This is a genomic window from Streptomyces sp. NPDC031132 (genome assembly GCF_055570595.1).
The window spans coordinates 1-49,278 of sequence record NZ_JBVIGX010000045.1 but is presented as its reverse complement, the minus strand read 5'-3'; the positions used below and the strand labels follow the sequence as shown (position 1 = coordinate 49,278).

Annotated in this window: 45 protein-coding genes and 1 pseudogene; 22 read left to right on the top strand and 24 right to left on the bottom strand. The window is 72.4% G+C overall.

Features of this window, described 5'->3' with window-relative positions:
- Positions 1 to 1,231: 1,231 nt before the first annotated feature.
- Positions 1,232 to 2,425: an acetyl-CoA acetyltransferase gene (locus tag ACZ49B_RS35475; protein WP_468314392.1), complete on the bottom strand. Its 1,194-nt coding sequence runs from the start codon at positions 2,423 to 2,425 to the stop codon at positions 1,232 to 1,234.
- A 145-nt stretch (positions 2,426 to 2,570) separates the two neighbouring features.
- Here ACZ49B_RS35475 and ACZ49B_RS35470 point away from each other — a divergent pair, with 145 nt between their 5' ends.
- Together ACZ49B_RS35470 and ACZ49B_RS35465 are read left to right on the top strand one after the other, a co-directional pair.
- Positions 2,571 to 3,770, top strand: coding sequence for an acyl-CoA dehydrogenase family protein (locus ACZ49B_RS35470; RefSeq protein WP_468314389.1), 1,200 nt, complete (start codon positions 2,571 to 2,573; stop codon positions 3,768 to 3,770).
- The gene (locus ACZ49B_RS35465) at positions 3,770 to 4,249 is read left to right on the top strand and encodes a nitroreductase family deazaflavin-dependent oxidoreductase (RefSeq protein WP_468314386.1); all 480 of its coding nucleotides are present in this window, start codon (positions 3,770 to 3,772) and stop codon (positions 4,247 to 4,249) included. Before ACZ49B_RS35470 ends, ACZ49B_RS35465 begins: the two co-directional genes overlap by 1 nt.
- Positions 4,250 to 4,293: 44 nt before the next feature.
- Here the strand turns inward: ACZ49B_RS35465 and ACZ49B_RS35460 are convergent, their stop codons facing one another.
- On the bottom strand, positions 4,294 to 4,941 hold the full coding sequence (locus ACZ49B_RS35460; RefSeq protein ID WP_053790587.1) for a TetR family transcriptional regulator: 648 nt from the start codon (positions 4,939 to 4,941) through the stop codon (positions 4,294 to 4,296).
- Between the two features lie 376 nt (positions 4,942 to 5,317).
- Here ACZ49B_RS35460 and ACZ49B_RS35455 point away from each other — a divergent pair, with 376 nt between their 5' ends.
- The 3 genes from ACZ49B_RS35455 (at position 5,318) to ACZ49B_RS35445 (ending at position 9,389) form a co-directional block, all read left to right on the top strand.
- Positions 5,318 to 6,118 (top strand): VOC family protein, encoded by an 801-nt coding sequence (locus ACZ49B_RS35455; RefSeq protein ID WP_468314383.1) that lies wholly within the window; start codon positions 5,318 to 5,320, stop codon positions 6,116 to 6,118.
- Positions 6,119 to 6,402: 284 nt separating this feature from the next.
- Positions 6,403 to 8,835 (top strand): protein serine/threonine kinase AfsK, encoded by a 2,433-nt coding sequence (gene afsK / locus ACZ49B_RS35450; RefSeq protein WP_468314380.1) that lies wholly within the window; start codon positions 6,403 to 6,405, stop codon positions 8,833 to 8,835.
- A 56-nt stretch (positions 8,836 to 8,891) separates the two neighbouring features.
- Positions 8,892 to 9,389 carry a peptidylprolyl isomerase gene (locus ACZ49B_RS35445; protein WP_468314377.1) on the top strand — a complete coding sequence of 166 codons (498 nt, stop codon included), beginning with the start codon at positions 8,892 to 8,894 and terminating at the stop codon, positions 9,387 to 9,389.
- A 98-nt stretch (positions 9,390 to 9,487) separates the two neighbouring features.
- Here ACZ49B_RS35445 and ACZ49B_RS35440 read toward each other — a convergent pair whose 3' ends face one another.
- Genes ACZ49B_RS35440 through ACZ49B_RS35430 form a run of 3 tightly spaced genes read right to left on the bottom strand, consistent with a single transcriptional unit; the run spans position 9,488 to position 11,867 of the window.
- On the bottom strand, positions 9,488 to 9,997 hold the full coding sequence (locus ACZ49B_RS35440) for a hypothetical protein (protein WP_468314374.1): 510 nt from the start codon (positions 9,995 to 9,997) through the stop codon (positions 9,488 to 9,490).
- A 2-nt stretch (positions 9,998 to 9,999) separates the two neighbouring features.
- Positions 10,000 to 10,497 carry a hypothetical protein gene (locus tag ACZ49B_RS35435; protein WP_468314370.1) on the bottom strand — a complete coding sequence of 166 codons (498 nt, stop codon included), beginning with the start codon at positions 10,495 to 10,497 and terminating at the stop codon, positions 10,000 to 10,002.
- Positions 10,498 to 10,535: 38 nt separating this feature from the next.
- Complete coding sequence (locus ACZ49B_RS35430) at positions 10,536 to 11,867, bottom strand: hypothetical protein (protein WP_468314367.1); 1,332 nt, start codon at positions 11,865 to 11,867, stop codon at positions 10,536 to 10,538.
- 235 nt (positions 11,868 to 12,102) lie between these two features.
- Between ACZ49B_RS35430 and ACZ49B_RS35425 the strand changes: the two genes are divergently transcribed.
- The gene (locus ACZ49B_RS35425; protein ID WP_468314364.1) at positions 12,103 to 12,579 is read left to right on the top strand and encodes a hypothetical protein; all 477 of its coding nucleotides are present in this window, start codon (positions 12,103 to 12,105) and stop codon (positions 12,577 to 12,579) included.
- Between the two features lie 13 nt (positions 12,580 to 12,592).
- On the opposite strand, the gene ACZ49B_RS35420 is transcribed toward ACZ49B_RS35425, so the two are convergent.
- Genes ACZ49B_RS35420 through ACZ49B_RS35410 form a run of 3 tightly spaced genes read right to left on the bottom strand, consistent with a single transcriptional unit; the run spans position 12,593 to position 15,025 of the window.
- Positions 12,593 to 13,372: an enoyl-CoA hydratase/isomerase family protein gene (locus ACZ49B_RS35420; protein ID WP_468314361.1), complete on the bottom strand. Its 780-nt coding sequence runs from the start codon at positions 13,370 to 13,372 to the stop codon at positions 12,593 to 12,595.
- Positions 13,369 to 13,860, bottom strand: a complete 492-nt coding sequence (locus ACZ49B_RS35415; RefSeq protein WP_468314358.1) for a Zn-ribbon domain-containing OB-fold protein — start codon at positions 13,858 to 13,860, stop codon at positions 13,369 to 13,371. Before ACZ49B_RS35415 ends, ACZ49B_RS35420 begins: the two co-directional genes overlap by 4 nt.
- A gap of 13 nt (positions 13,861 to 13,873) precedes the next feature.
- Positions 13,874 to 15,025, bottom strand: a complete 1,152-nt coding sequence (locus ACZ49B_RS35410; RefSeq protein ID WP_468314355.1) for a lipid-transfer protein — start codon at positions 15,023 to 15,025, stop codon at positions 13,874 to 13,876.
- A gap of 86 nt (positions 15,026 to 15,111) precedes the next feature.
- Between ACZ49B_RS35410 and ACZ49B_RS35405 the strand changes: the two genes are divergently transcribed.
- Positions 15,112 to 16,737: a FadD3 family acyl-CoA ligase gene (locus ACZ49B_RS35405; protein WP_468314352.1), complete on the top strand. Its 1,626-nt coding sequence runs from the start codon at positions 15,112 to 15,114 to the stop codon at positions 16,735 to 16,737.
- Here the strand turns inward: ACZ49B_RS35405 and ACZ49B_RS35400 are convergent.
- From ACZ49B_RS35400 to afsR, 4 genes and pseudogenes are all read right to left on the bottom strand, one after another.
- Positions 16,727 to 17,298, bottom strand: a pseudogene (locus tag ACZ49B_RS35400) (Uma2 family endonuclease). The gene ACZ49B_RS35405 and the pseudogene ACZ49B_RS35400 sit on opposite strands and share 11 nt — an antisense overlap.
- 32 nt (positions 17,299 to 17,330) lie before the next feature.
- The gene (locus ACZ49B_RS35395; RefSeq protein ID WP_468314350.1) at positions 17,331 to 18,101 is read right to left on the bottom strand and encodes a methyltransferase domain-containing protein; all 771 of its coding nucleotides are present in this window, start codon (positions 18,099 to 18,101) and stop codon (positions 17,331 to 17,333) included.
- 257 nt (positions 18,102 to 18,358) lie between these two features.
- On the bottom strand, positions 18,359 to 18,586 hold the full coding sequence (locus ACZ49B_RS35390; RefSeq protein WP_468314347.1) for a hypothetical protein: 228 nt from the start codon (positions 18,584 to 18,586) through the stop codon (positions 18,359 to 18,361).
- A gap of 173 nt (positions 18,587 to 18,759) precedes the next feature.
- Positions 18,760 to 21,921: an SARP-family global regulator AfsR gene (gene afsR, locus ACZ49B_RS35385; protein ID WP_468314345.1), complete on the bottom strand. Its 3,162-nt coding sequence runs from the start codon at positions 21,919 to 21,921 to the stop codon at positions 18,760 to 18,762.
- Between the two features lie 143 nt (positions 21,922 to 22,064).
- On the opposite strand from afsR, the gene ACZ49B_RS35380 reads away from it, so the two are divergent.
- Positions 22,065 to 23,285, top strand: a complete 1,221-nt coding sequence (locus ACZ49B_RS35380; protein WP_468314342.1) for an amidohydrolase family protein — start codon at positions 22,065 to 22,067, stop codon at positions 23,283 to 23,285.
- Positions 23,286 to 23,330: 45 nt separating this feature from the next.
- Positions 23,331 to 24,194: a trypsin-like serine peptidase gene (locus ACZ49B_RS35375; RefSeq protein ID WP_468314338.1), complete on the top strand. Its 864-nt coding sequence runs from the start codon at positions 23,331 to 23,333 to the stop codon at positions 24,192 to 24,194.
- 15 nt (positions 24,195 to 24,209) lie between these two features.
- Here the strand turns inward: ACZ49B_RS35375 and ACZ49B_RS35370 are convergent, their stop codons facing one another.
- The 3 genes from ACZ49B_RS35370 to ACZ49B_RS35360 form a co-directional block, all read right to left on the bottom strand.
- Positions 24,210 to 24,605 carry a VOC family protein gene (locus tag ACZ49B_RS35370; protein ID WP_468314335.1) on the bottom strand — a complete coding sequence of 132 codons (396 nt, stop codon included), beginning with the start codon at positions 24,603 to 24,605 and terminating at the stop codon, positions 24,210 to 24,212.
- Positions 24,606 to 24,691: 86 nt separating this feature from the next.
- Positions 24,692 to 25,132 (bottom strand): NUDIX hydrolase, encoded by a 441-nt coding sequence (locus ACZ49B_RS35365; protein ID WP_468314332.1) that lies wholly within the window; start codon positions 25,130 to 25,132, stop codon positions 24,692 to 24,694.
- Between the two features lie 579 nt (positions 25,133 to 25,711).
- Positions 25,712 to 25,981 (bottom strand): DUF7848 domain-containing protein, encoded by a 270-nt coding sequence (locus ACZ49B_RS35360; RefSeq protein ID WP_468314330.1) that lies wholly within the window; start codon positions 25,979 to 25,981, stop codon positions 25,712 to 25,714.
- Positions 25,982 to 26,387: 406 nt separating this feature from the next.
- On the opposite strand from ACZ49B_RS35360, the gene ACZ49B_RS35355 reads away from it, so the two are divergent.
- Positions 26,388 to 27,053, top strand: a complete 666-nt coding sequence (locus tag ACZ49B_RS35355; protein ID WP_468314328.1) for an XRE family transcriptional regulator — start codon at positions 26,388 to 26,390, stop codon at positions 27,051 to 27,053.
- Positions 27,054 to 27,741: 688 nt separating this feature from the next.
- Here ACZ49B_RS35355 and ACZ49B_RS35350 read toward each other — a convergent pair.
- The 4 genes from ACZ49B_RS35350 to ACZ49B_RS35335 are packed head-to-tail and all read right to left on the bottom strand — an operon-like array spanning position 27,742 to position 31,302.
- Positions 27,742 to 28,944, bottom strand: coding sequence for an ABC transporter permease (locus ACZ49B_RS35350; RefSeq protein WP_468314325.1), 1,203 nt, complete (start codon positions 28,942 to 28,944; stop codon positions 27,742 to 27,744).
- On the bottom strand, positions 28,941 to 29,678 hold the full coding sequence (locus ACZ49B_RS35345) for an ABC transporter ATP-binding protein (protein WP_468314322.1): 738 nt from the start codon (positions 29,676 to 29,678) through the stop codon (positions 28,941 to 28,943). The genes ACZ49B_RS35350 and ACZ49B_RS35345 overlap by 4 nt, the downstream gene beginning before the upstream one ends.
- Positions 29,675 to 30,808 carry a peptidoglycan-binding protein gene (locus ACZ49B_RS35340; RefSeq protein WP_468314320.1) on the bottom strand — a complete coding sequence of 378 codons (1,134 nt, stop codon included), beginning with the start codon at positions 30,806 to 30,808 and terminating at the stop codon, positions 29,675 to 29,677. Before ACZ49B_RS35340 ends, ACZ49B_RS35345 begins: the two co-directional genes overlap by 4 nt.
- Positions 30,793 to 31,302, bottom strand: coding sequence for a hypothetical protein (locus tag ACZ49B_RS35335; RefSeq protein WP_468314317.1), 510 nt, complete (start codon positions 31,300 to 31,302; stop codon positions 30,793 to 30,795). The genes ACZ49B_RS35340 and ACZ49B_RS35335 overlap by 16 nt, the downstream gene beginning before the upstream one ends.
- A gap of 102 nt (positions 31,303 to 31,404) precedes the next feature.
- Between ACZ49B_RS35335 and ACZ49B_RS35330 the strand changes: the two genes are divergently transcribed.
- From ACZ49B_RS35330 to ACZ49B_RS35320, 3 genes are read left to right on the top strand one after another with little or no spacing between them, the layout of a single operon-like run.
- Entirely contained in the window at positions 31,405 to 32,106 is a 702-nt protein-coding gene (locus ACZ49B_RS35330) for a response regulator transcription factor (protein ID WP_468314313.1), read from the top strand.
- 5 nt (positions 32,107 to 32,111) lie between these two features.
- Complete coding sequence (locus tag ACZ49B_RS35325; RefSeq protein ID WP_468314310.1) at positions 32,112 to 33,371, top strand: sensor histidine kinase; 1,260 nt, start codon at positions 32,112 to 32,114, stop codon at positions 33,369 to 33,371.
- Positions 33,372 to 33,397: 26 nt separating this feature from the next.
- The gene (locus ACZ49B_RS35320; protein WP_468314306.1) at positions 33,398 to 34,363 is read left to right on the top strand and encodes a L,D-transpeptidase family protein; all 966 of its coding nucleotides are present in this window, start codon (positions 33,398 to 33,400) and stop codon (positions 34,361 to 34,363) included.
- Here the strand turns inward: ACZ49B_RS35320 and ACZ49B_RS35315 are convergent.
- A complete protein-coding gene (locus ACZ49B_RS35315) occupies positions 34,335 to 34,988 on the bottom strand; it encodes a transmembrane-type terpene cyclase (RefSeq protein WP_468314304.1) in 654 nt (217 codons plus the stop codon). The two genes, ACZ49B_RS35320 and ACZ49B_RS35315, sit on opposite strands and share 29 nt — an antisense overlap.
- A gap of 180 nt (positions 34,989 to 35,168) precedes the next feature.
- Here ACZ49B_RS35315 and ACZ49B_RS35310 point away from each other — a divergent pair, with 180 nt between their 5' ends.
- The 5 genes from ACZ49B_RS35310 to ACZ49B_RS35290 all read left to right on the top strand — a co-directional run bounded on the left by ACZ49B_RS35310 (position 35,169) and on the right by ACZ49B_RS35290 (position 41,557).
- A complete protein-coding gene (locus ACZ49B_RS35310; protein WP_468314301.1) occupies positions 35,169 to 36,119 on the top strand; it encodes an LLM class F420-dependent oxidoreductase in 951 nt (316 codons plus the stop codon).
- A 20-nt stretch (positions 36,120 to 36,139) separates the two neighbouring features.
- Complete coding sequence (locus ACZ49B_RS35305) at positions 36,140 to 36,925, top strand: SDR family NAD(P)-dependent oxidoreductase (protein WP_468314298.1); 786 nt, start codon at positions 36,140 to 36,142, stop codon at positions 36,923 to 36,925.
- A 128-nt stretch (positions 36,926 to 37,053) separates the two neighbouring features.
- Positions 37,054 to 38,175: an LLM class flavin-dependent oxidoreductase gene (locus ACZ49B_RS35300; RefSeq protein ID WP_030303877.1), complete on the top strand. Its 1,122-nt coding sequence runs from the start codon at positions 37,054 to 37,056 to the stop codon at positions 38,173 to 38,175.
- Between the two features lie 173 nt (positions 38,176 to 38,348).
- Positions 38,349 to 40,088, top strand: coding sequence for an N-acyl-D-amino-acid deacylase family protein (locus tag ACZ49B_RS35295; protein WP_468314294.1), 1,740 nt, complete (start codon positions 38,349 to 38,351; stop codon positions 40,086 to 40,088).
- Entirely contained in the window at positions 40,085 to 41,557 is a 1,473-nt protein-coding gene (locus tag ACZ49B_RS35290) for an aldehyde dehydrogenase family protein (RefSeq protein WP_468314291.1), read from the top strand. Before ACZ49B_RS35295 ends, ACZ49B_RS35290 begins: the two co-directional genes overlap by 4 nt.
- Positions 41,558 to 41,697: 140 nt before the next feature.
- On the opposite strand, the gene ACZ49B_RS35285 is transcribed toward ACZ49B_RS35290, so the two are convergent.
- Positions 41,698 to 42,339, bottom strand: a complete 642-nt coding sequence (locus ACZ49B_RS35285) for a hypothetical protein (protein ID WP_468314289.1) — start codon at positions 42,337 to 42,339, stop codon at positions 41,698 to 41,700.
- A gap of 310 nt (positions 42,340 to 42,649) precedes the next feature.
- Between ACZ49B_RS35285 and ACZ49B_RS35280 the strand changes: the two genes are divergently transcribed.
- Both ACZ49B_RS35280 and ACZ49B_RS35275 read left to right on the top strand, forming a co-directional pair.
- Positions 42,650 to 44,260: an APC family permease gene (locus tag ACZ49B_RS35280; protein WP_468314286.1), complete on the top strand. Its 1,611-nt coding sequence runs from the start codon at positions 42,650 to 42,652 to the stop codon at positions 44,258 to 44,260.
- 186 nt (positions 44,261 to 44,446) lie between these two features.
- Positions 44,447 to 44,731, top strand: a complete 285-nt coding sequence (locus ACZ49B_RS35275; protein WP_468314283.1) for a hypothetical protein — start codon at positions 44,447 to 44,449, stop codon at positions 44,729 to 44,731.
- A gap of 162 nt (positions 44,732 to 44,893) precedes the next feature.
- Here the strand turns inward: ACZ49B_RS35275 and ACZ49B_RS35270 are convergent, their stop codons facing one another.
- Both ACZ49B_RS35270 and ACZ49B_RS35265 read right to left on the bottom strand, forming a co-directional pair.
- Positions 44,894 to 45,457 carry a nitroreductase/quinone reductase family protein gene (locus ACZ49B_RS35270; protein WP_468314280.1) on the bottom strand — a complete coding sequence of 188 codons (564 nt, stop codon included), beginning with the start codon at positions 45,455 to 45,457 and terminating at the stop codon, positions 44,894 to 44,896.
- Entirely contained in the window at positions 45,454 to 46,065 is a 612-nt protein-coding gene (locus tag ACZ49B_RS35265) for an NAD(P)-dependent oxidoreductase (protein ID WP_468314277.1), read from the bottom strand. Before ACZ49B_RS35265 ends, ACZ49B_RS35270 begins: the two co-directional genes overlap by 4 nt.
- A 148-nt stretch (positions 46,066 to 46,213) precedes the next feature.
- Between ACZ49B_RS35265 and ACZ49B_RS35260 the strand changes: the two genes are divergently transcribed.
- Together ACZ49B_RS35260 and ACZ49B_RS35255 are read left to right on the top strand one after the other, a co-directional pair.
- Positions 46,214 to 46,579 carry a winged helix-turn-helix transcriptional regulator gene (locus tag ACZ49B_RS35260; protein WP_468314275.1) on the top strand — a complete coding sequence of 122 codons (366 nt, stop codon included), beginning with the start codon at positions 46,214 to 46,216 and terminating at the stop codon, positions 46,577 to 46,579.
- Positions 46,580 to 46,586: 7 nt separating this feature from the next.
- On the top strand, positions 46,587 to 47,381 hold the full coding sequence (locus tag ACZ49B_RS35255) for a bestrophin-like domain (protein ID WP_468314272.1): 795 nt from the start codon (positions 46,587 to 46,589) through the stop codon (positions 47,379 to 47,381).
- A 4-nt stretch (positions 47,382 to 47,385) separates the two neighbouring features.
- On the opposite strand, the gene ACZ49B_RS35250 is transcribed toward ACZ49B_RS35255, so the two are convergent.
- Entirely contained in the window at positions 47,386 to 47,784 is a 399-nt protein-coding gene (locus tag ACZ49B_RS35250; RefSeq protein ID WP_468314269.1) for a VOC family protein, read from the bottom strand.
- Positions 47,785 to 49,278: the final 1,494 nt, after the last annotated feature.

Below are 49,278 nucleotides of genomic sequence, written 5' to 3'. Positions count from 1 at the left end.
GGTGCCGCCTGGACCGTGGACGCCCCAAATCGCTACGCGCTCCTCATCTCTCAGCGTCCGACGGCCGTCTGGGGCTGGACATAGGCCGCCCAGACGCCTCCCAGGGGCGGCTTTCCGGGCGTCTACACGCTAGTTGGGGCGAAAAGCAGGCGAGAGGGAGCCTGATGCCGGATTTCTCAACCTCCCACTCCGGCAGGCGCCCATTCACCCCTCAACCGGCCGCCAAAACGGGACAAACAACCCGCACTCGCATCCCAGGCTGACCTCTGCCGGTCGTGGGCGGCTTATGTCCAGCCCAAGGCGGTCGTCGGACGCCAAACAGAGAGAAGCGCGTAGCGATTTGGGGCGCCTGCGGGCCCACCCCTACCGGCATGGGCATCTGGTCGCTGTCTGGTGCAGGTTGACCCCGCCCGGACGCGGAAAGGGTGCCTATGGGCCCTTCAGGGAGCCGTACCCTCCCCCGGGCCCCATCCTGCTCCACCTCGGTGGTCCCGGGGACTGACTCCGGATGACCAGGGGCCCCTGCTCGGCATCTCTGATCGGGGCTGGACCGGATCCGAACCCCCCGGCCATCCTTCGGGGGCTTCCCGGCAGTCTTATGGCATTCCGGGGCGGGTCGGTCGGTCAAGGGTGGCCGCAGGCCATCGCGTAGCGACGCGAACGAAGAGAGCGCCCTTGAGGGACCGGCACGACACGGAAGGACAGTGGACTGACGGGACGCCCCCGGACACCTTCCGACGCCGAGTACGCGGACCCCGCCGCCCGTACGTCCCGATCCACCCTCCCGACGCCGCTCGCACAGACCCCGGCTCTGCCCCCCCGACCGACCCTCCCGCCGCTGAGTGCGCGGGCTGGCCCGCTTGCGTCCCGATCGGCTCTCGCTGTGCCGAGTGCGCAGACCCGCTCGGTGGGGTTCCGGATGGCCGCTGCGCCGTTGAGTGCGCGGGCTGGCCCGCTTGTGTCCCGATCGGCTCTCGCTGTGCCGAGTGCGCAGGCCCGCTCGGTGGGGTTCCGGATGGCCGCTGCGCGCTGAGTGCGCGGGCCGGCCCGCTTGTGTCCCGATCGGCTCTCCTGGTGCCGCGTGCGGGGACCCGCCGCCCGCGTCCCCGCCGGCGGGTCCTACGCCGAGCGCGCAGACCGGCCCCCCTGCGTCCCGGCCGACATCTCCCGACCCCGCCCCCGAATCCCCCGCCCCGCCCGCGCCTCGCCCCCCCGCCCCGCCCCCGCCCCCTCACCCCCGCCCCAGGATCACCGTCCCCGACGAGCAGAACCAGCCGCCCGTGCCCGATGCCAGGGCCACCTCCGGGAGGCGGCCGTTGCGCTTCGTGACCTGGCGGGACGGGCCCGCCTCGCCGCGGAGTTGGCGGACCGCTTCGACCAGCAGGAACAGGCCGCGCATGCCCGGGTGGCAGGCCGAGAGGCCGCCGCCGTCGGTGTTGACCGGCAGCTCCCCTTCCCGTAGGAGGCGGCCCTTCTCCACGAAGGCCCCGCCCTCGCCCTTCGCGCAGAAGCCGAGGTCCTCCAGGGTGACCAGGGTCATGTACGTGAAGGCGTCGTAGATCTCCGCGAGGTCCACGTCCGCCGGGGTGAGGCCCGCCCGCTCGAACGCCTGGCGGCCCGAGACGGCCGCGGGGGAGACCGTGAAGTCCTCCCACTCCGACATCGTGGTGTGGGAGACGGACGTGCCCGTGCCCAGGATCCACACCGGGGACTTGGCGGTGTCCGGTACGTAGTCCTCCGCCGCCAGCAGCACCGCGCAGCCGCCGTCCGAGCGGATGCAGCAGTGCAGCTTCGTGAAGGGGTCCGCGATCATCTCGCCGGACAGGACGTCGTCCACCGTGATCGGCTCGCGGAACATCGCGTCCGGGTTGGTCGCCGCGTTCGACCGGGCCTGGACGGCCACCGAGGCGAGCTGCTCGAGCGTCGTCCCGTACTCGTGCATGTGGCGCCGCGCCGCCATCGCGTACTTGGAGATCAGCGTGTGTCCGTACGGGACCTCGAACTGCAGCGGCCCCCGCGCCCCGAACGACAGGTTCGAGGTGCGCCGCCGGGCCTTGATGTCGGCCCGCGCCGTCGAGCCGTAGACGAGCAGCACGGCGTTGGCGTGGCCGGCCGCTATCGCGTCCGCCGCGTGCGCCGCCATGACCTCCCAGGTCGATCCGCCCACCGAGGTGGAGTCGACCCAGGTGGGGCGCAGCCCCAGGTACTCGGCCACCTCGACCGGCGCGAGGATGCCGAGGCCGGCCGAGGCGAAGCCGTCGACGACGGAGCGGTCCAGGCCGGAGTCGGCCAGTGCCCGCCGGGCGGCCTGTGCGTGCAGGGCGTACGGGGTGGGGCCGTCCACCCGGCCGCAGTCCGAGAGGGCGACGCCGACGACGGCGACCCGGCGGCGTCGGTTGCGAGGTTCAGGCGTGGGTCCAGGCATGCAGCAGACCGTACATCTGACGTATCGTCAGTTTCTAGTCCACGCCATCCGATCCCCCTCCGACACCCGAGCTCTCCGCCCCCTGTGCATCTGTCGCCGCCCGCTCTAACATGACGGCCCGTCAGATACGGGGAGGAGCCCGACGATGGATGCCGCCTTCACCGCGGAGCAGGACGAGATGCGCCGTACCCTGCGCGAGATCCTGGGCAAACGCTGCGGCCCGGACGAGGTCAAAGCCGCCGTCCGCACGGCCGCCGGACACGACCGCGAGCTGTGGCAGCAGCTCTCCGCGCAGCTCGGCCTGCCGGGCATCGCCGTCGCCGACGCGTACGGGGGCGTCGGCTGCACCCCCGCCGACCTGGCCCTGGCCTGCGAGGAGACCGGCCGGGCGCTGCTGCCCTCGCCGCTGCTGGCCACCGCCGTGCTCGCCGTACCACTGATCACCGCCCTCGGCACCGCGGCCCAGCGCTCCGCACTGCTCCCGCCGCTCGCCGCCGGCGGGCTCACCGCGGCCCTCGCCGTCCCCGGCCCGGCGCTGTCCACCGCCCTCGCGCTGACCGGCGACAACGCCCCCGGGGAGTGGGCCGGCGGGGGCCGGGCCGGCGGCGTCCAGGCCAAGGCCGGCGAGGACGGCGGCTGGCGGCTCTACGGGGAGGTCGCCCAGGTGCTCGACGGGCACAGCGCGTCCCTGCTGCTGGTCGCCGCGCACACCGGCGGGTTCGCCCGGAGCCGGACCCTGCTGTTCCTCGTACGGGAGGACGCCCCCGGGCTCGTCCGGTCGCGGCAGGCCACCCTGGACGAGACCCGGCCGCAGGCCCGCATCCAACTCCGCGACACTCCGGCCGAGTTGCTGGGCTCCGACGCCGACAACGCCACCGACGACGGCGTCCTCGCCGCGCTCGCCGCCACCGGGCGCACCACCGCCGCCGTCCTCGCCGCCGAGGCGGTCGGCGCGGCCGGGCAGGCGCTGGCCCGCACGGTGGAGTACGTACGCCAGCGCGAGCAGTTCGGCCGGCCCGTCGGCTCGTTCCAGGCGGTCAAACACCGCCTCGCCGACCTCTACGTACACGTCCAGGCGGCCCGTTCGGCGGCCTACTACGCCGCCTGGGACGCGCAGCAGGGAGGCCTCGCCCTCGCCCAGGCCCTGGAGGCCCTGCGGGTGACGGCCGGCGAGGCGATCCAGCTGCACGGCGGCATCGGCTTCACCTGGGAGCACGACGCGCACCTGTACTTCAAGCGGGCGGCGGCCGACGAGCTGCTGTTCGGCCCGGTCCACCGGCTCCGGGCGCACGCCGCCCACCGTGCGGGCCTGTTCACCACCCCACAAGAGAAGGTGGCCGTCTGATGGCCGTGGCAGTCGGCGTCAAGCTGATGCAGAAGGTCTCCTCGACCATGCTGTTCGCCAAGATCGCACCGCACTTCATCCCCGCCATGGACAAGGCGGTGCACAAGCTGACCCGCGGCAAGGTCATGCTCAGCGCCCAGATGCTGCCCGGCGTGATCCTGACCGCCAAGGGCGCGAAGACGGGTGAACCGCGCACCACGCCGCTCGCCTGCATGCCGGAGGAGGGGGGCGTCAGCTGGCTCCTCATCGGCTCCAACTTCGGCCGCCCCGGGCACCCGGCGTGGACCGGGAACCTGCTCAAACACCCCGACGCAGACGTGAGTTGGAAGGGTCAGGACATCGCCGTACGGGCCCGGCTGCTGGAGGGTGAGGAGCGCGCGGCGGCGTGGCGGGCCGTGCTGAGGTTCTGGCCGCCGTACGCGACGTACCAGGCGCGCATCGAGCGCGAGATCCGACTGTTCCGCCTGGAGCGTCGCTGATCGCAGGCGGGGAGAGGGCGGCGGACCCCGGGAAGGGTCCGCCGTTACTTGGTCGGCTTCTTGCCCGTGATGCCGAGGTGGACGAGCAGCGCCAGGTTCGGCTTGAGCTCGGCCTGCTTGACGCCCCAGGTCTGGAAGCCCTTCTGGTGCGAGGCCACTGCGGCCAGCATCGCGACCAGCGAACCCGCCATCGCCGCCGGGCTGAGGTCCTTGTCGACCTTGCCCTTGGCCTGGAGCTCCTTCATCGACTCCGTGAGGGAGTTGGTGACGGAGTTCAGGATCTTCATGCGGATCTTGTAGAAGCGCTTGTCGCCCTCGGCCGCGCCGAGGTCGACGACCCGCAGGATCGCGTCGTTGCGCCGCCAGAAGTCCAGGAATCCCTCGACGAGTTCCTCGGCGGCCTGCCAGCCGGCCTTGCCGACCCAGTTGCGGCCCTCGACGAGCGCCGTCAACTGCGCGCCCTCCGTGGCCATTTGCTCGGCGATCTCCAGGACGGCGCCCTCGACGTCCGGGAAGTACTGGTAGAAGGTCGCGGGGGAGGTGCCGGCCTTGCGCGCGACGTCGATCACCTTGACGTCGCGGTACGGCGAGGAGCTGAGCATCTCGCTGAGGCAGTCGAGCAGCTTCTGCCGCGTCGCCTGACCGCGCCGGCCGGCAACGCGGCCGTCGACGGTGCGTACTTGTCCTGTCATGCCGTCAGCTTACCGAGGGGTGATCTGCGCGCGATTCGGCCGCCTGCAAATGGGGTCACGCGACACCTGGCCTGGGCGGAGCCCGCCCTGCGGGCCCTCCCGGGGGGTCGTTTCCGGTCGGCAACCTGCCGGTTGCCGCTCGGAATCCGGGCGGCCGGGGCCCCGAGGAGGTGCCGGTTCCGGGGGCGTGCCGGGCGGATCCCGGGCGGATCCCGGGCGGATACGGTGCGGAATCCGAGCGGACGCCCGCCCGGGTGACCCGCCCGCTTCCTCTCGGTATCCCCCGATTAGTCTTATCAACAGGCTGTGGACAAGTTTTCGGGCAGATCATGGCTGAGGGGCACGGGGCAGAGGGCACGACGGAAGGAAACGGGCCATGGCCGCATTCGCGGAGGGCACACCCTGCTGGGTGGACGCCTCGCTTCCGGACGTCGAGGCGGGCAAGCGCTTCTACGGTGAGCTCTTCGGGTGGACCTTCAGCGGCGGCGCCGGCCCCGAGTACGGCGGCTACACCCAGGCCTACAGCCGGGGCCGCAACGTCGCCGCCCTCGCCCCCAAGCCCGACGGCCGCATGCCCACCGTCTGGGGGATCTACCTCCACACCTCCGACGCCTACGCGTGCGCCGCCCGCATCCGCGCCTCCGGCGGCCAGATGGTCATGGACCCCCAGCCGGTGGGCCCGTACGGCGCCGCCGCGCTCGCCGCCGACCCCGGCGGGGCCGTCTTCGGCCTGTGGCAGCCCGGCACCCACGACGGCTTCGAGGCCCAGCAGGAGCCGTACACGTACTGCTGGAGCGAGGTCTACACGCGGGCCCGCGACGCGGTCGACGTGTTCTACGCCAACGTCTTCGGCTACGTCCCCGAGGACCAGGACGACGCGGGCGCGGGAGTCGAGTACCGCCTGTGGTCCCCGCCCGGCAGCCGGCCCGGCGCGGAGACCGCCGTGATGGGGCGCAGCCTGATCACGGACGCGTTCCCGGAGATCATGCCGGCGCACTTCCTCGTGTACTTCGCCGTCCCGGACTGCGACGAGTCCGTCGCTACGGTGAAGCGGCTCGGCGGACGCGTCACCGCCGACCCCTTCGACACGCCGTACGGGCGGATCGCGGTCGTCGCCGACAACCAGGGCGCGTTGTTCGCGCTGCTCTCCGAGCCCCGTACGGGTCCGATGGCGTAGCGGCCGCCGTTACGTGAACGCCGGGCGGGAACCCCGGGCGGCCGGGCCGCCGCCGCGTCGTACGTCTTCCGCCCGTACGTCTGCCGTCCGTCGTCCGTCCGCCGTACGTCCGGCCGCCCCGCCCGGACTGTGACGACACGGCTCCGGCGCGGGCCTGACAGAATCGGGGTTGCGCGACCCAGGGCGGCGCCCGGGGTGAGACGCTGCACGGGGCCGACCGCCGTGCCGGCGCGCGTGCAGGTGGAACGGGCCCGGCAAGGGCCCGTACGGGGATTGTGAGGCGAGTGGTGGAGCAGCTGACGCAGCACGACCCGAGACGGATCGGCCCCTTCGAGGTGCTCGGACGGCTCGGCGCCGGCGGCATGGGGCTGGTCTATCTCGCGCGGTCGGCATCCGGACGCCGGGTGGCGATCAAGACGGTGCGGACCGAGCTCGCCGAGGACCAGCTGTTCCGGGTCCGCTTCACCCGCGAGGTGGAGGCGGCGCGCGCCGTGTCCGGCTTCTACACCGCGGCCGTGGTCGACGCCGATCCGCGGGCCGCCGTGCCGTGGCTGGCGACCGCGTACGTCCCGGCGCCCTCGCTGGAGGAGATCGTCAACGAGTGCGGGCCGATGCCCGCCCAGGCCGTACGGTGGCTCGCCGCCGGCATCGCCGAGGCCCTGCAGTCCATCCACGGCGCCGGCCTCGTCCACCGCGACCTGAAGCCGTCCAACGTGCTCGTCGTCGAGGACGGCCCGCGCGTGATCGACTTCGGCATCGCGAGCGGCGTCTCGAACACCCGCCTGACCATGACGAACGTCGCCGTCGGCACGCCCGCGTACATGTCGCCCGAGCAGGCGAAGGACTCGCGCAGCGTCAAGGGCGCCAGCGACGTCTTCTCGCTCGGCTCGACCCTCGTCTTCGCCGCGACCGGGCACCCGCCGTACCACGGGGCCAACCCGGTGGAGACGGTGTTCATGCTGCTGCGCGACGAGCCCAACCTCGAGGGGCTCCCGGACGAGCTGCGGCCGCTGATCGACTCCTGCATGCAGATGGACGCCACCCAGCGCCCGACCCCGGCCGACCTGCAGGCGCAGCTCGCCCCGCACCTCTTCGACGGCGGCGACGACAGCGGTACGGCCTCGGCGTGGCTGCCGGGCCGGGCCGTCGCGATGATCGAGGCCCGGCGGGCGGGGCAGCGTACGGCGGCCGCGCCCGTCCCGGCGCCCGGCCGCCCTGCGGGGCGCGCCGCCGAGGCCGCCACGCACCGCCGGGAGCCGCGCGGCGGCGCCGACCCGTGGGTCGACCCGCGGACCGGCCAGGCCGTCCCGCAGCGCCCGCAGCACCCGCCGAGGCCGACGTCCCCCGCGCCGTCCCCTGCGCCCTCCGGCGAGCCGGTGCGCCTCGGAGGCTCCCCGGTGCCGATCGGGCCCGGGCCGCGCGCGAGCGCCTCGGCGCCCGCCGCGCACGCGTCCGGCGCCGACTCGGCGACCGGCTGGGTCCGCCCGCCGGGCGGTGTGGCGGTCGCCCCGCACGGCTCGGGCCCGGCCCCGGCCTCCTCCTCCGCGTCGGCCGTGGTGCCGTCGCCCGGTCCGGCTCCGGACAGCGGGCGCTGGCGCCCGTGGCGCTTCCGCATGTCGAACGAGGTCTGGGGGACCCCGACCGTCGCGGGAGACCTGCTCTACGTGACCTCCTTCGAGGTGCACGCGCTGGACGTGGCCAGCGGCCGCCGCCAGTTCAAGACCCGCGACGTCGCCTGGTCCATGGCCGTCGCGGACGGCCGTATCCACGCCTCCGACGGCCCCTCCCTCTACGCGCTCGACGCCTCCGACGGCTCGGAGCGCTGGCGGCTGAACGCCGACGCCTGGGTGTACGCCCTGCGCGCCGACCGGGGCACGGTCGTCACCGCCACGCGCGGGGGCGGCGTACAGGCCTGGGAGGCCTCCAGCGGCCACAAGCTGTGGGAGCTGACCGGCGCCCAGAGCGATTTCGAGACCCCGGAGGCGGCCCCCGTCCTGCACGAGGGCACGGTGTACGTGTGGCAGGACGCGCGGCTGCGCGCCCTGGACGCCCGCAGCGGCCGCGAGGCCTGGTCGTACCCGGTCGGCGACGCGGCCTCCTGCGGCAACGTCCCGGTCCGGGTCACCCCGGCCCCGGACGGCAACGTCTACATCGCCGCCGGCACCCGCGTGCTGTCCGTGGACCGGGCCTCGGGCCGGGTCCGCTGGCACTTCGAGGCCCCGGCGGTCTTCCTGGCCCCTCCGGCCTTCGCGCCGGGCGCGGCGGTCACGGGCGGCGGGGTCTACCTCGCCGACTACCTGGGCACCGTCTACGCCCTGGACGCGGCCACCGGCGCCGACCGCTGGCGCATCGCCACCGAGCCGCGGCCCTCCGCGGACCCGGTGCTGGTCGCGGGCGGCAACGTCCACCTGGGCGCGGGCAGTGCGCTGTACACGCTCGACGCGGTCACCGGCACCCCGAAGTGGCGGTTCGCCGCGGGCGGCGAGATCACCGGCCCGCCGGCGGTCGCGGACGGCCGCGTGCACTTCGGCTCCGCCGACCACTGCCTGTACACCCTGGACGCGGCGGGCGGCCAGCTGCGCTGGAAGCTCGCCACGGGCGGGGAGATCACGGGTGCCCCGGTGGCCGAGGCGGGCGTGGTCTACGCGTGCAGCAAGGACCGCTGCGTGTACGCCCTGGATGCCGCCAAGGGAACGGGGACCCGTACGGCCGGGTGAGGGTTTTCGGGGCCCTCCGGGTCGCGCGCAGCACCGGGAGTGACAGGATGGACCCCATGAGCAACGTTTACTTCGACATCAACATCGACGGCCAGCCCGCCGGCCGCATCGTCTTCACCCTCTTCGACGAGGTCGTCCCGAAGACCGCCCAGAACTTCCGCGAGCTGGCCACCGGCCAGCACGGGTTCGGCTACGCGGGCTCGCCGTTCCACCGCGTCATCCCGCAGTTCATGCTGCAGGGTGGCGACTTCACCAACCAGAACGGCACCGGCGGCAAGAGCATCTTCGGCGAGAAGTTCGCCGACGAGAACTTCCAGCTGAAGCACGACCGCCCGTACCTGCTGTCGATGGCGAACGCCGGCCGCAACACCAACGGCTCGCAGTTCTTCATCACCACCGTCGTCACCCCGTGGCTGGACGGCAAGCACGTCGTCTTCGGCGAGGTCGTCGAGGGCCAGGACATCGTCGACCAGATCGAGAAGCTCGGCACCCCCTCGGGCGCCACTCGCGGCAAGATCGAGGTTGCGGCCTCGGGCGTCGTCGAAGCGGTCTGATCCCCGTCAGCACCACTGCCTGACTCGGCCGGCCGGCCCCGCCCCCTCACCGGGGGCCGGGGCCGCCGCCATGTCCCCGCCCGGGCGCGTCCGGCGCGTCAGAGCTTGCGTACGCCGTGCCAGGACCAGCCCGCGGCGAGGACCGCCTTGCGCAGGGGGTCCTTCATGTCCCGGGTGTCCAGGCGGAACGACTCGACCTTCCGGCGGCGGCCGTCGGCGTCGCGCTCGAAGGTCCACTGCTTCTGTACGTGGCGGATCGGCCCGCGGCCGTGTTCGCGCTGGACGGTCCGGCCGGGCGGGCTGCCGGCCCGCGTCACCGCCCACTGCTCGTCCATCGCCCGTACCTCGCGCTCGGCGGGGAGCAGGCGCATCCAGATCTTGAAGGTCCGCTCCACCTGCCGGCGGCTCATGCCGGAGCCGGTGGCGGGTTCCATGACCTTCCAGTCCGCCACCAGGTCGGCGCCCCCGCCGCCCGCCTCGCGCACGCTGAACACCACGCCCGTGCCGTTCAGGGCGAGCAGCGCGGCCCGCAGTTCCGTGGTGGGGATCGCCGTCGCACCGCTGTCGGCCCGTACCGTGCCCATGTACCGGTCCCAGAGGCTGCCCATCGCTAGGCCCCTTCCCCGGTGTCCAGGCTCACCGTGCGCAGGAACTCCCGGAAGTCGTCCAGCACACCGTCCTCCTGCGCCGCGGTCGAGGTCAGGATCAGCCGGATCACCGCACGCCGGTGCGGGTTCTCGAGGTCCAGCACGGCCAGGTAGACGTGGGACTGGACGAGGTCGCGGCGCACGCCGCCCGCGACGGCCGACAGGGTCAGCCGCTGGGCCAGCCCGGGCGAGGCCTCGGAGCCGAGCTCGCGGCGGCTGGTCACCGTCACCGACTCGGCGGACCGGCGCAGGCGCTCCACCGACTCCTCGGCCATGTCGGCCAGCGTCGCCCCGTCGGGGCGGAAGTCGCCGTCGACGGTGATGTTGGCGGTGAACCCGGCGTCCGGTTGCGGGTGCAGCGCGATGAACGCCACGCCCGGAGCGCCCACCTCGTCCGCAGGGGCGGCTCGCCAGCCTTCCGGCAGGCCGAACTCGATCGGTACCGGCAGGGTCGTGGGCATTTCAGGCCCTCCTTCCACGGGGGGAGTACATCAGTCGATCAGTCGAACCAGCTGGTGACTTCGTCCTTGACGGAGCCGGCCGTGTCGCCCACCCAGTCGGCGGCGTCGCCCGCGGCGTCCTTGACCTTGCCCGGGTCGACCGTGAACTCGCCTCCCACGGCGCCGCCGACCCCGAGCGCGAGGCCCACCTTGCCGCCGAAGTGGTACTTGCCGTCCTCCCCCTTGCCGAGGGTCACCTTGGCCTCCGCGCCCGCGCCGTACCAGCCCTCGGCCGTGGCGCCGGCGCCGACCCCGGCGACCTCGGCGCCCGTGGCGACGCTGGCCTTCTCGCCGGCGAAGGCCTTCGCGCCGGCGTTGAAGCCGTCCTTGCCCGCCCCGAGGCTGACCGCGGCCTCACCGCCGGCGAACCCCTCGAAACGCCCGTAGCCGCCGACGACGCCGTAGTTGGCGTGTCCCTCGACCATCGCCCGGATGCCCGCGGACACCTCGGCCTTGCCGGTGATGCCCTTGTCGGTGAAGCCGTAGTTCGCGGTGCCCCTGGCTCCCACGTACATGTCGTCGAGCCCGGCGAGCGTGAGCGACCCGTTGTTGTACTCACCCTTGTACGTCATGTGGAAGAGGTCGGCGTAGAGCTTGATCGACCCCTCCTTGCCGTACTTGGTGCCGGTGAGCTTCATGCCGGCGTCCGGCCCGGTGATCGTGAGGCCGTCGTCGGCCTTCGGCTTCTCCGGGGGCGTCTCGTCGAGCTTCTTGGGGGCCTTGTCCAGGTCGCCCTCGGCGTAGCGGTTGAACCCGGTGAGCGATTCGTCGTTGCCCTTGCCGAAGGCGTCCCGGTTGCTGTCGATGACGGCCGCACTGAGGGCGGTCTTGACGTTCGTGTCGAGCTCGGAGACGGCCTTCACCCGGTCGTCGATGTGCTGCTGCCACTTGCCGACGGCTTCGCTGATCGCCTTCTGGCCGTCGGGGTCGTGGTGGTAGGCGCTGCGCTCGGCGGGCGTGAGCTTCGCGTAGTCGAACGCGACGCGTCCCTGCTCGGAGACGGTCATGCCGGCGGCTATCGCGTCGTCGCGTGCGCTCTCCAGCTTCTTCTTCAGGTCGGTGAACTTCTCGTGCGCGTCGCGCAGCAGGCTCCCGATCGCCTTGGCCTGGGCCTGCGCGGCGGTGTACTCGTAGCGGGTCGCCGCGAAGTTCGTACGGGCGGTCTGCTGGCTGACACCGGTCCAGCTCTCCCCGCCGAGCGTGATCTTCTGCACGGAGTCGGCGTAGCGGGTCTCGACCTTCTTCAGCTCGCCCGCCATTTCCTCCCATTTGGCGGCGGCCGTCGTCAGCAGGCCCAGGTCCGTGGTCATGACTTCGTAGTAGGTCAGCACCGGATCCCCTCACAGCTTCTACAGCGTCTGCACCTTCGACTGCGCCGCAAGGAACCGGACATGGTGCGCCTCCCCGTTGGCCGGGTTGGATCATATGCATGCCAACTGTGGACGGGCCAAGCGGCGGGTGGGCCCTCCACGTTTCCTGCACGGGGCGTGCCGTGCAGGCCCGTATCCCGGCGCGCACGGCGGTGATAGCGTGGCCCGCCGTTGTCCAGGGGAGGGGATTCGAGCCATGGTGGCTGGACGTCGCATCAGGTTCACCGCGGTGCTGGTCGCCGTCGTCTTCGCGCTCACGGGCTTCTCGTCCGGCGGGCACGGCGGCAAGAGCAAGAGCAAGGGCAGCGGCGGCGGGTGCTCCAGCTCGAAGAAGAAGAGCAGCTACCACAGCAACAACAGCAACAACAACAGCAACGGCAGCGGGAAGTCGACGCCGTCGCCCAGCAAGAGCACCGGCCCGGCCGCACACGCCCAGGTCGTCACCTGCGCCGGACCCGGCAGCCCGAAGGCCGTCCTCAGGGTCACCTCCGACGTGGACAAGCAGCGCACCGTCAACGTCCCGCTGACCTTCGAGGGCGCGAACGGCGTCGTCGACAGGACCTCCGTCCGCGTCACGCTGAAGGCCCGCGAGACCCAGACCGTCACCGCCCCGATGGTCCACGACGACAAGGCCGCGGACGTGAAGACCTGCGTCGTCGGCCGGATCGACTAGCCGCCGGCGCCGCTCAGCGCACCCGCGGCTCCGGGGCCGCCGCCCGGCGCCCGGCGAACAGGTCCGCCTGCCGCTCCGGGGGGAGGTTCCCCAGCGAGATCAGCGCCGGGGCCTGGGCCAGCGCCTGCTGCAGCGCCGCCTGCTTCGCCGACCACAGGGCCCGTACGGTGCCCTGCACGGCCTCCGTCGGGTACCCGGCCAGGGTCTGCGCCGCCCGCAGCGCCGCCGGGAGCAGCTCCTCGGGCGCCGTCAGCTCCGAGACCAGGCCGATCTCGTACGCCCGCTGCGCGGAGAGCCGCTCGGCCGTCCCCATCAGGGACATCCGGGCGGCCTCCCCGAACGGCATCCGCTGCGCCATGTACACGGCCTCGTACGCGCTGACCATGCCGTACGTCGTGTGCGGGTCGAAGTACGTCGCGGCCCGGGAGGAGACGATGAACTCCGACTCGCCCAGCAGGTAGAAGGCCCCGCCGCACGCCATGCCGTTGACGGCGGCGACCACCGGCTTCCACAGGTCGTTCGCCTTCGGGCCGACGGACAGCAGCGGGTCGTCGACCGAGTACGGGGAGGCGGGCTGCGGTACGGAGACGCCGCGGTCGATGCCCGTGCAGAACGCGGCCCGGCCGGCCCCCGTCAGCACCACCGCGCGGACGTCCTGCGCATGCCGGAACTCCCGCCACACCTCTGCCAGTTCGGCGGCCGTCGCCAGGTCGATCGCATTGTGCTTGCGCTCCCGGTCCAGGGTGACGACCGCGACCCCGGCCGCCTTGTCCCTCTCCACCCGTACCGTCACGGCTTCTCCAGTACCCAGCGCGGCACGGTCATCCCGCCGGTCTCGGTGAACACCACCTGGACCCGGGCTCCGATGCGCAGCCGGGCCGGGTCCACCGAGTTCAGCGGGGCGTCGGGGGAGGCGACCAGGTTTCCGGCGAGGCGGATGTGCGGGGCGTCGGCGAGCTCCACGAGGATCACGTTGTACGGGGCCTGCGCGGCGTACGCAGGGAGCAGCGGCGGGTGCGGCCGTACGTAGGACCAGATGCGGCCGCGGCCGCTCATCGGCAGCCACGCGGAGTCGAACGACTGGCAGTGCGGGCAGCAGGGTCTGGGCGGGAAGCGGAGCCGGCCGCACGCGGTGCAGGCCTGGACGCGGAGTTCGCCCCGGGCGGCGTACTCCCAGAAGGGGGCGCCGTCTTCGTCGGGAACGGGCAGGAGCAGCCGGTCCGCGGGGGTCGGGGCAGGGTCGGTGACCGGAGGCGTCGCCGGTGCCGGGGTCGTCGTCATGGTCGCTCGCTCCTCAGGCTCGCAGCAGGATCGCGGACGTCGGGACACCCTCGCCCGCGGTCACCAGGCAGGTCGCGGCGTCCGGCACCTGGGCGGTGGAGGCGCCCCGCAGCTGCTTGACGCCCTCGTTGATCAGGTTGAAGCCGTGCACGTACGCCTCGGACAGGCCGCCGCCCCCGGTGTTGATCGGGAGCCGGCCGCCGATCTCCAGGGCCCCGCCCTCGGTGAACGCGGCGCCCTCGCCGCGCCCGCAGAAGCCGTAGCCCTCCAGGGAGAGCGGGATCAGCGGGGTGAAGGCGTCGTAGATCTGGGCCACGTCCACGTCCTGGGGCCCGAAGTCGGCCTGCTTCCACAGGTGCCGGGCGGCGGTCCAGGCGGGGCCGGACAGCGGGTCGTCGTTCCAGTAGTTGACCATGCCGTGGTGCTGGGCGGGCAGCCCCTGGGCGACGGAGTGGACGTACACGGGCTTCCGGCGGCAGTCCCGGGCCCGCTCGGCGGAAACGATCACACAGGCCAGCGCCCCGTCGGTCTCCAGGCAGTTGTCGAAGAGGCAGAGCGGGTCGCTGATCATGCGCGCGGTCATGTACATCTCGCGGGTCAGCGGGCGTTCGTACATCATCGCGGCCGGGTTCTCGTTGGCCCGGTTGCGGCAGGCCATGGCGACGTTGAAGAGGTGGTCGCGGGTGGCGCCGTACTCGTGCATGTACCGGCGGGCCAGCATGCCGATCTCGTCGGCGGGCCGCAGCAGCCCGAAGGGGCGGGTCCACTGGCCGGGGGTGGGCAGCTGGACGGCGGTGTTCTTCCAGGGGCGCGGGCCGGAGCCGCGTTTGCGCGAGCGCCAGGCGACGCCGACGCTCGCCTGACCGGTGGCGACGGCGGCCGCGAGGTGGCCGACGGTGGCGCAGGAACCGCCGCCGCCGTAGCCGATCTTGGAGAAGAAGGTGACGTCGCCGGCGCCGATGGCTTTCGCCACCTCGACCTCGTCGGTCTCCTCCATCGTGTAGGACGAGAAGGCGTCGACCTCGGAGGGCGCTATTCCGGCGTCCGCGAGGGCGGCCAGGATCGCGCGGCAGGCCAATTCCTTCTCGGACTCCTGGAGACGCTTGGCAAAGGCGGTCTGGCCGATCCCGACTATCGCCGTAGCGTCCTTGAGTGTTGCCGCCATCGCCACCTCCGGGGCTGCACCAGTACTGACAGCCGCGAAGGCTACAGCTAATCTGACGGATAGTCAGCTACTGGGAGGGGTGTGCGATGAGCGAAGACGTGCGGGGGGACTTGCGCTGGGGCAGCATCGCGGGGCTGGTGCGCGCGGCGGCCGGGCAGTACGCCGACCGCGAGGCCGTCGTCGACGGGCGCGTCCGCATCAGCTACGCGCAGCTCGGCGAGCGCGTGGAGCGGGCCGCGGCCGCCGCCATCGCCGCCGGGATCGAGCCGGGGGACCGGGTCGCCGTCTGGGCCCCCAACACCCTGGAGTGGATCGTCTCCGCGCTCGGCGCCGTCTCGGCGGGCGCCGTCCTCGTCCCCCTCAACACCCGTTTCAAAGGTTCGGAAGCCGCGTACGTCCTGCGGCGCAGCCGGGCCAGGCTCCTGTTCGTCACCGGCACCTTCCTCGGCACCTCGTACGTCGCCTCCCTGCGCCGGGCCGCCGCCGAAGGGGACGGCGGCCGCGGCCCCCTGCCCGGGCTGCCGCACCTCGAGCAGGTCGTCGTCCTGGCCGAGGACGCCCCGCAGGACTTCCGCACCTGGAAGGACTTCCTGGCCGGCGGGGACGGCGTCGGCGCCGAGACCGTGCGCGAGCGCGCCGAATCGATCCGCCCCGAAGCCCCCTCCGACATCATCTTCACCTCCGGCACCACCGGCAGCCCCAAGGGCGCCGTCATCACCCACGCCCAGTCCCTGCGCTGCTACGACGTCTGGAGCGAGCTCGCCGGCCTGCGCGAGGGCGACCGCTACCTGATCGTGAACCCCTTCTTCCACACCTTCGGCTACAAGGCCGGCATCATCGCCTGCCTGATGCGCGGAGCCACGATGGTCCCGCAGCCCGTCTTCAACGTGGACACCGTCCTCGCCAACATCGCCGCCGAGCGGATCTCCGTACTCCCCGGGCCGCCCACCCTCCACCAGTCCCTCCTCGACCACCCCCAGCGCGACCACCACGACCTTTCCGCCCTCCGCCTGGTCGTCACCGGCGCCGCCGTCGTCCCGCTCCAGCTCGTCGAGCGGCTGCGCGGCGAACTGCACATCTCCACCGTGCTCACCGCGTACGGGCTCTCCGAGGCCAGCGGCATCGTCACGATGTGCCGCCGCGGCGACCCGGCCGAGGTCATCGCCTCGACCTCGGGACGGGCCATCCCGGACACCCAGGTGAAGATCGCCGACCAGCACGGGTACGCCCAGCTCGCCGGCACGGCGGGCGAGGTGTGGGTCCGCGGCCACCACGTCATGCAGGGCTACTTCGAGGACCCGGCCGAGACCGCCGCGGCCGTCACCCCCGACGGTTGGCTGCGCACCGGCGACGTCGGGGTCCTCGACACCGACGGCAACCTGCGCATCACCGACCGGATCAAGGACATGTTCATCGTCGGCGGGTTCAACGCCTACCCCGCCGAGATCGAGCAACTCCTCGGCCTGCACCCGGACATCGCGGACGTCGCCGTCGTCGGCGTACCCGACCCCCGCCTCGGCGAGGTCGGCAAGGCGTACGTGGTCCGCCGCCCCGGCACCCCCCTCACGGCCGACGACCTGATCGCCTGGTCCCGCCGCGAGATGGCCAACTACAAGGTCCCGCGCACCGTCGAGTTCGTCGCCGAACTCCCGCGCAACGCCAGCGGCAAGGTCCTGAAGCGGGAGCTGCGCGCCCGCATGGTCAGGGGGTGAGCGTGCCCAGGTCGATGTCCGCGGGGAACGGGACCGCCACCTTGAGCCGGTCGCGATGGATCCCGGTCGGGACGTACGTCCGGGTGACCGTGTCCAGCTCGTAGACGTGCACGACGGGCTCGCCCCCCTCGTCCTCGACCCGCCAGAAGTGGGGGATCCCGGCCTGGGCGTACTTGAAGGGCTTGATCGACCGGTCGCGGTCGGCCGACTCCTCGGACACCACTTCGATCACCAAGGCCACTTGGTCGGGGAGGTGGCGGGTGCGGTCGGGGTCGTAGGCGGCCGTCGTGGCGAGGACGTCCGGTTCGGGACGGCTCCTCTTGTCGAGGCGAACGGTCATCTGCCGTTCGACCTCGATTCCCTCGGGTGCGGCTTTCCTCAGGCTGAAGGTCAGGTTCTCCACGAGCCGGGCGTGCCAGGACCGCTGCGGGGACACCATGAAGATCAGCGCTCCGCAATGAGCTCGGTGTGCCGGGGGGCCTGCGGCCAGTGGTCGAGGTCGTCCGCTTCCCAGCCGCTCGGGCGGGGCGGGAGCATCCATTCGGGGAGCTCGGCTGCCATGGTGCCCTCCAGAGGGTGCGGGGCCAGCCTCCTCAAGCCCGTGCTTCCGTACCGGCGCTCGGCGCGGGTGCTCCGCCGGCCGGCTTGCGGGCCAGGAGGAGGCGCCAGCGGGGGGTTCCGTCGTCCCGTCGGCCGAAGGGCTCGAGGGGGAGGGTCTCCACCGTGAACCCGGCCGCGCGCAGGTCGGCGCGGACGCCGCCCAGCGCGAAGGTCCGGTAGTACATGACGAACGGCGGCCGCCACACGGCGTTGCGCACCCGCATCGCGGCGTCGAAGCCCGCCACCGCCCACCACACGGGCGACGTCGGCGGGATCGGTGCCCCGATCGGGAAGGCGAACACGCCGCCCGGGCGCAGGGCGGCGTGGACACCGGAGAAGAGGGCGGGCCGCTCGGCCGGCAGGAAGTGCCCGAAGGCCCCGAAGCTGACGGCCAGGTCGTACGAGCCGGCCAGCGCGGGCGGCAGCGCCCGCGCGTCGGCGCGTACGAGGTCGATGCGCTCGTCGGGGTGGGCCCGCGCGGCCTCGGCCAGCATGCCCGCGCTCAGGTCCACCCCGGTCACCCGGTCCCGGCACAGCCGCCGCAGCATCCCCAGCCCCGCGCCGGTCCCGCAGCACACGTCCAGCCCGGCCCCGAAGGAGCCCTCGTGCTGGGCGAGCGCCTCCTCCACCGCGTCGAGCATGCGGTCCGGGGTGCGGAAGGGGGTCTGGTCGAACTTGGGCGAGAGCAGGTCGTACCCGCGCTCGACGGACGAAAGGGCCTGCACGGCGAGCTCGCGGACGGTCGGTCCCTGGGAGGTGAACACGAGCCCAGCCTAATGACACGGACCCGCCGGCGCGGGCACGCATGAGACGGCGGCCGCGGTGGCTCCCCCTCCGGGCCACCGCGACCGCCGTCCTTGTCGTGCTCCCCCGTCGAACTCTCACGGGTCCCCCGTGACCCCGTGCCCCCATGACCCCCGGCGGGTTCCCCCGTGTCCCCCGCCGTCCCCCCGTGGGTCCCGGCCCCCCGTATCCCCCGTGGGGCCGTCCCCCCCGTCCCCCGTATCCCCCGTGGGACGTCTTACGGACGAGGACCGGACGCGTGGTTGTCCATCGCCACGATGTCCTCGCCCGAAGCGTGGTTGTCCTGCGGTTTGATCTCGATGCCGGAGGCGTGGTTGTCCATCGGCGTGATGTCGACGCCCGGTGCAAGGCTGTCGTCGAGCGGCTTGATCTCGATGCCGGACGCGTGGTTGTCCATCGGCTTGATGTCGCCGTCGTTCGGCAGGATGTTCTCGTTCGTCGTCATCGGTTCTCCTGATGGATGGGTCGGGCCCGTTCGGCGATTCCCCCGCGGACCGCCGAACGGGCGGTCCTCCAGCCGACTCTCGCGCCCCCCGACGCGGTGAGTCGATGTACCTATCGTGGCGGGCGGCGATAAACGAACGATGAATGCCTCGTTCATCCGCCGATCGGCGCAGCTCAGGCCGCGATTTCCGAAGCCAACAGGGCTTGCACCTCGGCCAGTTCGGCCGACTTCAGCTGCTTGAAGACGACCTCGGCATCCCGCCAGCACACCCGCGCCCGGTCCCGCTGCCCCAGCCTGCGCAGCGCCTTGCCCAGCACCGTCAGCACGGTCGCCCGGCGCCACTCCCCGCCGATTCCGCGCAGCGCGATGGCCTGCTCGGCGTGCGCGGCGGCCAGCGTGGGCCGGTGCGCGGCCAGGTGGGCCACGGCGAGCCGGAAGTGCGTCACGCCCTCCCACAGCGGCTGCCGGTTGTCGTGGAACAGCGACAGCGCCTCGGTGAGCTGGGACTGCGCCTCGCCGAGCCGGCCGGCCTGCGTGAGGGCGATGCCCAGCGCGTAGCGGCCGTTGGCCAGGCGCAGGGTCAGGCCCATCCGGTCGTATATGGCGATGCCCTGCTCGGCGAGGTCGATGGCGCTCGTCAGCCGGCCCAGTTCGACGTGGATCCGGGAGAGGTTGCACAGCGCGCTGGCCTCGCCGATGTGGTTGCCGTCGGCGCGGAAGTTCTCGATGGCCTCCAGCAGGTACCGCTCGCCGTCGGCGTGCCGGCCCTGGTAGAGGGCGATGATCCCGCGGTCGTTGGGCGCCCAGCAGCTGGGCAGCGGGTCGCCGGCCTCGCGGGCCAGGACCGTCGCCTGCCGTGCCTCGTCGTCGGCCTCGCCGAAGCGGCCCGCGACCAGGTGGACGTTGGTGAGCGTGGTCCGGGCCCGGCCCTCCGCGTGCGGGTCCTTCGCGGCGTGCGCGGCGTCGCGCAGGGCCACGGCGGCGGACTCGTACTGCTTGGAGTTGGCCCCCGACTCGGCGAGGTCCTTGGCCGCCCACAGGAGGTCGACCGCCCGGCGCAGTACGTCCGCCTGCCCGGTCGAGCGTACGGAGGCCTGCCGGACGCAGGCCAGCAGCGGGTCCGCCTCCGCGTAGAGCCAGTCCAGTGCGGCGCGCGGCTCGGCGAAGCGCAGGCCGGGGTAGTGGGTCGCGGACAGGTGCGCGGGGAGCCGGTCACCGGGGCGCTCCACCGCGTACACCGCGGAGGCGGTGGCGAGGTAGAAGTCCAGCAGCCGGTCCAGGGCGGCGTCCCGGCTGCTCGGCGGCTGCTCGTCGCGCTCGGCGCACGCACGCGCGTAGAGCCGTACGAGGTCGTGGAAGCGGTAGCGGCCGGGCGCGGCCGATTCGAGGAGGGAGCAGTCCACTAAGGCTTCGAGGAGGTCCTCGGTGTCGTACTCGGGCAGGTCGAGCACGGCGGCCGCGGCGGCCAGCGAGATGTCGGGCCCGTCGGCGAGGCCGAGGAGGCGGAACGCGCGCTGCTGCTCGGGCTCCAGCTGCCCGTAGCCGAGCTCGAAGGTGGCCTTGACGGCGAGGTCGCCGGCCTGGAGCTCGTCGAGGCGGCGGCGCTCGTCGGCGAGCTTCGCGGCGAGGACGGACACCGTCCAGGTGCGGCGGGCGGCCAGCCGGGAGGCGGCGATGCGGATGGCGAGCGGCAGGAAGCCGCAGGCGCCGACCACGTCGAGGGCGGCCTGGCGTTCGGCGCCGACCCGCTCCGCGCCCACGATCCGGGTGAACAGCTGGAGGGCCTCCTCGGGGCTCATCACGTCGAGGTCGACGAGATGGGCCCCGGCGAGGCCCGCCATGCGGACCCGGCTGGTGACGAGGGCCGCGCAGCCCGCGGTGCCCGGCAGCAGCGGGCGGACCTGGGCGGCGTCGCGGGCGTTGTCGAGCAGGACCAGGACCCGGCGGCCGTCGAGCGTGGAGCGGTACAGCGCGGCCCGCTCGGCGGCGCTGTCCGGGATGGCCGTGTCGGGGGTGCCCAGCGCGCGCAGGAACGAGCCGAGGACGGCGACGGGCTCGGCGGGCCGCGGCTCGGTGCCCTGGAGGTCGACGTAGAGCTGGCCGTCGGGGAAGTGCGGGCGGGCGGCGTGCGCGACGTGAACGGCGAGGGTGGTCTTGCCGACGCCGCCGATCCCGGCGAGCGCGGAGACGGCCATGACCTGGCCCCCGACGCCGGACAGGATCTCGCCGAGCTCGTTGACGAAGGTGGCGCGGCCGGTGAAGTCGGCGACGGTGGCGGGCAATTGGGCGGGCCTCACGTGTGCGGGCGTGGCGGCGGGGGCCGGGTCTTCGGCGCGGGCGAGTTCGGCGTCCGCGCGCAGGATGCGCTGCTGGAGCGCGGAGAGTTCGGGCCGGGGGTCGACGCCGAGTTCGTCGGCGAGGAGCCGGCGGGTGTCGGCGTACACGGCGAGCGCCTCGGCCTGCCGGCCGCTGCGGTACAGGGCGAGCATGAGGAGCTCGCGCAGGCGTTCCTGCAGCGGGTGCGCGGCGGTGAGGGCGGTGAGCTCCGAGACGGCCTCGGCGTGGTGGCCGAGCTCCAGGTCGAGGTCGAGGCGGGTCTCCAGCAGCTGGAGGTGCCATTCGGCGAGCCGGGTGCGCTCGGTCTCGGCGTGCGGTCCGGGGACCCCCGCGAGCGGTTCGCCGTCCCACAGGTCGAGGGCGCGGGCGAGCAGCGTACGGGCGAGGGTGCGGTCGCCGGCGGTGCGGGCCTGCTCGGCGTCGGCGGCGAGGCTGCGGGCGACGCCGAGGTCGAGGGCGCCGGTGGGGGTGCGGATGGCGTAGCCGCCGGACTCGCTGACGAGCATGCCGGGCGCGAGGACCTTGCGCAGGCGCGAGGCGTACGTACGGATGGTGGCGAGGGCCTGCTGCGGCGGGTCCTCGCCCCAGATGGCGTCGATCAGCTCGGGCGCGGTGGCGGTACGGCCGCCGCGCAGCAGGAGCGCGGCGAGCAGGGCGCGCTGCTGGGGGGTGCCGGAGGGCAGCGCCTCACCGCCGCGCCAGGCGCGGATGGGCCCGAGGACCGCGAAGCGGGTGCCGGTGGGGGCGGCGTGGGGGCGGGCGGCGTCGGGGTGGGCGTCGGAGGCGCCGGCCACGTCCGGCTCGGCGGCGGCCGTGGTGTCCGGCGTGCCGGCCGAAGCGACGGCCGGAGTAACGGCGTTGGCACCGTCCGCGGTGTCCGGCGGGTCGGCGGGGCTGCCGGGCCGGGCTCCCGCCGTGGCGGCCGGCGCGGCAGCGGAGTGGCGCCGGGCTGCCTCGGGGTGGTTCCGCTGGTGCGGGATGGCCGGTATGCCGTCCATCTGTCGTCCCCCCTGCCTTCCGTCGGTGTAAGGGCCAGTCTGCCCTGTCTTGCGCTTACCCGTCAGCCCGTGTCGGACCGATCACCTCCCAATCGCCGCCGAACTAGCTGACGGTTCGTCAGATTGACGCTACCGTGGGAGCCATGGAGACCTTCCCGAAGATCATCTCGGTGGACGACCACACGGTTGAGCCTCCCCACGTCTGGCGGGACCGGCTCCCGTCCAAGTACCAGGACACCGGCCCCCGGATCGTCCGCGCCCCCTTGAAGGAAATGACCTTCCTCGGCGGCAAGTTCGCCCCCGTGATGGGCGCCAAGGGGGACGACGGCCCGATCGGCGACTGGTGGGTCTACGAAGACCTGCACCGCCCCCTCACCCGGCTCGACACCGCCGTCGGCTACGACCGCGACGAGATCAAGCTGGAGGTGATCACGTACGAGCAGATGCGCCCGGGATCCTTCTCGGTTCCCGAGCGCCTCGCGGACATGGACGTCAACCACGTCCAGTCGGCGCTCTGCTTCCCGACCTTCCCCCGCTTCTGCGGCCAGACCTTCACCGAAGCCAAGGACCGCGAGCTCGGGCTGCTCGGCGTACGGGCGTACAACGACTGGATGGTGGAGGAGTGGTGCGGCCCGGACGCCCGCGGCCGGCTCATCCCGCTCACCCTCGTCCCGCTGTGGGACGCGCGGCTGGCCGCCGCCGAGGTCCGCCGCAACGCGGCGCGCGGCGTGCGTGCGGTCGCCTTCTCCGAGATACCCCCGCACCTGGGGCTGCCCTCCGTCCACACCGACGAGTGGGACCCCTTCCTCGAGGCGTGCAACGAGACCGGCACGGTCATCGCCATGCACATCGGCTCCTCGTCGCGCATGCCGTCCACCTCGGCGGACGCCCCGCCGGCGGTCGGCTCGACCATCACCTTCGCCAACTGCTGCTTCTCGATGGTCGACTGGCTGATGAGCGGCAAGTTCGAGCGCTTCCCGAACCTCAAGATCATGTACGCGGAGGGCCAGATCGGCTGGATCCCGTACATCCTGGAGCGCGCGAACGTGGTCTGGGAGGAGAACCGCGCCTGGGGCGGCGTCGCGGAGAAGGTGCTGCGCCCGCCGTCGGAGCTCTTCGCGGAGCACGTCTTCGGGTGCTTCTTCGACGACCCGTTCGGGCTGAAGAACCTGGACTCGATCGGCGTGGCCAACGTCCTCTACGAGACGGACTACCCGCACTCGGACTCGACGTGGCCCAAGTCCCGGGAGGTGGGGGAAGCCCAGATGTCCCACCTCGCGCCGGACGTGGTGGACCGCATCGTGCGCGGCAACGCGATCGACCTCCTCGGCCTGACGCCGGAAGGCCTGTGGGCGGGGGCCTAGCGGGTGTCCCACGGGTCCCCTTGCGGCGAAGGTGAACATCAAGGCATGCTTCGCCGGAGCAAAGTGGGAGGGGCGGTGGCGGTGGACAAGCGGACCGTGGTGACCGGGGTGTTGTGCGCGGTGGCGGCGCTGGGCGCGTCGGCTGCCATGACGAAGGTGGTGCCGGCTACGGAGGGCGGGTCGGGCACGCACGCAGAGGCGGCGGCCCCGGCGAGGCCCTCGCCGAGCCCGTCTTCGCGATCGCAAGCGGCGAAGCAGCCGCAGCTGAACACCTCGGGCACGCCCCGGCCGGGCAGCCCCGCCGCCTTCACCGGCGCCCTGTTCGAAGGCGGCGTGCAGGGTGACCACTTCTGCACCGCCACCGTGGTCCACAGCGCGGGGAAGAACCTGATCGTCACCGCCGGGCACTGCCTGCTCGCCGGGAAGGCCGGCGCCGGAGGAGCGATCTTCGCACCCGCGTACGCGAACGGCGGCGCCCCGTACGGAGCCTGGACGATCGAGGAGGTCTTCGAGGACCCCCGCTGGGCCGACGACACGGACGACGACTACGACCTGGCCTTCGCCCGCCTCGCCCCGGACGCCGCGGGCCGCAACATCGAGGACGTCACGGGCGCGGCCACCCTGGACACCACGGGCCGCACGGGCGAGGAGATCACCGTCACCGGCTACCCGGCGGACCGCAAGGTCCCGCGGACGTGCACGGCATCGGCGGTCCGCGAGACCGAGACGGAGCAGCGCTTCGACTGCGCGGACTTCCCGGGCGGCACGAGCGGCAGCGCCTGGCTCGCGAAGGACGGCAAGATCATCGGCATCCTCACGGGCGGCGACACGGACGACGTCTCGACGAGCACGATCCTGGGCGAGTACGCGGCGACGCTGTACGCGAAGGCGACCTCCGCGGCCCCCTGAGCTGCGGCGCCCGGCTCAGGGGCGCTCGCCGAGCACGTCGAGATAGTGCGCGTTGTACATGAAGCCCAAGACGTTGCCGAACGGGTCGACCACCGAGGCCGTGACGAAGCCCGGTCCGCGCTCGGTGGGCGGCTCGTACTGCTCCGCGCCCATGGACAGCAGCTTCGCGAGCGTCGCGTCGACGTCGTCGACGTGCCAGTACACGACGGCTCCGCCCGGCGCGGCGGGCGCGCCGGCGGGCGCGTGGCGCCGGTCGATCAGCCCGAGCTCGTGCTGGTAGTCGCCGAGCCGGAACTCGGCGTAGCCCGGCCGCTCGAAGTAGGGACCGGTGCCGAGGAGTTCGGTGTACCAGGCCTTGGCCGCGTCCAGATCGGCGGCCCAGAAACTGACGGTGGTCAGACCTCGCAACATGGGAGCTCCTCGGCTTGCTCGCTGGCAGTGCCAGGACTCTAGCCGCGGTGTAGGTCAGAACCTGTCCTCATTGCCCCGTGGCGGCGTCAGACCACGAGCCCGAGGTGGACCGGCTCGGCCGGCACGTCGGCCAGCAGCTCCGCGAGCCGCGGCGGCCACAGCGGCTCCCCGAGCGAAGCCAGGGCCTGCTGCGAGAGCCAGCGCCAGTGCGCGTCGGGCGATTCCGGGACGGGGTCGCGGCGCGGGCCGGTGGTGACGTAGATGTGCTCGTGCTGGCGGACGGGGATCCCCTCGTGGGTGAAATCGTGCTCCCAGGTGCAGAGCAGCCGCTGCGGCTCGAGGTCGGTCCACCCGGTCTCCTCCCGCAACTCCCGCCGCACGCACTCCTCGGGAGTCTCGCCGGGATCGATCCCCCCGCCGGGCGGCAGCCAGTGGATCCCGACCTCGATGTTGTTCTCACGGAAGAGGAACACCGAACCGGTCGGGGAGAGGATGACAATGCGGGCTGCCTGCCTGGGAGTTCTCATCAGATCAGCGTACGACGGGGGGCGGGTTCTGTGCAGGTGGCGGCGGGGGTGAGTGGGGGCGGGGGCGGGGTCGGTGTGCTCGGTGTCGGGTGGCCGGTCGGGATACCGGGCGGGGTCCGTGTACTCGGGGTCGGGAGTGTCTGGCGGGATGCCGGGGGCGGGGTCTGTCGACTCGGCGTCGGTGTGTGTCCGGGGGCGTCCCGTCAGTCCACTGTCCTTCCGGTGCGGTCCGGGCCGTCAAGGGCGCTCCTTCGTCGCGTCGCTTCGCGATGGCCTGCGGCCACCCTTGACTGCCCGGCCCACCCCGGAAAGACGAAGACTGTCGGGAAGCCCCCGAAGGATGGCCGGGGGGTTCGGATTCCGACCTGCCCAGATCAGAGATGCCGAGCAGGGGCCCCCGGTCATCCGGAGTCCGCTCACCAGGACCACCGAGCAGGAGCAGGATGGGGCGCCGGGGAGGGAACGGTCCTCTGAAGGGCCCATAGAAAGCCCTTTCCGGACCCCGGCAGGGTCAACCTGCACCAGACGGCGATGAGATGACGATGCAGTGAGGGGTGGGCCCGTGGACGCCCCATATCGCTACGTGCTCCTCATCTCTCGGCGTCCTGCGGCCGTCTGGGGCTGGACACGCTCCACCACAGCGACTTCCGAGAACTCCCGGAGGAAAGTCATGTGTCCGGTGCGGCCGGTGTGCTCGATACACATGTCGGAGCACACGTCCGCGTTTCCGGTCGGGGCGGAAGCCCAGTGACAGTCAGGGTTCAGGCACCGTGCTGTTGCGGTGGTCTCAGCGGAGGGGTGGCGGCGCATCACATAGGTGACGTATCGGAGTACGGCTTTCCCGCTCATGCTGTTACCTGGCTGTGGGGGTGGTTGCGCAGCTCGGCGCTCTGTACCGCTACGGCGGACAGGTTGCCGACGTCCCAGGCGATCTTTCGGTCACTGTCCAGCGCGCGGCAGACCCCACATCCGGGCACGGGCACCGGTTCGAGCGATTCTGTCCGTGGCATCTGCTCTTCTGCTGTGGCCATGCCGCACCTTTCTGCGTCGTCTGCCGGACGATGCGATGCTGGCCCACCCTTCAGGACGTATCTCCCCATGTTGTACGGACAGTTGAGACGTCCGGCAGTAGTGTGCATAAAAGGCCCAAACGTCCCTGGGGGATCCCTTGAACACGGCGTTACGAGACGCTATGGCGGAAGCGAGGGTGACTCCCCGGCAACTCGCATCCCGAGTGGGCGTCACCGTGAAGAGCGTGGAACGCTGGATCGCTGATGAGAAGCTCACGCCGCACGCGCGAAACCGGCTGGACACGTGCCGGGTGTTGGGAGTGGACGAACAGATGATCTGGCCTGAGGCAGTGACCACCCGCGTCAAAGTCGGCAACGACCGGGAGCTGGTCCACTCCTACCCTTACCGGTCCGCGTGCCCCTCCACCGTCTGGACCCGGCTGGTCGACGACACCACGAAGGACATGCTCCTCAGCGGGTACACGAACTACTTCTTCTGGACTCAAGTCCCGGACTTCGCCGGCATCGTCCGCCGGAAGGTCGAAAACGGGTGCCGCGTGCGGTTCCTGATCGGCGACCCCGAGGGAGAGATCACGCGCCAGCGGGAGATGGTCGAAGCGGCAGCGCTCACCGTCTCCACGCGTATCCGGATCACCCTGGAACACCTGAACCGCCTCGCCCCGCTCCAAGGACTGGAAGCGAGATTCAGCGCCGCTTCAGATGCCGTGAACCACGTGGGTCTCAGCGTCTTCCGGTTCGACGCCGATGCGTTGGTGACACCCCACTTGGCGCGTGTCATCGGACACGACTCGCCCATGCTCCATCTCCGTCGGCAGGGCGACGGCGGAATGTTCGACAGGTTCAGTGACCACGCCGAAGAACTGTGGGAGCGCGGACTCCCCGTCCCCTAGGGCCGCCAGCCCGCCCGCTGTTCGCCGCGAGGCGACTCGAGGTGTGCAGCGCGCGTGGGCGGCCTATGTCCCACCCAAGACGGCCGTCGGACGCCGAGAGGTGAGGAGCGCGTAGCGATCTGGTGCGTCCACGGGCTCACCCCTGCCGACAGGGGCATCTGGTCGCTGTCTGGTGCAGGTTGACCCTGCCTGGGCGCGGAAAGGGCTTCATCTGGGCCCTTCAGGGGACCGTGCCCTCCCTGGGGCCCCATCCCGCTCCGCCTGGGTGGTCCCGGGGACTGATTCCGGATGACAGGGGCCGCCGGTCAGCATCTCTGATCTGGGCTGGACCGGATCCGAACCCCCCGGCCATCCTTCGGGGGCTTCCCGACAGTCTTCGTCTTTCCGGGGTGGGCCGGGCAGTCAAGGGTGGCCGAAGGCCATCGCGAAGCGACGCGACGAAGGAGCGCCCTTGACGGCCCGGACCGCACCGGAAGGACAGTGGACTGACGGGACGCCCCCGGACACTCACCGACGCCGAGTCGACAGACCCTGCCCCCGGCATCCCGCCAGACACTCCCGCCGCCGAGTACACGGACCCCGCCGCCCACGTCTCGGCCCGACGCCTCCGCCGCCGAGTACACGGACCCCGACCAGGGGGCCCCGCCCGGCCCCCCGGCCCCCCGGCCCCCCGGCCCCCCCGCCCCCCTCACCCCGCCTGCAGTGCCAGCGTCGGGGACAGGCGGGCTGCGCGGACTGCCGGGTAGAGGCCTGCCAGGGTGCCTATCGCCAGGGTTGAGGCGAAGCCGCCCGTCACCGCCCAGAGGGGGACCACCCAGGGGAGGTCACCCGCGCGGGCGTAGGCCGCCGTGGCCGCCGCGCCGAGGGCGATGCCCGCCAGGCCGCCGAGGCCCGACAGGAGCAGGGACTCCGTGACGAACTGGATGCGCACCTGGCCCTTGGTCGCGCCCAGCGAGCGGCGCAGGCCGATCTCGTGGCGGCGTTCCAGGACCGAGATGATCATGGTGTTCGCGACGCCGACCCCGCCCACCAGCAGGGCGATCCCGCCCAGCCCCAGCAGCAGCGTGCTGAAGGCGCCCTCCGTGGCCGCCTTCGCCTGGAGCGCCGCCGACGGGTCCGTCACCGAGACCGTGCTCGGGGACTGCGGGTTGGCCGTCGGGGCGATCAGGCTGCGGACCGCCGCCACGCGGTCGTCCGCCGAGCGCTCGTACACCGCAGTCGGGTGGCCGTCGAAGCCGAGCAGCTGCTCCGCCGCCTCCCAGCCGATCAGCGCCGAGCGTTCGATCTCCGGGGCCAGCGGGATCGGGTCCAGGATGCCGATGACCGTGAAGTACCGGCCGCCGATGAACACCTGCTGCCCCGGCCCGGTGATGCCCAGCCGCTCCGCCGAGACGTTCCCCAGCACCACCGACGGGTAGCGTCCGGTGGCCCCGTTCAGCCACGTCCCCTTCTGCATCCGGGCGCGCAGCACCTCCAGCAGGTCGTCCTTCGCCGCCTTGAGGCCGATGCCGCCCGTCTCCTCCTTCGGGATGTTCTCCGATCGCCGTACGGACTGCGCGACGTCGCCCGTCGTACCCACCGACTCGACCCCCTCGATACGGGAGATCATGCCCGGGGCCTCCTTCGGCAGCTTCGTGTCCTGCCCCGAGAACATCGACTGGCCCGGCGTCGCCACCAGCATGTTCGTGCCCAGCTTGTCGAGCTCCCGCAGGAGCTTGGCCTGGCTGGACGAGGACACCCCGACCACCGCGATCATCGTCGCGATGCCGATCGCGATCCCCAGCGCGGACAGGAACACCCGCATCGGGCGCGAGCGCAGCCCCGCCGAGCCGACGTGCAGGACGTCGCGGGGGCCGAGGCGGGAAGGGGTCAGTTTCCTGGAGGCCCTCATCGTGTCACCGCTCCCGCCCGGGCCGTGTTCCACACGTCCGCCACGATCTCCCCGTCCCGGATCCGCACCTGCCGCGGCAGGCTCGCCGCGATCTCCTGGTCGTGGGTGATCACGGCGATGGTGGCCCCGTCCGCGTTCAGCTCGTGCAGCAGCTCCATCACCGACTGCCCCGACGCCGAGTCCAGTGCGCCCGTCGGCTCGTCGGCCAGCAGCAGGTCCGGTTCGCCGGCCACCGCCCGGGCGATCGCCACGCGCTGTTTCTGCCCGCCCGACAGCTCGTGCGGCCGGTGCTCCGTCCGGTCCCCGAGGCCGACCCGCTCCAGCGCCCGCGCCGCCCGGCGGCCGCGCTCGGCCCGCGAGAGGCCGGAGTACAGCAGCCCCTCGGCGACGTTCGCCTGCGCGCTGATGCCCGGTACGAGGTGGAAGGACTGGAAGACGAAGCCGACATGGCGTGAGCGCAGTGCCGACAGGACGCGGTCGGAGAGCGCCGCGATGTCGTGCCCGGCGATGGCGACCGCGCCGGCGCTCGGGCGGTCGAGGGTGCCGACGATGTGCAGCAGGGTGGACTTCCCGGAGCCGGACGGGCCGACGATGGCGAGGAGTTCGCCGGTCAGGACCGTGAGGTCCACCCCGCGCAGGGCCTTGACCCCGCCCGGGTACTCCTTGGTGACGCCCGCCAGCTCCACGACGGCGCGGGCGTGCCGGTTCTCTGCGGTGGCCACTGTCGTCGTCACTGCTTCGGGATCCCCACCTGCATGCCCTCCTTGAGGGCGTCCCCCTTGACCTCGACGCGGCCCTGCCCGAACATGCCGAGCTCGACCGGGACGTCACGGACCGCGCCGTTCTCGACGACCTGTACGCCGAAGCCGCCGCCGGACAGCGCGAGGAGCGCGTTGACCGGTACGGAGAGCACGCCCTTGCGGGTCTCGCCGGTCAGCCGGATCGAGACGGGGGACCGGTCCGGGCCCTTGATCTCGGAGGCGTGGTCGAGGGAGACGTTCACCTCGACCTTCGGCTTCCCGCCACCGCCACCGCCACCGCCTCCACCACTGCCGGAGCCGCCCCCGCCGCCGTTCGGGTCGTCCGGGTTCGCCGTGCTGCCCACCGAGTCGATCTTCCCGGTCGCCGTGGCGCCGCCCGGCAGGTTCACGGTGACCTTGTCGCCGGTCTTCGCCGCGCCCGCCTTGGCCACGTCCAACTGGAACCGGACCATCCGTTCTGTTCCGGTCAGGGTCAGCACCGGCTTGCCCGGCGCCGGCTCGTCGCCGACCGCCGTGTCGTTCTTCTGCACCCGCTGCGGCCCGGCCGCGAAGGCGATGTCGTCCTTGCCGACCTCGCCCGTCTCCGCCGCCTTGTGCGCCTTCTGCCAGCGCTTGACCGCCGTCGCCGTGCCCGCCGTGAAGGTGCCGTCCTCCGGATCGAGCCCGGTCCCGTACCCGAGGGCCTGGAGGTTGCGCTTGAGCTGTTTGACGTCCTCGCCCTTGTCCCCGGTCTTCATCGGCCGGTACACGGGCGTGCTCCCGTACATGAGCCGCACCGGCTTGCCGTTGACCTCGTACAGCTTCCCGTCCCGCTCGATCGCCGTACCGGCGCCCGCCACCCAGGTCAGCACCCCGGGGCCGCCCGCGGCGAGCTTGCGCTCCTGCGCGTAGCCGAGGGTGCCCTCCACGGTGAGCCCGGAGCTGAGGTCCCCGCGCGTGACCGGTGCCGTCTGCTGCGGCAGCCCGTCCGCGCGCCGGTCCTTCGAACCGTCGGAGTCCCCGCGCGGCTGGGCCGTCACCGCGTACCCGCCGCCCGAGACGGCGAGTACGACGGCCAGCGAGCCCAGCAGCCACTTGCCGCGCCGCCTCACGCGGCTTCGCACTTCTTCTGGGCCTCCTCGAAGGCCTTCTCCTGGCCCTCGGGGATCTTGGTCGCGCTCATCGCGCTCCCGTTGAACTCCGGGTCGGGGATGTTCACTCCGTTGTCCCGCATGCACTTGGCCCACTTCAGGGCCTTGTCCTTCTGCTCCTGCGACAGCTGGCCCGTGCCGGGGGCCTGCATCCCGCACGCCTCGAAGGCCTTCTTCAGCGTCTCCGGGTCCTCGCTGCCCGAGCCGAGCGTCATGCCGCGCGGGTCCTGGCCGGGCTCCGGGTCGGGCGCGTCCATCCCGTGCTCGCGCAGGCACTTGCGCGTCTTGAGCGCCTTGTCGGCATCCGCGCCGCTGGTCGTGCCGCTGCCGCTGCCGCCGCCGCTCGACGCGTTGTTCTTCGTCGAGTCGTCCTTCTTCCCGTCTTTGCCGTCCGAACCGACACCGCCCGTGCACGCGGTGACGAAGAGGGTCAGCCCGGTGAGGGCGGCGGCCGTGGTCATGGTCATGGATCGCTTCATGCGCCAGACCCTGCACGAGAGGCGGGTTTCGCTTCCCTCTCCGATCTTGCTTATGACGAGGAAATACGAGATTCCGGTAAAGAGGGCGGCATGCGAGTTCTGGTGGTGGAGGACGAGGAATTCCTCCGGGAGATGATCGCCGACGGTCTGCGCCGCGACGCGCTGGCCGTCGACGAGGCGGGCGACGGCCTCGAGGCGCTGCGGCGCCTGCGCCTCGGCGAGTACGACGTCCTCGTCCTCGACCGCGACCTGCCCGGCCTGCACGGCGACGAGGTCTGCCGGCAGGTGGTGCGCGAGCGGCTGCCGCCCCGCGTCCTGATGCTGACCGCCTCCGGGACCGTACGGGACCGGGTCGAGGGGCTCGGTCTCGGCGCCGACGACTACCTGACCAAGCCCTTCGCGTACGACGAGCTCCTCGCCCGCGTCCTGGCGCTGGGCCGGCGGGCCCGGCCGGCCCTGCCGCCGGTGCTGGAGCGCTGCGGGATCGCCGTCGACACGGCCCGCAGGACCGCGACCCGCGACGGGCACCGGCTCGCGCTGTCCCGGAAGGAGTTCGCCGTGCTCGAGGCGCTGCTGCGGGCCGAGGGCGCCGTGCTCGGCAACGACGACCTGATCGAGCGGGTGTGGGAGGAGGACACCTCGTACAGCACGAATGCCGTACGGGTGACCCTCAGCAAGCTGCGGGCCAAACTGGGCGAGCCTGCGCTGATCGAGACCGTGCCGGGGGCCGGCTACCGGATCGCCGGTCCGGGCACGGGCCCCGGCTCCGCCGAGATCGCCGATCCGCGATGAGAGCAGTGCTCCATTCCGAGCGCGCCCGTCTCACCGCGCTCTACGGCTCGCTGCTCGTCCTCGCCGGCGGCGGCCTGATCGCCCTGATCAACATCCTGCTGCGCGGCGGCCTCTACACCCGCATCAGCGGGGCCGTCACCACCGCCGTCCCCGGCACCGCCTTCGAACGCGCCGCCGTCGAAGGCCAACCGCTCAAGGCCGTCCCCGCCCAGCGGCTCCCGCCCGGCGCCGCCACGCCCACCCGGGAGCAGCTCCAGACGTGGGCCGTGACCCGCAACCTCTCCACCGCCGTCGAGTCCGCCACCCTCCACGAGCTGCTGATCGTCTCGCTCATCGCCCTCGCCGTGTTCGCCGTACCGTCGATCTGGCTGGCCTGGTGGATGGCCGGGCGGGTGCTGCGCCCCGTCGGCGTCATCACCGAGACGGCCCGCCGCCTTTCGGGGGAGAACCTGCACGAGCGGATCGGCCTCGAGGCCCCGCCCGGCGAGCTGAAGCGGCTGGCCGACACGTTCGACGGCATGCTCGACCGGATGGAGAGCCTGGTGGGCGCGCAGCGCCGGTTCGCCGCCAACGCCGCCCACGAGCTGCGCACCCCGCTCGCCGTCCAGCGGGCGGCCGCCGAGATCGGGCTGGCCGGGGACCCGCCACCGGAGAAGGTGGCCCGGATCCGCTCCAAGCTGATCGGCGTCGCCGACTCCAGCGAGCACCTCATCGAGTCGCTGCTGCTGCTCGCGGTGTCGGAGGAGGGCTTGGAGACCACGGCCCCGGTGGACCTGGCGGCCCTGGTCGAAGCCGAACTCGCGGAGGCCGCCCAGGCCGAGGCGGACCCGGAGCCCGGCCCTGCCGCTGCGGCTGCCCCGGTCGTCGTACGCAGCCTCGCGCCGCTGGTCGTGACCGGCGACCGGGCTCTGCTGGGCCATCTGGTGCGGAACCTGCTCGGCAACGCCGTACGCCACAACCGGCCGGACGGCCGGATCAGCGTGGCGACCTCCGCCGACGGGGTGCTGACGGTGTCCAACACCGGCCCGGTGATCGATCCCGCCGATGTGCCGCGGCTGCTGGAGCCGTTCCGGCGGCGGGCCGAGCGGCAGCACACCGCGGGCGAGGGCGCGGGCCTCGGGCTCTCCATCGTGGGCTCGATCGCGCGGGCGCACGGCGCGAAGCTGGTGGCGCGGGCCAATCCGGCTCCCGGCGGCGGACTGACCGTCAGGGTCCGCTTTCCGGTGGGACCCGCGCCGCTCCGGCCGCGGCCTCAGGAGTCCTGAATGATCCCATGTGTACCGTCGGAGGCATGAGCAAGCACCCCCGCGCCCGCTCCCGCAGTCCCCACACGTACCGCGCCGTCCGCTCGCCCCGACGGGTCGCCGTCGCCGTCGCCGCCGCCCTGGGCCTGTCGGCCTTCGGGGCCGGATGGGCGTACACGGCCCAGGACGACAACTCCGGCGCCACGGCCCAGGCCCGGACCGGCGACCGCCCGGGGGGCGCGGCTGCCGTGGCCGGCGCCGCCAAGCCCACGAAGCCCACCAAGCCCACCGGCTCCGCCGACCCCGCAGGCGATGCCCGCGCCGCCCGCGAGGTACGCGGCGCCCCCGGAGCGCCGGCGGCATCCGGCGCACCGGGAGCCCCGGGCGCCCCCGGCGCCGCCGCGACCCCGGACGATCCCGCCCAAGGCCTGGACGGCGTCAGCGACGAGACCCGGGCCAGGATCCCGGCCACCGCCCGCCAGCTCCTCCTCGTCTCCGGCAAGGCGAGGGACTCCTCGGAGTCCACCGCGACCCTCTACACCCGGCCGGCGGCCGGCGCCGGCTGGGTCCGGGCCACCGAGGGCTGGCCCGCGCACAACGGCGCCAGCGGCTGGAACTCCGCCGAACGCGAGGACGGGGACCTCACCACCCCCGTGGGCGTGTTCACCCTGAGCGACGCCGGCGGTCTGCTGGAGAAGCCGCCGGGCACGAAGTTCCCGTACGACCACAACCGGCTCTTCGTCCCCACCGGCCGGGGCGTGAACGGCGAGTCCCTCGCGGGCGCCTTCGAGTACGTCATCGCGATCGACTACAACCGCCGTACGGGGGTCTCCCCGCTGGACCTGTTCAAGCCGGAGGGCGAGGACAAGGGCGGCGGCATCTGGCTCCACGTCGACCACAACGGCCCCTCGCAGGGCTGCATCGGCATCTCGAAGGAGGCCATGAAGAAGCTCCTGACCACCCTGGACCCGGCGGCGAAGCCGGTCATCGTGATGGGACCGGCAGGCTTCTGAGCGGCCGGTCGCCGACCGGTACGGCGCGCCCGCGCAGCAGCAGCCCGATGTACGCCAGGTCGAAGACGCTGCACATGACGCCGAGCCCGAGGACGAACGGCGAGTCCTCGAGGACCCCGAAGAGCAGGGTCGGGGCGAGCGTCCCCAGCCACTTCGCGACGGCGATGACGAGGGACTGCCCGCGCGGCCCGCGCCGGTCGGCGTAGAGGGCGATGAAGAGTCCGGACATCAGCAGGTTCTGCAGGAACGCGGAGTACCGGCTCGCGTCGTGCGTCCCGAAGTGGGCGAGGAACAGCCACTGCACGGCGAAGCCGGTGCCGAACACGAGCACGCTCCACGCCGCGAAGAGCGGCCGCGTCACGAACTCGGGCAGCTCGGCCCGCCCGAAGCGCAGGTACGTCCAGATGATCGCGATGTCCGCGACCGCCCACACGACGTTGACGATCCCCTGCGCGGAGACCCTGCTCGTGAACTCGCCCGCGGCGTAGGTCACCTCCCACGCGAAGTTCAGCGCGAGCGCGGCCACCGGCATCGCATACGTCCGGTCCCGCAGCCCGACCCGGATCGCCTCCACGTACACGACGGTCCACGCCACGCCGCTGACCAGCGTCAGAAAGAGATCCACGCGCCGCACCCTAGCCAACGCGCCCCTCCCGGCACATCCCCCGCGCACGGTCACCCGGCGCGTGGCCGGGTCGAACCCCTTGCCTGACGGTCCGTCAGCTACGACGATGGCCCCCGGCGCCGGCGGGACGCGCATCGGCAGCCGAGACGTGGGCGACAGACGAAGCGAGGCGGTGGCGGCATGGCGCGCGTGTTTGCGGAGGGCCGGCTGGTCTACGGGATGCAACTCCCGATCCAGTCGCAGAGCACCATCTACGCCGAGCCCTGGGAGGCCTCGGCCACCGCCGTCGACCTCGCCGAAGTGGCGCGGGCCGCCGACCGGGCCGGCTTCGGGTACGTCGCCACCTGCGACCACGTGGCCATCCCGCGACGGCTCGCCGGACCCATGAGCACCGTCTGGTACGACCCGGTGGCCACCCTCGCCTTCCTCGCCGGGATCACCGAGCGCGTACGGCTGCTCAGCCACGTCGCGATCCTGGGCCTGCGCCACCCGCTGCTCAGCGCCAAGCAGTACGCCACCCTCGACCACCTCTCGGGCGGCCGGCTGATCCTCGGCGTCGGCGCCGGCCACGTACAGGAGGAGTTCGAGGTCCTCGGCGTCGACTTCGCCCGCCGCGGGGCCGTCCTCGACGAGACCCTGGACGCACTGCGCGCCGCCCTCGGGCCCGAGGAGTACCCGGAGTTCGAGGGCGGGCTGTTCGCCTTCAAGGACCTCGGCCAGCTGCCCCGCCCCGCCCAGGCCCGCATCCCGGTCTGGGTCGGCGGCTCCTCGCCCGCCGCCGTGCGCCGGGCCGCCGTCCGCGGCGACGGCTGGCTCCCGCAGGGCGATCCGCGCGACGAGCTGCCGGGCCGGATCGCCCGGATCAAGGAGCTCCGCGCCGCGGCCGGGGTCACCGACCCCATCGAGTTCGGTGCGATCACCGAGGCGCTGTACGTCGGCGAGCCCGGCTGGGACACCGGCCGCCGCACCCTCACCGGCAAGGCGGAGACGCTCGCCGAGTCCCTCCGCGCGTACCGGGCGCTCGGCGTGGACCAGATCCAGGTCCGCTTCCGCAGCCGCGACCGCGCCGAACTGACCGACCAGATCACCGCTTTCGGGGCCGAGGTCGGCCCGCTCCTCAACGACCAGTGACAACGACTAGGAGTACGGGCATGGGCAAGCTGGACGGGCGCGTCGTCGTCATCACCGGTGCGGCGCGCGGCCAGGGCGAGCAGGAGGCCCGCCTCTTCGCCGCCGAGGGCGCCAAGGTGCTCCTCGGCGACGTGCTGGACGAGCAGGGCGCCGCCGTCGCCAAGGAGATAGGCGAGGACCGCGCCCGGTACGTACGGATGGACGTGAGCCGGGAGGAGGACTGGGCGGCCGCCGTGGCCGCCGCCAAGGAGGCCTTCGGCCGGATCGACGGCCTGGTCAACAACGCGGGCATCCTGCGCTTCAACGAGCTGGTCTCGACCCCGCTGGAGGAGTTCCAGCAGCTGGTGCAGGTCAACCAGGTCGGCGCCTTCCTCGGCATCAAGACCGTCGCCCCCGAGATCGAGGCGGCCGGCGGCGGCACCATCGTCAACACCTCCTCGTACACCGGTCTGACGGGCATGGCTTACGTCGGCTCGTACGCGGCGACCAAGGCGGCGATCCTCGGCCTGACCCGGGTGGCCGCGCTGGAGCTCGCCGCCAAGGGCATCCGGGTCAACGCGATGTGCCCGGGCGCCGTGGACACCCCGATGGCCAATCCCGGCCTGCTGGACCCGGCCAACATGAGCGACGAGGCCCGGGACGCGATGGCGGAGCTCTACCAGCGGGTCGTGCCGATGGGGCGGGTGGGCCGACCCGACGAGATCGCCAAGCTGGCCCTGTTCCTGAGCAGCGAGGACTCCTCGTACATCACCGGCCAGCCGTTCGTGATCGACGGCGGCTGGATGGCGGGCGTCAGCATCCTCTAGATCTCCCTTCTCGACAGCGACGAGCAGATCTGATGGAGCGTCAGGTATTGACGCTCCCGCTTCCGCGGTGGAACAGTCGACTCATCAAATCTGACGACACGTCAGAAATCAAAGGACGGTGAACCCCCTTGGAATTCGGGCTCTTCGTGCAGGGATACGTGCCTGAGGCGCGGTCCAAGGTCGACCCCGAGGCAGAGCACAAGGCGCTGGTCGAGGAGACCGAGTACGTCATCCAGGCCGACAAGTCCGGCTTCAAGTACGCCTGGGCCTCCGAGCACCACTTCCTGGAGGAGTACTCGCACCTGTCGGCGAACGAGGTGTTCCTCGCCTACCTCGCCCACGCCACCGAGCGCATCCACCTCGGCTCCGGCATCTTCAACCCGCTCGCCCCGGTCAACCACCCGGTCAAGGTGGCCGAGAAGGTCACCATGCTCGACCACCTCTCCAAGGGCCGCTTCGAGTTCGGCACCGGCCGCGGCGCGGGCAGCCACGAGATCCTCGGCTTCCTGCCCGGCATCACGGACATGAACGCCACCAAGGAGATCTGGGAAGAGACCATCGCCGAGTTCCCCAAGATGTTCCTCCAGGAGGAGTACGAGGGGTTCCAGGGCAAGCACTGGTCGCTGCCGCCGCGGAAGATCTTCCCCAAGCCGTACGGCAAGGCCCACCCGGCCATGTGGTACGCCGCCGGCTCCCCCTCCTCGTACGCCATGGCCGCGAAGAAGGGCCTCGGCGTCCTCGGGTTCAGCGTCCAGAAGGTCTCCGACATGGAGTGGGTGCTGGAGCAGTACAAGACGGCCATCCAGGAGGCCAAGGCCATCGGCGCGTTCGTCAACGACAACGTGATGGTCACCTCCACCGCGATATGCGCCGAGACGCACGACAAGGCGGTGGAGATCGCGGTCAACGCGAACATGAACCGCTTCCAGTCGCTGGTCTTCCGCTACCACGACACCTTCCCGCGGCCCGAGGCGATCCCGCAGTGGCCCGAGACGCTGCCCGAGTACAACGCGGAGATCATCGAGCTGCTGATCGCCGAGGAACTGCTGATCTGCGGCGACCCGTCCGAGGTGCTCGCGCAGTGCAAGCGCTGGGAGCAGGCGGGCGCCGACCAGCTGTCGTTCGGCCTGCCGACCGGCGTCTCGTACGAGGACACGATGACGACCATCAAGCTCATCGGCGAGCACGTGATCCCGAAGATCGACACGGACCCGGTCCACCGCACGACGCGCTTCCGCCAGGCCGTCTGACCCGGCGGGGGAACAAGGGGCGGCGTCTTCCCGGACCGCCGCCCCGCACCGGCCCCGGCCGGAGGTCATGCCGAGGCCGCGGCCGGCCCGGCGGCCCCCGGCCGGGGCGCGCGGGGGTCCGCCCTGCGGGTGCGACGACGGCCAGCAACACGAACACCGGCAGAGGGGACGTCATGCTCGACCACCTGATCAAGGGCGCCACCGTCGTGGACGGCACCGGCGCTCCCGCCCGCGTCGCAGACGTCGGCCTGCGCGACGGGCGGATCGCCGTCATCGCCGAGCCGGGCACGGTCACGGAGGAGGCCCGGACCACCGAGGACGCCGGCGGCCTCGTCCTGTGCCCCGGGTTCGTCGACCCGCACACGCACTACGACGCCCAGCTGTTCTGGGACCCGTACGCGACCCCCTCCATGAACCACGGCGTCACCACCGTCGCCGGCGGCAACTGCGGGTTCACCCTGGCACCGCTGCACCCCGACCGCCCCGAGGACGCCGACTACACCCGCCGCATGATGAGCAAGGTCGAGGGCATGGCCCTCAAGGCCCTCGAGGAAGGCGTCGACTGGACCTGGTCCGGCTTCGGCGAGTACCTCGACGCCCTCGAAGGGCGGATCGCCGTCAACGCCGGGTTCATGGTCGGCCACTGCGCACTGCGCCGCCACGTCATGGGCGCGGACGCCGTCGGCGGCCAGCCCACCCCCGAGCAGATGCAGCAGATGCTCGACCTCTTCCACGACGCCATGAACGCCGGCGCCTGGGGCCTGTCCACCACCCAGTCGGCCACCCACTCCGACGGCGACGGCGCCCCCGTGGCCTCCCGCCACGCCGAGCCCGCCGAGCTCATCGCGCTCTCGAAGGCCGTCGCCGAACACGAGGGCACCCAGCTCGAAGCCATCGTCGCCGGCTGCCTCGACCAGTTCGCCGACGAGGAGATCGACCTCTTCGTCGAGATGAGCGCCGCCGCCGGCCGCCCGCTGAACTGGAACGTCCTCACCATCGACGCCGCCGTCCCCGAACGGGTGCCGCGCCAGCTCGTACCGAGCGAGCGCGCCCGCAAGGCCGGCGGCCGCATCGTCGCGCTGACCATGCCGATCCTCACCCCCATGAACATGTCGCTGGGCACCTTCTGCGCGCTGAACCTGATCCCCGGCTGGGGCGAGATCCTCGGCCTGCCCGTGCCCGAGCGGATCGCGAAGCTGCGCGACGCCGACGTACGGGCGCAGATGCTGCGCCGCGCCGACAGCAAGGAGGCCGGCGTCTTCCGGCGCCTCGCCCACTTCGGCCGCTACGTCATCGGGGACACGTACAGCAAGGAGAACGAGGGCCTGTCCGGCCGGGTCGTGAACGACATCGCCGCCGAGCGCGGCCAGGACCCCTTCCAGTGCCTGGTCGAGATCTGCGCCAACGACGACCTGCGTACGGTGCTCTGGCCCATGCCGACCGACAACGACCCGGCGAGCTGGGCGCTGCGCGCCGAGACCTGGCAGCACGAGGACGTCATGCTCGGCGGCTCCGACGCCGGCGCGCACCTGGACCGCATGTGCGGGGCCCCGTACACGACCCGCTTCCTCGGGGACTGCCTGCGCGGCCGCAAGCTGGTGCCGCTGGAGCAGGCGGTCAAGATGCTCACCGACGACCCGGCCCAGCTGTTCGGGCTGCGCGAACGCGGCCGGATCACCGAGGGCTTCCACGCGGACCTGGTGCTGTTCGACCCGCAGCGGATCGAGGCCGGTCCCGCGACCCTCGTACACGACCTGCCCGGCGACAGCCCGCGGCTGGACGCCCGAGCGATCGGGATCGTGTCCGTACGCGTCAACGGCGTGGAGACCATCCGCGACGACGAGGTGACGGGGGCGATCCCCGGGATCGTGCTCCGCTCCGGCCGCGACACGAGGACGGTGAGCACGCGTTGAGCGAGCCCCTGCAGCAGAAGCTGTACATCGGAGGCGAGTGGGTCGAGCCCGACGCCGGGCACTACGAGGTGGTCAACCCGGCGGACGAATCGGTGGTCGGGCTCGCCCCCGAGGCCTCGCGCGCCCAGGTCGAGGAGGCGGCGCGCGCGGCCGCGGAGGCCTTCGAGACCTGGTCCCGGACGGCCCCCGAGGAACGGGCGGCGGTCCTGGACCGGGCCGCGGACGTCATGCAGCGCGCGTACGAGCCGTGGGCGGCCCTCGCCCGCGCCGAGACGGGCGCACCGACCGGCATCGCGCGCGGGATGCAGGTCGGGGTCGGGGTCTCCCGCTTCCGGCGGTACGCGAAGGGCGCCCTCGAGCCGGTGGAGCACGGGCTGCCGCCGCAGGTCACCGAGGCCGGCCCGATGGGGAGGGCGAGCATCCTGGGGGCGCTGGAGGTGCGCCAGCCGGTCGGCGTGGTCACCTGCATCACCTCGTACAACAACCCGTGGGCGAACCCGGCGGGCAAGGTGGCCCCGGCCCTGGCCATGGGCAACACGGTGGTGGTGAAGCCGGCCCCGCAGGATCCGCTGTCGGTGTTCAAGATGGCCGAGGCGCTGCACGAGGCGGGCGCTCCGGCCGGCGTGGTGAACGTGGTCTGCGGCGCCTCGGTCGAGGTCGGCGAGGCCGCGGTGGACTCCCCGTACGTGGACATGGTGTCGTTCACCGGCTCCACGGGCGTCGGGCAGCGCATCGCCGAGGTCTGCGGCCGCTCGATGAAGCGGCAGCTGATGGAGCTGGGCGGCAAGGGCGCGGCGGTCGTCTTCGAGGACGCCGACCTGGACGCGGCGGTCATGGGGATCGGCACCACCTTCTCCTTCTACTCCGGCCAGATCTGCACGGCTCCGACGCGGGTGATCGTGCACCGGTCGGTCTACGAGCAGCTGGTCGAGAAGCTGACCGGCTACCTGGCCTTCATGAAGCTCGGCGACCCGGCGGTGGCGGGCACCGTGGTGGGCCCGGTGATCTCGGCGGCGCACCGGGACCGGGTGGAGTCGTACGTCGAGCTCGGCCGCAAGGAGGGCGCGCGCATCGCGTACGGGGGCGAGCGGCCGGTGGTCGGGGACGGCCGCGGCTTCTACGTGGCGCCGACGCTGCTGGTGGACTGCACGAACGACATGCGGGTGGTGCGGGAGGAGATCTTCGGCCCGGTCGTCGTGGTCGTGCCCTTCGACGGGGGCGAGGACGAGGCCGTGGCCCTGGCCAACGACAGCGACTTCGGCCTGCTGAGCTACGTGTGGTCCGGGGACGCGGCGCGCGCCTTCCGGGTGGCGCGCCGGATGCGGGCAGGCGGGGTCGGCGTGAACACGATCGGCCGGAACATGGAGGCCCCGTTCGGCGGCTTCAAGCGCTCGGGCGTCGGGCGGGACGTGGGCTCGTACGCGCTGCACGCGTACAGCGAGATGCAGTCGATCGTCTGGGCGGGCTGAGCCGGACCGCCGAGAGTGGGAGTGGGAGTGGGGCGGGCGTGGGCGCGGGGCGGGGGCGGGCGAGGGTGCGGGGGACGGGCCCGCGCCCGCCACGTCACCTCCCGCTCCCCTTGCTCCCCGCGCCTTGCTCCCCGCGCGCCCTACTCCTCCGAGAGGTAGTCCGTGAGGACGCAGCCCTTCACCAGGGCCGGCTCCTTGCGGTAGCCGCTCGGCGGGTTGAAGTCGGGGTGGCAGTTCAGGACGACCATCCCGCTCTTCGCGCTCAGCATGGCGGTCATCGTGTCCGTGCTCTGCGATCCGACGGCGAAGTCCTGGCCGATGACGAAGCCCATGTTGACGTGCCGCTTCGGGTGCTTGGCGTACTCCTTGTCCACGTCGGCCTTGAACGCGGCCTGGAAGGCCTTCGGGTCCTTGATCAGGAAAATCCCGGTGTCACCGCGGTCGTTGCACCATCCGCGCTCGGTCACGGAGTACGCCGACCCGTACTTGTCGTCCGGGCCCTCTCCCGGGTCGTAGCCCTCCTGGGCCTTGGAGACCTCGGTGCACTTGGTGTACCTGCCCACGATGCGGGTGGCCTCGGCCATGGAGCCCGCCTTGATCAGCCCCTTGAAGCCGAGGCCGTTGCCCTTCTTGGACGCGGCTCCGCCGTCGCCACCTGCGCCGATGCCGCCGACCGAGGCGATGTCCCCGGCGTACGCGCCGTCGTCGCTCCCGCAGGCGGTGAGGGCGAGGAGCGCGGTGAGGGTCGTGGCGGTGGCGATGACTGTCGTCCTGGTGCGCATGCGCGGATGTTCCCCCGTGTCGATGACCTTGATCGTCGGGACTCTAGAGCGATCGTCATGTTCGCGCCAAACGGGGCGCTGGAAAGTCGCACGGGAAACTTTCGAATCGGGCAAACCGGACACGCCTGCGGTTTCCGCATATCGGAACGCCGTGTCCGCGTCCTGCGAACCGGGGGTAACGTTCAGCTTGAACCTTTCATTGGGGTCGTGTGACCGACCTCTGCCGCAGGATTCAAAGGCGATTCGGAGCGGCTGGATCCGGACCCAAACCTTCCGGACGTGGAAATCGCAGCCTCTAACGTCCTTTGGCATGACACAGCTGGACGTTCGGCCCGGGGTCGGAGACACGGTAGGAGGCGTCGCCGGAGGCGGCGCTTCCGGCGATGCGGCCGCCGCTGCGAGCGGCGACGTACGGGGCAAGGGCCTCGGCAAGGGCTCCGTGGGCCTGGTGGGCAGCGCCGTCATCGGCATCTCCACCGTCGCCCCCGTCTACTGCCTGACCTCGACCCTCGGCTCCACCGCCGGAGAGGTCGGCGTCCAGATGCCGGCGGTCTTCCTGGCCGGCTTCCTGCCGATGCTGCTCGTCGCCTTCGCGTACCGCGAGCTCAACAAAGCCGTGCCGGACTGCGGCACCTCCTTCACCTGGACCGTGAAGGCCTTCGGCCCGCGGATCGGCTGGATGTGCGGCTGGGGCCTGGTGATCGCCACGATCATCGTGCTCTCCAACCTGGCCGGCGTCGCCACCTCCTACTTCTGGCTGCTGGCCGGCGAGATCACGGGCAATGCGTCGATCGCCGCCCTGGACGACGACAAACTCGTCCACATCGCCACCTGCCTCACCCTCATCGCCGCCGCGACCGCCATCAGCTACCGGGGCATGACCGCCACCAAGGGCGTCCAGTACACCCTGGTCGGCCTCCAGCTCGCGGTCCTCGCCCTCTTCGTGGCGATGGCCTTCCAGAAGGCCACGGCGGGAGGTCTCGGCGCCGGCGCCCTCGACACCGGCCTGGACTTCTCCTGGCAGTGGATGAACCCCTTCGCGGTCGAGTCCATGGGCGCCTTCACCGCCGGACTCTCCCTCTCGATCTTCATGTACTGGGGCTGGGACGCCTGCCTGGCCACCAACGAGGAGACCACCGGCTCCGCCAAGACCCCCGGCCGCGCCTCGCTCATCGCGATGGTCGTCCTGGTCGGCTCGTACCTGGCCACCGGAATCGCCGCCCAGACGGCCGTCGGCTCCGGCACCACCGGCCTCGGCCTCGGCAACCCGGAGACCTCCGGCAACGTCTTCGCCGCCCTCGCCGGCCCGGTCATGGGCCCGGTGCTCGGCATCCTGCTCTTCGTCGCGGTGCTCGCCTCGGCGACCGCCTCGCTCCAGACCACGTTCATCCCGGTCGCCCGCACGGTCCTGGCCATGTCCACGTACGAGGCCCTGCCGGCCTCCTACGCCAAGGTCCACCCGCGCTTCAAGACCCCGGGCCGCGCCACCGTCATGGCGGGCGTCGCGACCGGCGCCTTCTACACCGTGATGACCCTGGTCAGCGAGAACGTCCTGACCGACACGATCTTCGCGCTCGGCCTGATGATCTGCTTCTACTACTCGCTGACCGCCTTCGCCTGCGCCTGGTACTTCCGCGGCGAGCTGCGCCGCTCCGTGCGGGACCTGTTCTTCAAGGGCGTCTTCCCGGTCCTCGGCGGCCTCCTGCTGGCCGCCGTCTTCTTCAAGACGCTGATCGACATGTGGAACCCGTCGTACGGCTCCGGCTCCACCGTCCTCGGCGTCGGCAGCGTCTTCGTCATCGGCGTCGGCCTGCTGGCCCTCGGCCTGGTGATCATGCTGGTCACGGAACGCCGCAGCCCGGCCTTCTTCCGCGGCATGACCCTGACGAAGTCCACCCCCGCCCTGGTGGTCGAAGACTGACCCCACCCCCGCGAACCGCTGCGCCCCCCCGCATCACTGCCTCCCCCGCGGCCCCGACCGATCCCCCCGGTCCGGGGCCGCGGGCGTTGCGGATCCAGGGCGACGTGGCGCCCGGACCCGTCACCCCAAAGTGGGGGTGCCCGGTGACCGGGGCCGGGGCGGGTCGTTCTGCACGGTATGAACGCCATGAAGCGCAGCCTTGCCGCCCTGGTCCTCTCCGGTGGCGCCCTCGCCCTGACCCCCGTCGCCGCCCACGCCGACGCGCACGGGCCCGCCCTCGAGGCGGCCGCCCCGCTCGCCCACCGCGTCGGCGACATCGCCAACCACCCGGGCCAGGCCGTACAGGACACCAAGACCGCCGTGGCCGTGACCGCCTCCGCCGCCGGATCCGCCACCAAGGCCACCGACACCTCGCTCGGGGGCGCGGGCAACGCCCTGCAGGGGCTGCCGAAGACCCCGGCGATCCGCTGACCCTCCCTAGGGGGTGTCGTCAAAGTCCCGTCTGGCCGGCGGGGCCCGGCACGCGCGCTCGCCGCGTTGTCGTCGGTCGACGACGCGAGCGTCGCCTCCCTCCTCCGCCTTGCGATCACACGCACCAGACCCCGCCGGCCCCGCCCTCACGGGCGGACGACGCTACTTTGACGACACCCCCTGGGCGCCCGTACGGGTGACCAGCACAAGCGGGATCTCGCGGTCCGCCGCCGCCCGGTAGGCCGCGTACGAGGGCATCGCCGCCACCACCACCGGCCACAGGCGCTCCGCCTCGGCCGGGGTCGCCCGGCGGGCGGTCGCCGGGAAGGTCTCGGCGCCGACCTGGAGCGTGACGGCGGGATCGGCCTCCAGGTTCAGGTACCACGCCGGGTGCCGGTCGGCGCCCGCGTTCGACGCCGTCAGGACGTACGCGGCACGGTCCCCGTCCCTGTCCGTGTTCTCGTCCCCGTCCCGGCCCCCGTCCCGGCCCTCGTGCCGGCCCACGTCCCGTACGTAGGCCAGCGCCGTGCGCCGCAGCAGCCCGGACCGCCGCCCCCGCGTGGTCAGCAGCAGGTCCGAGATCCCGGGCCGCGGCTGCCCGGCGGTCTCCTCGAAGCGGCGGATGTGCTCCGCGACCCAGGGGTTCGGGCTGTCGGTGGCCGTGGCTTCGGTGGCCGCGGCTACGGTGGCCGCGGCTACGGGGGCTGTGGCTACGGTGGCCGTCATGCCGCCGTCACCCCCGCGTGGGCGCGGTGCACCGTCGGGGTCCGGATCTCGTCCAGCACCGCCCGGGCGAAGTCGGCGTGCGTGATCCGGCCGGAGGCGTCGGCCGGGCCGAACGCGTAGCCGCCGCCGGGCGTCCCGGCGGGCGCGAAGTCCCCGGCCGGGCTCAGCACCGCCCAGTCCAGCCCCGCCGGCGCCGCCGCCCGCAGGGCATCGGTCCCGGCGCCGTGGCCGACGTAGAACTCCCGCCACTCCTGCGGATACCCCGGTGTGTCCATCAGCGCCGCCCCCGACCGCGTGGCCAGTACGGATGCCAGCCCGACGGACACGAACCGCCCGACCCCCGCCTCCCCGAGGCCCGCCGCCAGAGCCCGTGCCGCCGCCGGGAAGAACACCCCCGGCGCCGCCTGCGCGTCGTACACCGCCGCGACCGCCGCGTCGTGCCCCGCCGCCAGCCGCGCCACATCGGCCGCCGAGGTGACCTCCCCGTCGCCGCGGCCCGCCTCCGTGACCTCGTACCCGCGCGCCCGCGCCTCGGCGACGACGGCCCGGCCGACCCGCCCGCGGGCCCCGAACACGATGACCTTGCTTCCCTTGCCGTTGTTCGTCATGGGGCGACCCTAGAAAAGGTCCTGGTTACCGATCGGATACCGGCCTACCGTGTGGATCATGCACGAAGCAGAACGAGGACCAGAGCCAGGGCCAGAGCCGGGACCGGAGCCAGGGCCGGGACCAGAACCGGAGCCGCTGGACCCGGAGATGTTCGACCCCGTCTGCCCGTCCCCGCTGGTCCCGTTCCGGATCGGCGACAAGTGGGCCTCGATGATCCTGCGTTGCCTCGAGGACGGGCCTCGCCGCTTCTCGGAGCTCAAGGTCCCGCTGCGCGGCATCACGTCCAAGTCCCTCACCCAGTCGCTGCGTTCCCTGGAGCGCGACGGGTTCGTCGTACGGACGCAGCAGGCGCCGCCGGAGCGCCGCGTCGAGTACGCCCTCACCCCGCTCGGCCGCGGCCTGCTGGGCCCGCTGGACGCGGCGTGCGACTGGACGCGGGAGCACTGGGACGAGCTCATCGACGCCCAGGAGGCGGGGCTCGCGGTCGGGCCCTCAGGGGGAGTTGATCGTTGAGCAGGCCATGATCCTCTGGTTGCTCAACACCTTCAGCACGTTCACCCTCGGCATCCTGCTCGTCGGCGGCTTCATCGCCCTCGCCGTGGGCGGCAGCCTCGCCGCCCGCCGCCGCTTCCCGCACCTGGCCGGCGGCGAGCACAACGAGATGGTCGGTGTCGCCCTCGGCATGTTCGGCGCGATCTACGGCATCATCCTCGCCTTCGTCGTCGTCACGCTCTGGACCCAGCTGGAGAACACCCAGACCGTCGTCGCGACCGAGGCCACCGACCTCGCCCTCGTCGTCCGCAGCGCCGAGGCCTTCCCGCCGGCCGAACGCGCCCGCATGGAGCGGGCGGTGGGCGACTACGTGCACTCCGTCGTCGAGACGCAGTGGCCGCTCATGCGCGCGGGCAAGCCGAGCTACGACGCCACCGCCGAGCAGACGCACGGGCTGTACAAGGCGCTCCAGGCGTTCGAGCCCACCGGCACCCGCAGCGAGACCTTCTACGGGGAGGCCGCCGGCCGCCTCAACGACGTCGCCGCGCAGCGCCGAGCCCGCATCACGATGGCGGAAACGTCCCTGCCGGTGCTGCTCCAGGTGCTGGTGTACGGGGGTGCGCTGGTGATCCTCCCGCTCACGTTCCTGTTCGGCCTGCGCAGCCTGAAGATGCAGCTGCTGTTCGTCTCGGCGGTGGCGGCGCTGATCGGCTTCAGCCTGCTGCTGGTGATGGTGCTGGACCGCCCCTTCGCGGGGGAACTCAGCGTCACCCCGGCCCCGTACAAGGAGGCGGCGCTGGCCCAGTTCTGGCCCGCCTCCTAGAGGGTCAGCCCCAGGTGCGGGAGCAGAGCACGAGGCGGTAGCCGTCGGGGTCGGCGACGGTGACCCCGTACTCGTCCCAGTACGGGTTGTGCGCGGCGACCCGGGTCCCGCCGTGCTCGACGAGCCGCTGGACGAGGGCCTCGTCGGGGGCTTCGCCGAGGTAGACGACGAACAGGTCGTCGACGGTGGGGGAGGGCGCGACGAGGTTGGCGGGGTCCCGGGTGAGCTCGAAATGCCAACCCCCGCCGACGGGCCCGACCATGAGCAGCTCGTGCTCCCCGGGCACGGGGTCGGCGCTCCGCCACTGCACGCCGAGCCCGAGCCCGCCGACGTAGAACCGCTCGGCGGCGGCGAGGTCGAGGGAGGGCCGGGCGATACGGATGTGGGTGCCTGAAGTGATCATGGGGGGAGCGTACGGGGGGTGGGGAGGGGTGTGCCGTGTGCCGTGTGCTCGGAGGCGGAGGCGGAGGCGGAGGGGTTGGCCGGGGCGGCGGGGGCGGGGTCTGTGGACTGGGTCGGGAGAGTGGATGGGGGCCAGGGGGCGGGGTCTGTGTGGGCGGCGTGGGGAGGGTGGAGCGGGGGTACGGGCGGCGGGGTGCGTGTATTCGGGGTCGGGAGGCGTCGGGCGGGATGCCGGGGTCGGGGTCTGTCGACTCGGCGTCGGAGGGTGGATCGGGGGGTTCGGGCGGCGGGGCCTGCGTGGTCGGCGCCGGAGGGCTCGAGCGGGATGTCGAGGGCGGGGTCTGCGCAGTCGGCGCCGGGAGGGTCGGCCGGGGAGCCATGGGGCGGGGTCTGCGCGAGCGGCGTCGGGAGGGTGGATCGGGACGTACGGGCGGCGGGGTCCGCGTACTCGGCGTCGGAAAGTGTCCGGGGGTTTCCCGGCAGTCCACTGTCCTTCCGTGTCGTGCCGGTCCCTCAAGGGCGCTCCTCCTTCGTCGTCGCGTCGCTTCGCGATGGCCTGCGGCCACCCTTGACCGACCGACCCGCCCCGGAAAGACAACAGACTGCCGGGAAGCCCCCGAAGGATGGCCGGGGGTTCGGATTCCGACCTGCCCAGATCAGAGATGCTGGCCAGGAGCCTCTGGTCATCCGGAGTCAGTCCCCAGGACCACCCAGGCGGAGCAGGGTGGGGCCCGGGGGAGGGAACGGCTCCCTGAAGGGCCCATAGGAAGCCCTTTCCGCGCCCCGGTAGGGTCAACCTGCACCGGACAGCGATGAGATGACGATGCGGTGAGGGGGGGGGCTGAGGACGCCCCAGATCGCTACGCGCTTCTCATCTCTCGGCGTCCGGCGGCCGTCTGGGGCTGGACATAGGCCGCCCAGACACCTCCCAGGGGGGGTTCCGGGCGTCTGCACGCTAGTTGGGGTGAAAAGCGGGCGAGAGGGAGCCTGATGCCGGATTTTTCAACCTCTCACTCCGGCAGGCGCCCATTCACCTCGCAATCGGTCGCCAAAACGGGACAAACGACCCGCACTCGCATCCCAGGCTGACCTCTGCCGGTCGTGGGCGGCTTATGTCCAGCCCAAGGCGGTCGTCGGACGCCAAACAGAGAGAAGCGCGTAGCGATTTGGTGCGCCTGCGGGCCCACCCCTACCAGCATGGGCATCTGGTCGCTGTCTGGTGCGGGTTGACCCGGCCTGGGTGCGGAAAGGGTGGTTATGGGCCCTTGAGGGTGGCATGGTCCTCCCTGCGGGCCCATTGACCTGCCGGTCGGGGGTCCTGGTGGGCTGGGTGCGGAGCACCGGGGACCAAAGTCGCGGAGCTCTGATGAACCCGTGTGGGTGTCTGTCCCCCTGACCGTTCCTTCGGGGGCTTCCCGGCAGTCTTATGGCATTCCGGGGCGGGTCGGTCGGTCAAGGGTGGCCGCAGGCCATCGCGTAGCGACGCGACGACGAA

Excerpts from the sequence above, each read along its gene's own strand:
- ACZ49B_RS35475 (WP_468314392.1), bottom strand. The coding sequence starts at position 2,425 with ATGCCTGGACCCACGCCTGAACCTCGCAACCGACGCCGCCGGGTCGCC.
- ACZ49B_RS35470 (WP_468314389.1), top strand. The coding sequence starts at position 2,571 with ATGGATGCCGCCTTCACCGCGGAGCAGGACGAGATGCGCCGTACCCTG.
- ACZ49B_RS35465 (WP_468314386.1), top strand. The coding sequence starts at position 3,770 with ATGGCCGTGGCAGTCGGCGTCAAGCTGATGCAGAAGGTCTCCTCGACC.
- ACZ49B_RS35460 (WP_053790587.1), bottom strand. The coding sequence starts at position 4,941 with ATGACAGGACAAGTACGCACCGTCGACGGCCGCGTTGCCGGCCGGCGC.
- ACZ49B_RS35455 (WP_468314383.1), top strand. The coding sequence starts at position 5,318 with ATGGCCGCATTCGCGGAGGGCACACCCTGCTGGGTGGACGCCTCGCTT.
- ACZ49B_RS35445 (WP_468314377.1), top strand. The coding sequence starts at position 8,892 with ATGAGCAACGTTTACTTCGACATCAACATCGACGGCCAGCCCGCCGGC.
- ACZ49B_RS35440 (WP_468314374.1), bottom strand. The coding sequence starts at position 9,997 with ATGGGCAGCCTCTGGGACCGGTACATGGGCACGGTACGGGCCGACAGC.
- ACZ49B_RS35435 (WP_468314370.1), bottom strand. The coding sequence starts at position 10,497 with ATGCCCACGACCCTGCCGGTACCGATCGAGTTCGGCCTGCCGGAAGGC.
- ACZ49B_RS35425 (WP_468314364.1), top strand. The coding sequence starts at position 12,103 with ATGGTGGCTGGACGTCGCATCAGGTTCACCGCGGTGCTGGTCGCCGTC.
- ACZ49B_RS35415 (WP_468314358.1), bottom strand. The coding sequence starts at position 13,860 with ATGACGACGACCCCGGCACCGGCGACGCCTCCGGTCACCGACCCTGCC.
- ACZ49B_RS35410 (WP_468314355.1), bottom strand. The coding sequence starts at position 15,025 with ATGGCGGCAACACTCAAGGACGCTACGGCGATAGTCGGGATCGGCCAG.
- ACZ49B_RS35405 (WP_468314352.1), top strand. The coding sequence starts at position 15,112 with ATGAGCGAAGACGTGCGGGGGGACTTGCGCTGGGGCAGCATCGCGGGG.
- ACZ49B_RS35390 (WP_468314347.1), bottom strand. The coding sequence starts at position 18,586 with ATGACGACGAACGAGAACATCCTGCCGAACGACGGCGACATCAAGCCG.
- afsR (WP_468314345.1), bottom strand. The coding sequence starts at position 21,921 with ATGGACGGCATACCGGCCATCCCGCACCAGCGGAACCACCCCGAGGCA.
- ACZ49B_RS35380 (WP_468314342.1), top strand. The coding sequence starts at position 22,065 with ATGGAGACCTTCCCGAAGATCATCTCGGTGGACGACCACACGGTTGAG.
- ACZ49B_RS35375 (WP_468314338.1), top strand. The coding sequence starts at position 23,331 with ATGCTTCGCCGGAGCAAAGTGGGAGGGGCGGTGGCGGTGGACAAGCGG.
- ACZ49B_RS35370 (WP_468314335.1), bottom strand. The coding sequence starts at position 24,605 with ATGTTGCGAGGTCTGACCACCGTCAGTTTCTGGGCCGCCGATCTGGAC.
- ACZ49B_RS35365 (WP_468314332.1), bottom strand. The coding sequence starts at position 25,132 with ATGAGAACTCCCAGGCAGGCAGCCCGCATTGTCATCCTCTCCCCGACC.
- ACZ49B_RS35360 (WP_468314330.1), bottom strand. The coding sequence starts at position 25,981 with ATGAGCGGGAAAGCCGTACTCCGATACGTCACCTATGTGATGCGCCGC.
- ACZ49B_RS35350 (WP_468314325.1), bottom strand. The coding sequence starts at position 28,944 with ATGAGGGCCTCCAGGAAACTGACCCCTTCCCGCCTCGGCCCCCGCGAC.
- ACZ49B_RS35335 (WP_468314317.1), bottom strand. The coding sequence starts at position 31,302 with ATGACCATGACCACGGCCGCCGCCCTCACCGGGCTGACCCTCTTCGTC.
- ACZ49B_RS35330 (WP_468314313.1), top strand. The coding sequence starts at position 31,405 with ATGCGAGTTCTGGTGGTGGAGGACGAGGAATTCCTCCGGGAGATGATC.
- ACZ49B_RS35320 (WP_468314306.1), top strand. The coding sequence starts at position 33,398 with ATGAGCAAGCACCCCCGCGCCCGCTCCCGCAGTCCCCACACGTACCGC.
- ACZ49B_RS35310 (WP_468314301.1), top strand. The coding sequence starts at position 35,169 with ATGGCGCGCGTGTTTGCGGAGGGCCGGCTGGTCTACGGGATGCAACTC.
- ACZ49B_RS35305 (WP_468314298.1), top strand. The coding sequence starts at position 36,140 with ATGGGCAAGCTGGACGGGCGCGTCGTCGTCATCACCGGTGCGGCGCGC.
- ACZ49B_RS35295 (WP_468314294.1), top strand. The coding sequence starts at position 38,349 with ATGCTCGACCACCTGATCAAGGGCGCCACCGTCGTGGACGGCACCGGC.
- ACZ49B_RS35285 (WP_468314289.1), bottom strand. The coding sequence starts at position 42,339 with ATGCGCACCAGGACGACAGTCATCGCCACCGCCACGACCCTCACCGCG.
- ACZ49B_RS35280 (WP_468314286.1), top strand. The coding sequence starts at position 42,650 with ATGACACAGCTGGACGTTCGGCCCGGGGTCGGAGACACGGTAGGAGGC.
- ACZ49B_RS35275 (WP_468314283.1), top strand. The coding sequence starts at position 44,447 with ATGAAGCGCAGCCTTGCCGCCCTGGTCCTCTCCGGTGGCGCCCTCGCC.
- ACZ49B_RS35270 (WP_468314280.1), bottom strand. The coding sequence starts at position 45,457 with ATGACGGCCACCGTAGCCACAGCCCCCGTAGCCGCGGCCACCGTAGCC.
- ACZ49B_RS35265 (WP_468314277.1), bottom strand. The coding sequence starts at position 46,065 with ATGACGAACAACGGCAAGGGAAGCAAGGTCATCGTGTTCGGGGCCCGC.
- ACZ49B_RS35260 (WP_468314275.1), top strand. The coding sequence starts at position 46,214 with ATGTTCGACCCCGTCTGCCCGTCCCCGCTGGTCCCGTTCCGGATCGGC.
- ACZ49B_RS35255 (WP_468314272.1), top strand. The coding sequence starts at position 46,587 with ATGATCCTCTGGTTGCTCAACACCTTCAGCACGTTCACCCTCGGCATC.
- ACZ49B_RS35250 (WP_468314269.1), bottom strand. The coding sequence starts at position 47,784 with ATGATCACTTCAGGCACCCACATCCGTATCGCCCGGCCCTCCCTCGAC.